The following is a 54,319-nucleotide window of genomic DNA, read 5'->3' as shown; positions in this document are numbered from 1 at the left end:
CTGTTTGCATCGGCGCCCTTGCCCTATGTATGCTGATTGCCAAATCAGGCAAATGGCCAAGTAAGGGAGGAGCGACGGATGGCTATCTTCGACGACGAACCCGGCAAGAAGCGGCGCCCGCACGAGATCGGCCAGGACCTGTCGCTGCTTTCCGTAGACGAATTGTCCGAGCGCATTGCGATGCTGCGCGACGAGATCGCCCGGCTGGAAGAGGAACGGGCCGCCAAGGGCGCCACCAAATCCGCGGCCGAGGCACTGTTTCGTAGAGGATAGGTTCGCCGGCGCGTTCGCCCGCCCCGGAAAGCCTGATTGCGACTGCCAGACCTCCGCCTGAAACGGACCTCCGCCCCGAAATTCCAGCCGGATCTACCATGTTTGCAACCTACAGACCGATCCTCTCGCTGCTTCGCGGCACGGCGTTTCTGCTCGCCGCTTCCGGCCTGCACGGGCTGCTCTTGCCGCTGCGCGGCCAGGTGGAAGGCTTTTCGACCGCATCGCTCGGCCTGATGGGCACGGCCTGGGCGGGCGGCTTCGTCGCCGGCTGTTTCTTCGCGCCGCGCCTCGTGCGCCGCGCCGGCCATGTCAGGGCCTTCGGCGCCTTCGCCGCGTCGGGCGCGATCGTCGCGCTGCTCACCGGCCTTATCATCGATGAATATTTCTGGATCCTTTTGCGCGCCTTCACCGGCTTCACCATGGCCGGCGCCTTCATGGTCATCGAGAGCTGGCTGAACGAGAAGGCCACCAACGAGAACCGCGGCACCGTCTTCGGCCTCTATATGATGGTCACCTATGCCTCGATCATGGGCGGCCAGATGATCGTCGCCGGCGGCGACGTGCGGTCGGCCTCGCTGTTCATGATCACCGGCATCCTGTTTTGCCTGTCGCTCATTCCGACGGCGGTGTCGACGCAGTCGCATCCCAAGCCCCTGCAGGACGTCAAGCTCGACGTGAAAGGCCTCTACGCCAATTCGCCGGTATCGGCGGTGGCCTGCCTTCTGATCGGCATCGCCAACGGCGCCTGGGGCACGCTGGGCGCGGTCTACGGCGCCCGCATCGGCATCTCGACCGCCCAGATCGCGCTGATGATGAGCCTTGTCGTCGTTTCCGGCGCCGCCATGCAGCTTCCGGCCGGGCGCCTGTCGGATACAACCGACCGTCGCTTCGTGCTGGCCGGCGCGGCCTTCGGCGCCGCGCTGGTCGCGCTGCTGATCTTCCTGATCGCGCCGCGTTCGGGCGTCTTCGTCATCATGATGACCGCCGCCTATGGCGCTTTCGCCTATACGCTCTATTCGATCGCCGTCGCGCATGCCAATGACCACGCCCGCTCCGAGGACTTCGTCAAGGTTTCCGGCGGCCTGCTGCTGCTCTACGGCTTTGGCACGATGATCGGCCCGCTTTTGGCCGCGGCCTTGATGGGTTCGGTGCGTCCGGAGGGGCTCTTCCTTGCAACCGCCCTCGCGCATCTCAGCCTCGGCGGCTACACGCTGCTGCGCATCCGCGCCCGCGCGCCGGTGCCGATCGAAAACCGCGACGCCTTTAAAACCCAGCCCGCGGATCGCGCGGTCACGCCTGAGGCAACGCGGCTCGATCCGCGCAGAAAGGTTGAAACCAATAGTTGAGATTCGGAAAACTTTGCCCCACAAATAAAGGCATGATGTTTTCTGACGCCTTTTTGGCGATAGCCGATCCCAACCGGCGCTATCTCCTGGAAGAACTCCGGCGCGGCCCGAAGACGGTGAACGAATTGGCGGCCGGATTGCCGGTCTCACGGCCGGCCGTTTCCCAGCACCTGAAAGTCCTGCTCGATGCCGGCCTGGTCAAAGCCAAGGCCGAAGGTACAAGGCGCGTCTACACCGTCAGCAACGCCGGCTTCCTCAGGCTCAATATCTGGCTCGACCAGTTCTGGGAAACATCGCCGGGGGAATGAACTAGGGCCTGGAACATAAGGCCGAGCTGGGCGAGATCGCGCAGCATCGCGGGCTAGCCGTCGTTGTAGGGGAAGAGCTTGAAATAGGGCTGCGCTTCCTCGATGACGCGGGCGAAGGACGGGCGCGCGAGCAGCCGGTCGTGGTAGCGTTTCACGGCCGCGAGCTTGTCGCCGAACGGCTCGACCTTGTTGGCGTAGAACAGCGCCGGCGAGGCGGCGCAGTCGGCCATGGTGAAGGTCTCGCCCATCGCCCAGCTCTTGCCCTGCATCTCCTCTTCGATAATGGCGTAGGAATTGCGCAGCTGCGCGCGCGCCTCCTCGACCCCGAACGGATCGGTCTGCTCCTTTGGCCGCAGCCTGTCGCCGACGATCTTCTGCATCGGATGCTGCACATAGAAATCGTAGAAGCGATCCGCCTGGCGGACCTGGAGGGCGAGATCGACATCGGCGGGAACGAGCGCGACCGGCCCTGGACAATGCGCGGCGAGGTATTCGACGACGATGGTCGATTCCAGCACCGTGCGGCCGCGCGCATCGTCGCGCAAGGCGGGCATCTTGCCGGTCGGGGATACCTTCAGGAAGGCCGCGCGCGATGCTTCATCGCCAAGGTCGACAATGACCGGTTCGAACGGCGTTTCGTTCTCGTAGAACGCGATCAGCGGCTTCCAGCAGAACGAGGCCAGCGGATGGAAATACAGCGTCAGGGACATTTTTTCTCCTGTCGTCAGACGTCGAGTCGATACTGAAGTGATCACTTAACTATTTCATGGACTGCCGGGGTCGAGGCTGAACCCTCGCCGATCAGCCGTGGTTCGCGATGGCCTGGACGATTTGCGGCCAGTCGTTGCGGTGCAGCTCGTGGCCGCCGCCTTCGATCCGCACCAGCTTTGCGCCGGGCACAGCGTTCGCGAGCGCTTCGCCATGCTCGATCGGAAAAAGAGGATCGGCGGTGCCGTGGATGACGAGCAGCGGCGCGCCGAGATCCCGCACCGTGCGCTGCGGACCGCCACCCTTGAGCAGGAAATGGTTGGTCGCGCTGGCGAGACCGCCGGAGCGATCGTAATCCTCCTCGATCATCTTGCGTGTCCGTTTCTCGTCGAATGGATGGAGCGTGCTGGCAATCGCGCGGGCGTCCTTGACCATGAAGCCGAGCACCTGCTCTCGGTTCGACCAGTCGACGTCGGCGCCTTCCGCCGAATGATCCTTGTAGGCCTCGGTCGTTCCGGGCAGGTCCGACGTGTCGACACCGAGCGGCGAACAGGAGATCACGGTGAGCGCGCGGACGCGTTGGGGATATTTCAGCGCCACATTCTGCGCGATCATGCCACCCATCGACATGCCGGCGACATGCGCCTTTGCGGCGCCATGGTCATCGAGCACGCGCATGGCATCGTCCACCATGTCCTCGAACGTATAGGGCGGCGCGCCTGGCGGATATTTGGTCGACAGGCCGGTGTCGCGGTTGTCATAGCGGATGACGAAGCGGCCGCGCCCGGCGAGCTGCCGGCAGAACGCTTCGGGCCACCACAGCATCGAAGCCATGGCGCCCATGACCAGAAGGATCGCCGGATCGGCTGGGTCGCCGAACGTCTCGGAAGCGATATCGGGGTGCGCTGCAGTGGTCATCTGCTCCTCCAATCTGATTGCATTTTGCAATCAGTTGCACGATAATGAAACTGATATCATAATGCAACTGGTTTTTCTGGAGACCGCCATGAGCATCGACCGTCGATCCGGCTGCCCGATCAATCTGTCGCTGGAGGTTTTCGGCGACCGCTGGAGCCTGATCATCCTGCGCGACATGATCTTCGGCGGCAAACGCCACTTCCGCGAACTGCTCAACTTCTCGCTCGAGGGCATCGCCTCCAACATCCTGGCCGACCGGCTTAAGCGGCTGATGCAACTGGGCCTGTTGACCAAGGCCGACGATCCAAGCCACAAGCAGAAGGCGATCTACAGCCTGACCGAGATGGCGATCACGCTCGTGCCGATCATGGCGCATCTCGGCGCCTGGGGACGTGTCTGGCTGCCGGTCAGCGAGGAGCTTTCGATCCGCGCCGAGCTGCTCGAAAAAGGCGGCCCCCAGCTCTGGGAGCAATTCATGGACGAACTGCGCCACGAGCATCTGGGCATGCCCGTGAAGACACCGCCCGGCACGCCGACCGTGCGCCAGCAGCTGCAGGCAGCGTACGAGGCGGTCGTCGCGCGGAAGGTTGAAACGGCGGCAGGTTGAGGTGAGGGGAAGAGCTTCGTCATTCCAGGGCGAAGCAGGAGCGAAGCGACGCGCGCAGACCATAGAATGACGATCAACATGTTCCGCCAATCGTGAAGTCGTGCTTCTGCGCTATATCCCTCAGTTCAAATTGATATCCCGGCTCGCCGAGCGCATCGACACCGAGAAGCCGGCCAGCACGTCGAACAGCGCGATGATCATCAGCGTGAAGAACACCGAATGCGCCGCGCCCTTCACCAGCAGGAACTCGACCAGGAAGGCGACGAAGACCAGTGTCGACAGAAGATGGTCCAGGATCGAGGCATTGGTGGTGCGCACCGATTTTGAGATCTCGACGAACAGGAAGATCAGCCCGATCAGCACCATCAGGTCGCCGAGCGTCATCGAGAAGACGCCGCCCGACATCATGCGGAAGGAGAACATCTCGATCATCCAGGGATCGTCGCCGCCGCCGAACAATCCCAGCAGGCCGAGATTGTAGAGGACGAAGGGCACGATCAGCAGCGGGACGGCACCGAACATCTGGGCGACTCCAAAAGGGCAGCCCTTTTGTAAAATCCGCGGCAAGCGCGCCGTCAAGGTTTTTCGCTGGCGGCGACGAACACGCTGTAAGACCTAATGAAATAACGATGTCAGCCGGTTGCCCTGGCTTTTCTGCAGCCTGCGCGACCCAGGCCTCGATCGACCAGAGGCCAAAACAAAAAGACCGGCCAGAGGCCGGTCTTTTGAAAACGTCACAAACCGTGGAAGCTTCTCAGCTTTCCTTCGGCTCCAGAACCTGGCGGCCGCGATACATGCCGGTCTTCAGGTCGATGTGATGCGGACGGCGCATTTCGCCGGAATTCTTGTCCTCGACATAGGTCGGGGCCTTGAGGGCGTCGGCCGAGCGGCGCATGCCGCGCTTCGACGGAGAGGTTTTTCTTTTTGGAACGGCCATGGATATGCTCCACTACATGGTCAAAATGCCTCGGTAACCCTCGCGAAAGGGCCGCATCGAGGCCATAATCTGAGAAAGTCGGGTGCCTATACACGCCCTGCGCCGTTTTGGCCAGCGTGCCCGCGAATTTTTTTGAGCCAGCGCCGCTCCGTCCTAGTCAAGACAGCCGACATACGCGCCGGACCTGCTCGCACGCCTTTCTATCAGCGAGGCCAGTCGCCGCAAGCCCGGTCCGGGCTTTGCCGGATTGCGTGCGATCGGATTGGGCAGGCTGACGGCGAGCAGCGCCGCCTGCCGGCGCGACAATTGCTTGGCCGAGACGCCGAAATGGTGTCGGGCGGCGGCCTCGATGCCGTAAATGCCCGGTCCCCATTCGGCGACGTTGAGATAGATCTCCATGATCCGCCGCTTCGACATCACCGCATCGAAATAGACGGCTAAGGGCAGCTCGACCACCTTGCGCACGCTGCTGAGCGGCCGCGCCCAGAGAAAAAGGTTCTTGACCGTCTGCATGGTGATGGTGGATGCGCCGCGCGTCGCCTCGCCGGCCAGCGCGTCGTCGACCACGCCGCGCAATTCGCCCAGATCGACGCCGCGATGGAAACAGAACTGCCCGTCTTCCGACATGATCACCGAATGCGCCAGCACCGGCGCCACGTCGTCGATCGACACCCAACGCCGGTCGTAGCCCGAAAAGGTCACGAGGTCCTTCAACATCAGCGTCGAAACCGGATGCACGAAGGGCGGCAGATAAAGGAAGGTGAGCACGACCGGGATAGCCGCCAGCACCAACGCCACGACCAGGCAGCGCCGGACGATGCGCTTCAGACCGGCGCGGTTCAGGCGCCGCGGCCGCGCCATGTCCAGCCCTTCGCTTTCATGTTCGACGATCGGTTCCGTCAAGCCGCCCCACCCATGCCTCGCCCCCTCCGGCATAAAGGCGCGCGCCTGCTTGCGCAATGTCTGAGTGTCGGCTACCGCTCCCGGCCATGAGCAAAGACGACCAGATCGCCTTCGAAACCGCGCTTTTTATGCGCGCCGCCGCGGTCGAGACTGAGCTGCGCCGGATCCTCGACGCGCGTCTGTTCTCCGGCGAGATCGCGCGGCCCGAGCGCCTGATGGCGGCGATGCGCCACGGCGTGCTCAACGGCGGCAAGCGGCTGCGCCCGTTTCTGGTCATGGAAAGTGCGGCGCTGTTTTCTGCCGATAGTGACGCGGCGCTCCGCGTCGCGGCGGCGCTCGAATGCGTGCACTGCTATTCGCTGATCCATGACGACCTGCCGGCCATGGACGACGACGATTTGCGCCGCGGCCAGCCGACGGTGCACAGGGCCTTCGACGAGGCGACCGCGATCCTTGCCGGCGACGCGCTGCTGACCATGGCGTTCGACATCATCGCCGACGAAGCGACCGCGCTGTCGGCCGAACGCCGGGCCGCCCTTGTTCTCTCCCTTGCTCGCGCGGCCGGCGCCGGCGGCATGGTCGGCGGCCAGACGCTCGATCTCGAGGCCGAGCGCAAACGGCCCGATGAGGCGGGCATCATCACGTTGCAGGCGATGAAGACCGGCGCGCTGATCCGCTTCGCCTGCGAGGCCGGCGCGATCGTCGCCGGCGCGCCGCCCGCCGACCGCGAGAGGCTGGCGGAGTTCGGTTCGGCGATCGGCCTTGCCTTCCAACTCGCCGACGACCTTCTTGATCTCACCGCCGACGCCAAGCAGATGGGCAAGGCGACGAACAAGGACGCCGCCGCCGGCAAGGCGACGCTTGCCGCGCTGCACGGGGCCGACTGGGCGCGCGGCCAGCTCCACGGCCTCATCGATCAGGCGCATGCGCTGCTCGAGCCTTATGGCGAAGAGGCGGAGTTGCTGAAAGCGGCGGCGACGTTCGTGGCGACGCGCAGCAGCTGAGAGCGGTAACCCTGGGCCGACTGTCGGCCTGCCTGCCAGCGAATTTCGTGCGGTTCAGACTTTCGGCATTCCCTTGGGCGGCATCATGCGCTTTTGCGCGGCGATGCGGAACGGCGCATTCGGCCCGCCATAACCTGCATAGGCGCCGCGCCGCTCGACGATCTCGAAGATGAAACCTTCGCCGAAGGTCGGCGCATAGAGCTGGAAGAACTCGCCCTTCTCATCACGATCATAGAGGATGTTCGACACGCGCAGCCGGTCGGCGAGCTCGGGGTCGAGACCGAAACGCGCCTCCACATCGTCATAGTAGTTCATGGAAATCTGCAATGGCTCGAAGCCGTTGGCCTTGAGCCTTTCGGCGGTCAGGAAAATGTCGTCTGTCGCCATGGCGAGATGTTGGATACCCGAGCCGAAAGTCTCGGCGATGAAGTGGCCGGCAAGCGTGCGACGGCTCTCGGCGCCGTTGAGGGTGAGGCGAAGGCGCTTGTCGAGACCCTCGATCACCTGGCTGCGAACGAGGCCTGCCGGATCGACGATGTCGACCATCGGCGTCTTCGTCGTCCTGAAGAGAGAGACGTAGAAGAGCAGCCAGCTCGGCATCTCCTCGTGAAACATGGTCTGGCCGACATGATCTATGCGGGTGAGGCCAGCGCCGCTGCCGGCGCCGGCGGCAGCGACAGGCTTGAATTCGATGTCCCAGACCCTGGCCAGGTCTGTCTTGCCATCGAGGAAATAGATCAGCCCGCCGCCGACGCCGCGGATCGCCGGGATCGACAGCTCGCCCGGACCGACCTGCTGATAGAAAATCTCCGCCCCCAACACCTCGGCTCGGGCGACGGCCGCTGCCGCTTCCTCGACCTTCAACCCGATCGCATAAGCCGACGTGCCGTGAACGACGAAGGAGGAATGCGCAAAGCCCTGCCGTTCGGTGTTGATGACGATGTTGATCTCTCCCTGCCGGTAGAGGGTGACATCCTTGGAGACGTGACGCCCGGCCTCGGAGAATTCCAGCGTGGTGAGGAGGCTGCCAAGCGACACGGCTCCCTCCGGATTCGCGGCGAATTCCACGAACTCGACCCCCTCGACGCCGATGCGGTCTGGCATCGCCGGCACCGAAACATCGTGTGCCGGCTCCGCACGCCACACCTGGTCCATCAGCCAGATGAGCGAACGCTTGCCGTCGACGGAGATCGCCTTGGCCGAGCCGCCCCGGAACTGGTCGTTGAAAATTTCGAGCGATATGTAGCTGTTGTAGCCTGTTGCTGCGACGGCCTGCATGAACTCGCGCACCGGCAAGTCGCCTTCGCCCGGCATGTTGCGGAAGTGCCGGCTCCAGTAGAGCAGGTCCATATCGATCAGCGGCGCGTCGGCGAGTTGGACGATGAATATCTTGTCTGAAGGGATCGCGCGGATCGAGGGCAGCTCGATCCTACGAGCCAGCGTATGGAAGGAATCGAGGATCAAGCCGATGTTGGGGTGTCCCGCGCGGCGCACGACTTCCCATGCGTCGCGATGATCGTTGACGTGCCGGCCCCAGGCGAGCGCCTCGTAACCGACACGCAAGCCTCGCTTCGCTGCGCGCTCGCCGAGTTCATGGAAATCCGCGGCGGCGCGGTCGATGCCGCCGAGCGACACCGGCGAGACCGATGAGCAGACGAGCATCAAGTCGGTGCCGAGTTCCTGCATCACGTCGAACTTGCGCTCCGCGCGGTCGAAGGCGCGGCTTCGCTGCGGCTCGGGCAGACCCTCGAAATCGCGGAACGGCTGGAACAGTGTGATCTCCAGCCCGTTGTCGCGTACCATGTGGCCAACCTCGGCAGGCGTGCCGTCGAAGGCCAGGAAATCATTCTCGAATATCTCCACGCCATCGAATCCGGCGGCGGCGATCGCTGCGAGTTTTTCCCGCAGGTCGCCGCTGATGGAAACGGTGGCGATGGAGGTTTTCATTATTTCGCCTGCGAAGTTACAGGAGCGCGATCGCGCGAGTGGGACCGCCGGTTGCGCCTTTCACCTTGGGGATGCCAAGGAACAGACGCGCCCCGGACTCGGGAATTGCATCGAGATTGGCCAGGCACTCTATGCCCCAGCGGCCGCTGCCCAGCCATTCGTAGTGGACCGGAAACGCCCCGCTCGAGTTGAGCCCGGTGTCGAGCGAAAGCGTGTCGACGCCGATGCCCTTCACGTTGCGCTCGCCGATCAGGAACTGCGCGGCCTCTATGTGAAAGCCCGGCGTGTGGTTTTTCTTCTCCTTGTCGTTGCCGGTGAACCTCGGGTCGCCGACCAGTTTGTGCCATCCGGAATTCATCACCACGCAGCAGCCGTCCGGCAGCCTGCCGTTCTTCGCCTCCCATGCCTTTATGTCGTCCGGCGTCAGGCTCGTGTCCGCATTCTCGGCGGCGCGCGCGGCGATGTTGATGACCGCGACGGGAACGATAAGGTCCGAGATCGGGATCAGATCGGCCGTCAGGCCATCGGCGGAGAAGTGGATCGGTGCATCCATATGCGTGCCGCTGTGCTCGACGATAGTCCAGCGGTTCAAGTTCACCTTGTCCTTGGCGAAAGTGACGAGATGCTCCACCGTGAACCATTTCTCGCCGCTGAAGGTCGGGAAACCCTCATAGAGGGCATGGGAAAGGTCGATCGTTTCGGTGAAATTGATCGCCCCCGCCTGGGCTGACGGCGTGGTGGGGAGCGCGGCCGCAGCAGCAGCGCCGAGACCGAGCGTGAAACCGGCTTTCAGCAGACCCCTGCGGGTCGCCTTCTCACAGATCGAATGCAGGCATCCTGGTGGGCACATGTCGGCTTTCCTCCCTTTCGGTTTAACGGTTCACGAGCACTAACCAGTCCGTTCATTCCTCCGATGCATCGGTCCGCCCGACGGGTCCGCCGGCCCGGCTTGTCCGATCAGTTCAATCAGCGATTTCACCGCGGTCGGGTATCCGCGAGGCCCGAGACCGGCGATGACGGCCGTGGCGGCAGTGGACACCAGCGAACGGTGGTAGATCGCCTCGCGGCGATGGATGTTCGAGATGTGCAGCTCGACGATCGGCCCGGGAAACATCTTCAGCGCATCCAGGATCGGGATCGACCTGAAGCTGAGACCAGCCGGGTTGATGAGGATGCCCGCTCCGTCGTCCAAGGCTTCGTGGATCCAGTCGACGATTTCGTGCTCGGCATTGGACTGATGGAAACGGACCGGCCACGTGCCCGCGGCCTCCCGGCACATCGCCTCGATCTCGGCCAGCGTCGTCGTGCCATAGATTTCCGGCTCGCGCTTTCCGAGGCGGTTGAGGTTCGGACCGTTGATCACGAAGATGGGCTTCATCGTCGTCTTCTCCCCTCTATCAGCCCGGATAGCCAAGCAGGCGCGGCAGCCAGAGCACGAGGCCTGGAAAGAAGGTGATCAGCACCAGCGAACCGATCATCGCCCACAGGAAGGGCAGTATGTCGCGCACCAAGTCCCTGAACGGCACCTCGGCGATCCTGGTCATGATGAAGAGCAGCAGGCCATAAGGCGGCGTCACGAGACCGAGCATGATGTTGACCACGACAGTCACGCCGAAATGCACAAGATCGATACCCAGGGCCCTCGCGGTCGGGATGAGCACCGGAACGATCACCAGCAGGATGGTGGTTCCCTCCAGCACGCAGCCGAGCAGGAGGAGCAATATATTTACCAGAATGAGGAAGCCGGTAGGCGACAACTGCCAGGTCTGCAGAAGCGCGCTCACCGATTGGGGAATGTTTTCGACGGTGACCACATAGTTGAACACCAGCGCGCCGCCGATCAGCATGCCGATCGAGGCGCTGGTGCGAGCGCTGACCAGCACCGAGCGGTAGAAGTCGGCAAAGCTGACGCTGCGGTAGAGGAAAATCGAAACCAGCAGCGCGTAGACGCCGGCGACGGCGGCTGCCTCGGTTGGCGTCGTCACCCCGCTATAGATGCCGCCGAGCAGCACCACGGGCATCATCAGCGAGGGCAGCGCCTGCCAGGTGATACGCGGCAGCTGGCGCAGCGGCGTCGGCGGCTCGACTGGGAAGCCGCTGACGCGGGCATGATAGGCGACGATGATCATCTGGCCGCCCGCCATCAGAAGGCCCGGCACGACGCCGCCGAGGAAGAGGTAGCCGATCGAAGCGTCGGAGACGAGCGCGTAGATGACCATCGGGATTGAAGGCGGGATAATCGGGCCGATCACAGCGGTCGCGGCGGAGAGCGCGGCGGCGTAACTCGGCGGATATTTTCCGTCCTTGGTCATCATCTTCTGCATGAGCTTGCCGGGGCCGGCGGCATCGGCGATAGCCGAGCCCGACATGCCGGCGAAGATGATCGCCTGGACGATGTTGACGAAGGCAAGACCGCCGCGGAACCGGCCGACGCAGGCGTTGCAGAAGTGCAGCAGGCGCTCGGTCATAGAGCCGACGTTCATCAGCTCGGCGGCCAACACGAACAGCGGGACGGCGAGGATGATGTAGTTGGCGTACATGCCGTTCAGGAGCTGCTCGGCGACGGTGCCCATGTCGAGTCCGGCGAGCAGCAGGTAGAGGATGGAGCCGGCAATCATGGCGTGACCGATCGGCAGGCCAAGAAAGGCGAGAGCGGTGATCGCGACGACCGACAGGGAGAAAGGGCGGGCGAGGTTCACGTGCCGGTCCCCATCTCTGTCGGATCGGGCCTCTTCGGAGCCGGGCCGAAGGTGGCCTGCCAGGAAAGCCAAAGGTAGCGGACCAGCGTGGCGACGACGAAGACCAGGTAGATGGAGAACAGCCAATCGAAGCGGAACTTCAAATAGGCGGTGTGCTCCACCTTCATGAAGGTCACGTAGTCGAAGACTGCCGGAAAGGAGATCGCGTAAAGCGCGATGAGCGCCGCGGCCGCGATCAGGAACATGATGCGGCGGGCCGTCTGGCCGGCCGACGCGTAGATGAGGTCGAAGCGTATCTCCTCCTCCTCGCGGATCACGAAGGCGGCGCCCCACAGGACCAGCCAGATCCAGAGGATCACGCTGAGCTCGTTGGTCCAGCCGATCGGAAGATTGAGCAGGTAGCGGAAGACGATCTGCAGGGCGAAGGCGGCGAACATCAGCGCCAGCATCGCCGCCAGCACAAATTCCGCGAAGCGATACAGCCGGCCGGCAATGAGGCTCAAATTGGTGTTCAAAACGGTTCCTCACGGCTGTGAACGGTGCACCAGGTGGCTGCGGCGAGCTCCTCTTTGCTCGCCCGGCCGAACCATCAGAGCGCGTTTATCTTCTCGACCATGCCCGCCGGCCACTCCTTCGCCAGGTCGGAGGCCAGGTACTGCTCCTGCACGTGCTTGCGGAAGGCAGCCACGTCGGGTTCATAGACTTTCAGCCCTTTGCCCTTGAAGAACCCGACGAGCTCCTTCTCGTGGGTCAGGTGCTTTTCGGTCGAGAATTCGATGGCCGCATCGGCAGCCGCCTGGAACCTTGCCTGCTTGTCGGCGCCCATCTCGTCCCACACCTTCTTCGAAACGGCGAGGAGATCGAAGCCGACGAGGTGTGAGGTGAGCACGATCTGGGACATCACCTCGTAGAACTTCATGTTCTCGACATTCGGCAGTGGATTGTCCTGGCCGTCGATCGCACCCGTCTGAAGACCGGTATAGACCTCCGCATAGGCCATTGGTGTCGGATTGGCGCCGAGCGCGGAGCCGAGGAACTGCCATGCGTCGCCGCCGGGCATCCGCAGCTTGATGCCAGCCAGGTCGGCGGGCGTCCTGATCTGCTTGTCGGGCTTGAGGCCCACCTGGCGCACGCCGAAATAAGTCGGGCCGAGCACCTTTATGCCAAGCTGGTCCTCGGTCATCTTCTTCAGCTCTGCGCCCGATTCGCTAGCGAAGAATTTCCGCATGTGGGCAGCGTCGCGGAAGAGATAGCCGGCGGTGACGATCGACCATGCCGGGATCTGCTTGGAGACGTCCTGCGGTGCGATGTTGCCCATTTCCAGGTTGCCGCGCTGGATGGCGACCAGCTCCGTTCCCTGCTTGAAGAGATTGCCGCCGTAGTAGCCTTCGAAAGCGAAGTCGTCCTTGATGGCGTCGGCGAATTTCTTCATCATCTCGGCGCGGATATCCTGCTCCGAGAACACGGCCGAGAATCGCAGCTTGGGCTTCTCCTGGGCAAAGGCCGGAAACGTCGTGGCAGTCGCCACGAGACCGGCGCCGACGAGAAATTCGCGGCGAGTTGTTTTCAACATCATGTCTTCCTCCCTGTTTTCATTCGGTTGGGCCTGTCGGGCTTCGCCCACCCTCCCGTTCGGGAACGGGCGTGTCGCCGAAAGCGGCGAAGGCCGCCCTCATACGATCGACATCCGGCTGAATGCCGGTAAAGAGCTCGAAGGCTCGCGCCGCCTGGTGGACGGCCATGCCCTCGCCGTCGAGCGTGCGGCAGCCGCGCTGGCGCGCCGCGGCGAGCAGTTCGGTCTCCAGCGGGAAATAGACGATGTCGGCGACCCAGCATTCGAGCCTCAGCAGCGCCGGATCGAGCGGGATGCCCGGCAGCTTGGCCATTCCGACCGGCGTCGCGTTGACTATTCCGTCGGCTCGCGCCGTAGCCGCGGCGACGTCGGAAACGGCGGTCACCCGGTCCGGACCGAAGAGCGATCCGAGCCGCGCGGCGAGGGCCGCTGCCCTTGTATGCGCGATGTCGCCGACGAGCAGCCGCTTGACGCCGAGCTTGAGCAGAGCATGGGCCACCGCCGCGCCCGCCCCGCCGGCTCCGAGCAGCAGGACGCTGTCGCGTGGCGCTCCCGCCATGCCGCGCCCGAAACTTTCCATGAACCCCCACAAATCGGTGTTGTGCCCGACCCGGCGGCCGCCGCGCAGCACGACGGTATTGACCGAGCCGAGCGCATCCGCCGCTTCGGACAATTCGTCGAGCAGCGGAATGATCTCCTGCTTGTAGGGAAAAGTGACGTTCAGCCCGTCGAAGCCGAGATGCCCGGCGAAAGCAAGGATGTCCTCCAGCCGCAGCGTGCCCTCGCCCATGCGGTCGGCGTCGAGCAGGCGGTATATGTAGGCGATGTCCTGCGCCCTGCCCTCCGTCTGATGCATGGCCGGCGTGCGCGACTGCTGGATGCCGCGCCCGACCAGGCCCACCAGCACGCACCGCTGATCGGGAGCAACTACTCCTTCATCCGCCGTCGCGCGAGCAGCAAACGATTTCAATGCGACCTCCCGGACCTGCCACGTAATCGGCAAGCTCCTCCCGGCATCCAGGCGCACTTTGTACTGTCTGGTTAATTTCGTCAACCACTTTGTACAAGCCGGTTAATTTGCTAAAGACCCATTCGGATGTAACCGTTCGGACCGGAGGCGGCTGCCGATCATGGACGACAAACCGGCGAATGGACGCAGCGGCGGTTGGAAACAGGACCCCGCTGGCGTGCGCAAGAATATCCTTGCCGTGGCGATGGCGGAATTTGCCGCGAACGGCCTCTCGGGGGCGCGCATCGACGAGATCGCAGCCAAGACGAGCACCTCGAAGCGCATGATCTACTATTATTTCGGCGACAAGGAGGGGCTGTATAGGCGGGTCCTTGAAGAAGCCTATCGCGAGGTCCGTGCCGGCGAACAGGAACTGGAACTCGACCACGTGCCGCCAGTCGAGGCTTTGAAGCTGCTCGCGGAGTTCACCTTCGACCACCACAGACGCCACCCGGACTTCATCCGGCTCATCATGATCGAGAACATCCACCACGGGGCTTATCTGGAGCGATCCGAACTGATCCGCCCCCTGAATGCCGGCGCCGTGCAGAAGCTGGAGACGATCTGCCGGCGCGGCCGCGAGGCTGGTGTGTTTCGCGAGGACGTGACGCCGCTTCAATTGCACTGGCACATCAGCGCAATGAGCTTCTTTAATGTCTCAAACCGAACCAGCTTTTCGCACATCTTCGGCACGGACCTTTTCAGCACCGGCGGGCAGGAGGCACTCAAGAAACAAATGGTGGAAATGGTGGTTGGCCTCGCGCTGAAACCACAGCGGCGCTTACGCGGCTCTGCTGAAAGCCGCCGCCACTTTCGTGACGACACGAAATAGCTGACGCCGGGCGTTCCCCCGGGTATCGCTTTCAAAATTTGTCCGCTCTGCTGTAACAAGCAGACATTGAACAGGCTCAAGTTCTCTGCCTGTCAGCGACTTCGCATCCGGCGCAGCAGATAGAGCAATTCCAGGAAAAGTGTGAGCGGTTTTCCGTCCGGAATTGCGTAAGAACAAGGAGCTAGAGCGGTTCGCCGTTTCCGTGAAACGGTGAAACGCTCTAGCGCTCGTGGCCAACAGTCGCTTGGCGCAGATCGGGAACAGCGACCGTCGACACGGTTGGATGGCGGGGGCAAGCATCCGCTCGCCCCCGCCTGCAAGGACAGCGATCGAAATCGATGGCTTAGTCGGCACTGCTGAGCTGGAGTTCGTCAGCAAGCATCCGTTCGTTGGGATCGATCGGACCCAGGTTCTCAACGACCTTGAATCTGCCGCCCTGCGCCTGCGCGATATACATGGTCATGCGGACATGGTGCTGGCCGGGGACCATCTCGGCCGGCCCGCCCGGTCCCTCGCTGATCCGGGCGTGATCGAGCGCCCGGATGACCGCGTCGCGCTCGATCGTGCCGGCTTCGTTCACCGCCGCTTCCCACATCTTGATCGCCCGGTAGTGACCGGTGCAGCCGCTGCCCGCGGTCAACATCGCGCTGCCGGGGAATCGGTCCTGGTAACGGCGTAAGAGCGCGCGGTCGAACGGACCGTCGAGTTCCTGATAGTAGTCGAGGCAGCTATAGAGGCCCTCGATCTGCTCGGACGGCACGAGATTGAAGAAGTTCTCGTCGAAGTAGGTGCAGATGATCTTGCCGCCCCGCTTGCCGAAACCGGCCTTGTGGAGCTCGTCGAGGAACGGCGTCAAGCCCGGCGGAACCAGGGTGTTGAACACAACCTCGGCGCCGCTCGCCATGATCTGCTGCACCGTGCGCCGGAAATCGACGGTATCGAGCGGAAAATACTCCTCTCCGACGATCTCGCCACCGTTGGCGCGCACCACCCGGCTCGCCGCCTTGTTCAGCAAGTGAGGCCAGATGTAGTCGGCTGATGGCAGGTAGAACTTCTTCGCCCCGGTGCGCTTCATGAACCATGGGATCAGCGGCTCGACCTGCTGCGCGGGCACTGGACCCGTGCAGAAGATCAGCGGGTCGTTTTCCTGTCCCTCGTACTGCTCGGTGTAGATATAGAGCGTCCTGCCGCGCGCGACTGCCTCGCTTTTGATGGCCTGGCGGGTCGAGCTGTAGATGCCGCCGACGACCAGGTCGACTTTGTCGACGTCTATCAGCTTCGCAGTCCTTGCCTTGGCGACGCTGTCGGTGGTCTCGCCATCCTCGATGACGACCTGCACCGGCCGGCCAAGCAGGCCGCCGCTGGCGTTGATATCGTCGACGAGCATGGTCGTGAGGTTCGCATTGGCGATGCCCATGAAGGACAACGGGCCGGTAAGTTCGGCGATAAGGCCGATCTTGATGGGTTTCGGATCCATCTGATTTCTCCGATTCTGGGGTTCGTCGGGCGCGCCACCGCCGACGGCAGGCGGCGCGCGGCGTGGACGTCAGGCCTCGTAGTGCCCGAGCAGCAGTGCAGCTTGCGGCTTGCCGACATGGCCGGCTTCCTGCAGGATCGCGGGCACCTCCGGATCCGATACGAAATTCTTCCAGCCCTCGGCGTCCCAGTCGAAGATCGCCCAGACGCGGTCGGGCTCGCTCGGGTCACGGAACACGGTTGCGCCGTTCGAACCGTGCAGCCGGCGCTTGTCGGCGCCCTTGGTCGAAAAGATACGGATGAAGTGGTCGACGTCCGCCACCTTGGTCGTTGCGAGAAGCATTTGATTATCCTCCTGTCGGTCGCGGCCACAATTGGCTCGTCGACAGGATCACGATGCGCGCCCAGCAGCGGCCGCACATGGGGTGTATTCCCTATCCCTGCGTCTCGCCCGGGCGGACAAGGCCGTGCTCGACCGCATAGAGCGCTGCGGCGGCGCGAGTGGTCACACCGACCTTGGCATAGACGCTCTGGATATGGTGGTCCGCGGTCTTGGGCGAGATATCCAGCTTGCGCGCCGCTTCCTTCGCCGTAAGGCCGGCGGCGATCAGGCGCAGCACCTCGATCTCGCGCGGCGTCATTCCTGCCAGCGACCGGGGCGGCGCCCGGCGCGACGGCTGCCCGGCAAAGGACAGCACCGCCTCGGCGGCGTCAGGACAGATACAGCCCTCGCGAACGGCGGCGCGCAACTGCGTTGCCGCCGTCTCGCTGGACAGCGCCCGGCGGTGAGGGCGTTCCTCTCGCGACGTCTGGAAGGCTTCGGCAGCGGCCAGGATCCTCGCCGCCGGGGACAGGTCGGAGCCGTGGACCTTGCGGTGATAGCCCGAGCCGTCCAGACGTTCGTGATGGCGCAGGACGAGCGCGGCCATCGCCTCGCCCTCGCGACCGAACGAGGTCAGTGCCCGCTCGCCGTAATAGGCGTGCAGCTGCGCCGCGTCGCGCTCGCGCACCGACAGCGGGCCGTTGCGCATCCAGGTCGCCACCGGGACCACGAGCTCGCCGATGTCGTGGATGCAGCCCGACCAGCGCAGCGCACGGAGGTCGGCGACGGGCAACCCCATCCGGCCGCCCGCTCCCTCGGCCAGTTCCGCCACCATGCGCGAATGGCCGTAGGTAAACGGCATACGCATGTCGATCATGTCGGCGATGGCAAGGAACGCTTCGTCGCAGGCTGCCTCGTCAAGCGTCACCGGTGGATCGGGCTCGAGCGCCAGGATCGTCTCGCGGTCGACCGTCGCACCGATGCCATGCATAAGCTCCGACGCGTTCGCCGAGACGAGCTGGGCCAGGTCCGCTTCGTATGGGCCATCGCCGCGGCTGGCGACGGTTTCGGCCATCGCGTCGATGCCGACGGCATCGCTGAGCGCAATCACATCCTGCGCCAATGTAATCAGGCGCACGGCGGGCAGAACATCCTCACCACTCAGTCCACGCGGCAGACCCTTGCCGTCCCACCGTTCATAGATCTGTCCAAGATTACGCCGGATCTCGTCGGACAGGCCGAGCCGCTCGCCGATCCGCTGCGCTACCTCGCAATGTGCTGTGAGCACTGGGCGGGCCACCGCGATCGCCTGCGACATCGCGGCCTCGATCGCCCTGGCCTGCGCGTCGGGCCCAAGATCGTAATAGAACCGCTTGAAGGCCTGGACGAAGACCCTGCCCAGTTCCGCGCGGTTGCCCATGTCGAGACCGACGAGGTCCTGGCGGAGCGCGATTTCGTCACCGAAGGTTGCCGACAGAAGATCCGTGTCGGCATTGCAGCCGACATAGCGGAGCATCGACTGGTGATAAGCGTTGCGCCGATCCTGCTCGGAAACTCCGGCGAGATCGGCGATCCGCATCGCAAGCACGCAGGACTTCAGCGCGAAGTCGCGAGAATGGCCCGTGGCAAGGTCCGACGCATAGGCGAGGACCATCATGAAGTCCGCCCGGCGGATCGAAACATTTGTCATCGCCCACCTCCCGGCCAGCATGTTAGTCCCGCACGCCGTCAATACCTAGAGCAATTCCAGGAACGGTGAGCAGCGCCAGGGAAACGATGGCACGTCAGGCCAGCTTCCTGCCGCCGCTTCAAACAGAATCCAGCGGCGAGAACGCAAGCTGCCTCCTCCGACATCGCCCCTACTCAGCGGCCATTGCTGGCTGCAGCTCCGGTTCCTCCGTTGAAACCTCGTGTATCTCGCCCGCGGCCGGGACCTCATCGGCGGTCGGCTTGATGCGGAACCATGCCGCATAGAGCGCGGGAAGGAAGAGCAGGATCAACACCGTGCCGGCGGCCGTGCCGCCGATCAGCGTGTAGGCCATCGAGCCCCAGAAGACGGAATGCGTGAGCGGGATGAAGGCCAGCACGGCGGCAAGCGCCGTCAGGATCACCGGCCGCGTGCGTTGCACGGTGGCCTCGATGACGGCGTGATAGCCGTCGAGGCCGGCGGCACGGTTCTCCTTGATCTGCTCGGTCAGGATCAGCGTGTTGCGCATCAGGATGCCGGCCAGTCCTATCAGGCCCAGTATGGCGTTGAATCCGAAGGGCTGGTTGAAGGCGAGCAGCATCGGCACGACGCCGACAAGGCCAAGCGGTGCCGTCAGCATGACCATGGACATCGTCGAGAAGGATCGCACCTGCAGCATGATGACAATCAGCATGGCGGCTATCATTGCCGGGAAGATCTTACCCAACGCGGTGTTGGCCTTTTCAGCCTCCTCGATCGATCCGCCCATTTCGATGCGATAGCCGGCCGGAAGGGATGCGATCAGCGGCTGAAGGGCCTTCATGATCTCCTTGGAAACCTCTGGAGGCTGGGACGCCTCATTGATATCCGAGCGGATCGTGACGACGGGCGTGCGATCGCGGCGCTTCAGGATCGGCTCTTCCAGACGCATCTCCGAATGGCCGATCTGGTCGAGCGGAATCTGCCGGCCGTCCCGGCTCGTCAGCGAGAAATCCGCCAGGCGCGCCGGATCCAGCCGCTCGACGCCGGCGCTGCGCGCCACGATCGGGACATTGCGGATGTCCTCCCGGACCTGCGTGACGGGGATGCCGGTGAGCAGGAATTGCAGTTGCTGGCCCACCTCCGCCGGCGAGAGGCCGATGAGGTTCAGCCGATCCTGATCCGGCACGAAGCGAAGCACGGGCGCGCGATCGCCCCAGTCGCGATTGGCCTGCCGCACGTCGGGGACGCCCCGCATGATGTCGAGGGCCTTTTCGGAAATGCCGTAGAGTTGCGCCGGATCGGGTCCCATGACCCGGAACTCGACCGGGAACGGCGTGTAGGGGCCGAATACGAGCTGCGTGACGCGGACTCGGGCCTCGGGTGCAAGTCCCTGCGCCACCGCCCCGCGCAGCCGGTGCTTCAGCGCCTCGCGCGCCTCGGCGTTCGGGGTCAGCACGACAATCTTGGCGAAGGCAGGATCGGGCAGTTCCGGCGCCATCGCGAAGAAGAAACGCGGCGCGCCCTGACCGACATAGCTGGTGACGATCTTGGCCTCGGGCTGGCTGTCCAGCCAATGTTCGAGCTTCTCGACCGTCGCGGTCGTCGTTTCGATGCCGGTGCCTTCCGGCAGGCGAACCTCCACCAGCACTTCCGGGCGGTCCGACGTCGGGAAGAACTGCTGCTTGAGGGAGCCCATGCCGACGACGGAAAGCGCGAAGGCGATGGCGACGATACCTGAGGTTGCGAACTTGTGGCGCACGGCAAAGGTGATGAGCCGCCGCAGGCGCCGATAGTTCGGCGTGTCGTAGATGGCGTGGTGACCGCCTTCGACCGGTTTGATCGCGGGCAGCATCTTGACGCCGAGATAGGGCGTGAAGACCACCGCGACGATCCAGGAGACGATGAGGGCGAACCCCACCACCCAGAAGATGTTGCCGGCGTATTCGCCGGCCGTCGAGCGCGCGAAGCCCACCGGCAGGAAGCCGGCGATCGTCACCAGCGTTCCGGACAGCATCGGCGCCGCGGTGTGGCTCCAGGCATAGGCTGCCGCCTTGATGCGGTCCATGCCCTCTTCCATCTTCACCACCATCACCTCGATGGCGATGATGGCGTCGTCCACCAGAAGACCAAGCGCCAGGATGAGGGCGCCGAGCGTGATGCGATCGAAGAACCGGCCGGTCTCCAGCATGATGACGAACACGGCGGCGAGCGTCAGGGGAACGGCCGCCGCCACGACGATGCCGACGCGCCAGCCCATGCTGAGCAGGCTGATCAGCAGCACGACGCCGAGCGCCATCGCGAACTTCAGCATGAACTCGTCGACCGCCGAGGTGATGTTGACGGCCTGGTCGGAGACCTTGTCGAGCGTCATCCCGAGCGGCAGCGTCTTTGCGATGGCCGCCGTCCTGTCCTCCAGCGCCTTGCCGAGCGCGCGACCATCCCAGCCCTCCTGCATGACCGCCGCGAGCATGATGGTGGGCTCGCCCTGGCGCCGGATAAGGTATGTGGGAGGGTCTTCATAGCCGCGGCGGACCTCGGCGATGTCGGAGAGTTTCAGCGTCCGCCCGGCAGCGACAATCGGCGTGTCGGCGATCGCCTGTACGCTGTCATAAGCGCCGTCGACCCGGATGAAGAGCCGCGGCCCCTTTGTGTCGATCGAGCCTGCCGGCGTGACGGTGTTCTGCCGCTGCAAGGCGGCGACGATGTCCTGTGCCGACACGCCCAGCGTTGCCAGCTTGGCGTAGGAAAACTCGACGAATATCTGTTCGGGGCGTTCACCAAGGATGTTGATCTTCTTGACGCCGGGAACATGCAGGAGGTCCTGGCGGATCGTCTCGGCCTGCCTCGCCAGCTCACGCATCGGCATGCCCTTGGCCTTCAGCGCGTAAAGGGCGAAGCTCACATCCGAATATTCGTCGTTGACGAACGGGCCGAAGACGCCTGACGGCAGGTTGCGGGCTTCATCTCCGAGCTTCTTGCGGGCCTGGTAGAACTCCTCCTGCACGGCGGACGGCGGCGTGCTGTCCTTCAACGTGAGCGTCATATACGCGTAGCCCGGCCGCGTGGTCGTCTCCACCCGGTCGTACCAGGTCAGCTCCTGAAGCCGCTTCTCCAGCGGTTCGGCGACAAGGTCCTGCATCTCGCGCGCCGTCGCGCCCGGCCATGCCGTCGTGACCGTCAGGGTCTTGATGGTGAAGTTGGGGTCCTCGGCTCGCCCGAGCATGACGAAAGCATAGGCGCCGGCGGCAACCAGCAGCAGGATGAAGAACAGGGTGACGGCGCGTTCGCGGACGGCGATCGCGGAAAGATTGAGGTTCATCGGTTTCCACTAGCTCACAATTTGTTCGGCGACGGCCTCTTCGAGGCCAGCTGCCGCTTGGACAGCAAGACCGCGGGCAGCCGCCTGTGAATCGTAAAATTCCTCGAGTGAGTAGACCCTGCCCCACCGCAGGGTGAACACGTGGAGGCCCCGGTTGACGTACGACGCGTCGCCGTTGAGCAGCGTTGCGGTGCCGTCCCAATGGGCAAACACTTTGGTATGCCACGGCCAGCCCTTCACCCAGATGTGGTTGACCGTGAGACGGAGAGTAGGCAGGACACGGCCGAGGCGCTCGAACCAGCGGCGCAGAGCTTCTTTGTCGTGGCGCTCGCCACCAAGCGCGTGGGCTCCGGAAACCCGGTGATGGACATGCGGCGCGACTGCTTTCACCGCCGCATCCCAGCGATGGTTGTTGACGTGCTCGAAGGTCTTTCGGATCTCTTTCTTGACAATGTAGCTGTAGATCATTGGACTTCTCCAACGGCGAACGCGGAAGCATTGAGGTTCATCGTCAGTTGCTCCCGCTTGCGGATGCAGTCCTGACGCGCGCGCCCTCCTGCAGGAGATGGGCGCCGAGCGACACGATCGGCGCATCGGAGTTCAATCCGGAGACCACGGCGGTTTCGCTGGTTAAACGGACAAGCTGGACGGGCCGGAAATGTACGGTGGAGGAGGCGCTGTCCAGGACCCAAACACCTGTCTTGTTGCCATCGTCGAGCAGTGCTCCCAGCGGCACCTGGACTTCCGGCTGGCTCGCCTGGCTTGCAAGCCGAATCGTTACCGTCGCGCCAAGCGGCGCCGCCGCGGCCTCGCCGTCGAGCACATAGCGGGCCTCGTAGGTGCGGGTCTGGGCATCGGCGGAGTCCGACAGCTGCCGCAGATGTGCCGTGTAGCGCCGCCCATCGCCACCGTACACGCTGGCCTCGGCCGCCGAGCCGATCGCCGGCCGGATCGTTTCGGGAAGCGCCACCACCGCTTCGCGGGGGCCTGCCTGGGCGACCCGGACCACCGTCTGGCCGGCAGGGACGACCTGGCCCGGCTCGCCGAGCGTATCGACCACCGTTCCATCGGCATCCGCCGGCAGGACCGCATAGGCCGCCTCATTCTCCGTGACCTTCGCTTCCGCCTCGGCGGCGGCGAGCTGGGCCGTGGCGGTATCCAGGGCGGCCTTGGCCTGTTCGTACCGCTGCCGCGGGATCCATCCATCCTTCAGCAGATTGGCGTATCGCCGCTCATCCGGTTCTGTCTGGGCAACGATCGCCCGCGCGGCAATAACCGCGTTGCGCTTTCCCGTGAGCGCGAGGCGAAGGTCGGTGTCGTCGATCCGCATCAGCGGCTGACCGGCCTTGACCTGCTGGCCGACATCCACCAACCGCTCCACGATCTTGCCCGGTACGCGAAAGCCGAGATTGCTCTGCACCCTCGCTCCGACAATGCCGGTGAAGCCGCGTTCTGATCCGATCACAGGCGCTGCCGCCGCCAGCCTGACGATAGGCGGTTCCTGCCGCGGGTCGCCCACGGCGGAAGCCTCCTGAGCGGGATTGGCAAACGTGACGAATGCCATCGCCCCCGACACCGCGATCGCCCCTGATGCCGTGATCAGAACCGCGCCCAGCATAATAACCGGTCTCTTTTTCATGCTCATCGCCTCTCCTGCTGCGGCCTGCGCGGCCGGTCAGTTCATGGTCATCGGCTCTCGCGTGGGCACGTCGTTCCCGGACGACACCGTCACCTTCCCGCCGGATCTCGAGAACGCGTAGGGCGAGCCCTGATGGCCTGGCATGGAAAACGCCACGGAGTCCCCGTTGGCGAGGCCCATCACGACGCGGAGCGGATCGCCCCCAGCCTTCGGCGCGAAGGTGGCGGTGACCTCCAGGAGGTTGTCGTCGACCGGGACGTAGTAGGCCACCATGTCGAGGCTGCCCTCGTGCAGGCTGCCGCCTTCGATCTGGCGTTCGATGGTGGCTTCTTCGGCAAGCGCGGGCGTCGCGACAAACAGTGCGGCCAGAAGCGATGCACTCAGGGTTCTGCGGGTCATCTTCGTATCTCCTCTTGTTAGATTGTGATCGAACTCTATACCAGTTAGATTTCATACGCAATCTAAAAAGAGGGAACATATTCAGCCTGCGGCAGACCGCCACACCCACTCGCGTGGCGAGCCGCCGCATCTCCTCTTGATAGATTGCGTTCGGACTCTAATTGGGATATAGATTTTGTACGCAATCTAAATATGGAGATCGACGATGCGCGTAAGTCGCGTTCAAGCTGAGCAGAACCGGCAAACCGTGATCGATGTGGCCAGCCGGCTTTTTCGAGAGCACGGCTTCGACGGCATCGGCCTCAAGGATCTGATGAAGGGCGCCGGGCTGACCCAGGGCGCTTTCTATAAACAGTTCGCATCGAAAGAGGACTTGGCGGCGCAGGCGTCCAGGCGGGCGATGGAGAGCGCTGCCCTTCGATGGGCGGAGGCAACTGCGTCGAACCCTGAGGATCCGTTTGGCGCAGTGGTCGAGTTCTACCTCAGTACGGACCATCGCGAAGAAAGGATGGACGGGTGCCCGGTTGTGGCGCTCGGCTCGGAGGCCGCCAGACAGGGCAGCGATGTGAAAGCGTCGTTCGAAGCAGGGATCAGGCAGTATCTCGAAGTCATGCGCCGTTTGATTGGCGAGACTGACGGCGAGGAGCCCAATAGCAAGACCATGGCCGTTCTCTCGACGATGGTCGGTGCGCTGATGTTGTCGCGCATCGTCAACGACCCCGACCTCGCTCAGGCATTTCTGGACGCGGCGACCGATCAGGTTCGCGACGCCGTCGCCGCTTGAACGGCGCGGGCCGGCAACTCGGTTTGATAGGAGCGTGGATGCGACGGATTGTTGTCACGGGCATGGGCGCGGTCACACCCCTTGCCGCAGATGTCGAGACCTCGTGGTCGCGTCTCCTGGCCGGCCGCTCAGGTATCCGAAGGCTTCCTGACGACGTTGTGGGAGATTTGCCGGCGAAGGTCGGCGGCGTGATTCCCTCCTTGGAAGAAGACCCGGAAGCCGGCTTCGATCCGAATGCTTTCCTCGCTCCGAAGGACCAGCGCAAAGTGGATCGCTTCATTCTGGTCGCGCTGGCGGCGGCGGAAGAGGCGCTTGCCCAGGCGAAGTGGAAACCAGTCTCGAACGATGAAAGGGTTCGCACCGCGACGATCATCGCTTCAGGTATCGGAGGGTTCCCCGCCATAACCGAGGCGGTGCGGACAGTCGACCAGCGCGGCGTTCGGCGTCTTTCGCCGTTCACGGTGCCATCTTTCCTGGTGAACCTCGCGGCAGGCCACATCTCGATCCGCTACGGCTTCAAGGGCCACATCGGCGCACCGGTAACGGCATGCGCCGCCGGCATCCAGGCGATCGGCGACGCGGCTCGCATCATCCGCGCCGATGAAGCCGACATCGCCGTGTGCGGCGGCACCGAAGCCTGCATGAATGTCGTCAGTCTGGGCGGCTTTGCCGCGGCACGCTCGCTTTCGACCTCCTTCAATCACCGTCCCGACCAGGCCTCCCGACCGTTCGACATATCGCGCGACGGTTTCGTCATGGGTGAAGGCGCCGGCATCCTGGTCATCGAGGAATTGAACCATGCGCTTGCACGCGGCGCCAAGCCGCTCGCCGAGATCGTCGGCTACGGCACCACGGCGGATGCTCACCACGTAACTTCCGGTCCCGAGGACGGCGATGGCGCGCGCCGCGCCATGGAGATCGCGATTGCCCAAGCAGGCATTTCACCGCGCGACATCCGCCATCTCAATGCGCACGCGACCTCCACGCCGGTGGGTGACCTTGGAGAAATCGAAGCGATCAAGAGGCTCTTCGGCACGGATTTCTCGATAGCCGTCAGCGGAACGAAATCGGCGACCGGACACCTGCTCGGGGCCGCCGGCGGGCTTGGCGCCATCTTCACGATCCTGGCGCTCAGGGACCAGGTGGCACCGCCGACCCTCAATCTGGGCGCGCCCGATCCAGCCGGCGACGGGATCGACTTCGTCGCAAACGAGTCCCGGCCGGTGGAAATGGACTACGCGATCTGCAACGGCTTCGGCTTCGGAGGAGTCAATGCCAGCGCGCTGTTCCGGCGCTGGGATGTCCACGGCGCCAACGCTGATGCCGCTCGCGACTGATGCTTTTGCTCCGGACTTTCTGCTTCTCTAAACCAACCCAAGGAAAGTGATTTCCATGAACAAGACCAGTCCTGGCGTCGCCCTCGTCACCGGGGCATCTTCCGGCATCGGGCGCGCGACGGCCAAAGCCTTGCAGGGCGCGGGCTTTCGCGTATTCGGCACCAGCCGCCGCGGAGCCGCCGAAAGCTCAGATGGCATTACCATGCTGACCTGCGACGTCACCGACGACACATCCGTTGCGAAAATGGTCGATGACGTCCTGGCCAAGGCCGGACGCATCGACCTGCTTGTCAACAATGCCGGCATGGGCCTGTTTGGCGGCGCGGAGGAGTCCTCGATCGCCCAGGCTCAGGCGCTGTTCGACGTGAACGTCTTCGGCGTCTTTCGCGTGACCAACGCGGTGCTGCCGGCAATGCGGCGCCAAGGGAAGGGCAGGATCGTCAATTTGAGCTCGGTGCAGGGGTTCATCCCCGCTCCCTATTTCGCGCTTTATTCGTCCACCAAACATGCCGTCGAGGGCTATTCCGAATCGCTCGATCACGAATTGCGCCCGTTCGGCATTCGCGTAGCGTTGGTCGAGCCGGCCTATACCCGCACATCGTTCGAAGACAATCTCGCCAAGCCGGACCAGTTGCTGGATATCTATGACGCCGCGCGCGCCGGCATGACCGTAGCCGTGCGGAAGGCGATGGAAAAAGGCGATGCTCCCGAAATTATAGCCAAGACCGTTTTGGCCGCTGCGATCGATCCCGCTCCGAAGAGGCGCTATGCGGCGGGAAAAATGGCGCGCCAGGTCAGTCTCCTGCGCCGTTTCGTCCCAGCATCCGCATTCGACAAGAGCCTGCGAAAGCAGCTCGGGCTGCCGGTCTAAGGCGGGCGCTCTTCGACATTCGCGAAGGGAAATCCAATGAAGATCGGAATTGACGATGAACGTGCTGAAATCGGCGCTGGGGTCTGCCGACCGCTCTCGCGCGCCCGGCAATCGCGACGCTTTCCTCAGGGAATTCATGGCGGGCGGCGGCAAGCTGACACACGATGAAATCGTCGCTCGCAACCGGGCGGTGACTGCGTGATCACCGAAGCCTGAAAATTGCCAAAAGCAAGTGATCGACGCTGTCGCTGTGCTACGGACCTGCCCGTCTGGCATCCATTTCGTGACGCCGGCGCAGTTCCTCGCGAAAAACACATCTTGCCTCTTTCAGGCTCCGGTTGCCGAGAAGCCTTGCGAATCTGGCGACAGTTGTTTTCGAGACGCCGGTGCTGGCGGCGATCTTGTCCGCACTGTCGAAAGCCAGAAGTTCGGGATGCGCAAAGGCGGCGGCGGCTAGTTTTTCGACTTGCGGCGGGAAAACGAGCTCGCGACAAGCAATCCATCTTCTCAAGTCCGCAAAGGTCGCCGACCGATTGGCGCCGTGATTTGAAGCCGACATGTCCCGACCTTCGCGCAATCCATCAGATTTCGTTCATGGGCACGGTGCGCCGCTCTTCCACCGATTTGATGCATGCGAGAGCGATCGCAAGGGCCGTGCGCGCGTCCTGACCGGTTGGCCCATTGACCACGCCACTGCGAACCGAGTCCAAGAAGGAGGCAAGCTGCGCGGTGTAGCCATGCACGAAATGATCGGTGTCCCGCCGCCACGTGTCGCTCGAGACGCCGTTCCTGTCGAAGAGGGTCATGCTTGAGCGGCGCACGTCACCCATGGTGATCATACCACCCGACCCAAACACTTCGCCTCGGATGTCATAGCCGTACATGGCGGAAAAGTTGGCTTCGGCCACGGCGATCGAGCCATTGTCGAAGCGGATTGTGACGACGGCCGTGTCGTGGAAGCCCTTGTCCTTGGCATCGGGGCGCACGAGCGCATCGGCGATGGCGGTGACCTCGACCGGTCGGGCTGCGGGGTTGAGCCAGACAAGCGTGTCGAAGTCGTGGATCAACGTCTCGTAGAAGATCGTCCACCGCGGCGTCTTTTGAGGACTGCCACCATAGGGGCCGGGATCGCGCGTCAGCGACCGGATCAACTGAGGCGTTCCCACCTTGCCCGCGTCGATCGCGGCTCGTCCTTCAGCGAAAGCCTGGTCCCAGCGGCGATTGAAGCCAACCTGCAGTGGCACCTGCGCCCTGGACGCAGCGGCGATCACGCTATCTGCCTCCTCGAGCGTCAGCGCCATAGGTTTTTCGCAGAAGACGCCCTTGCCGGCCTCAGCCGCCTGAACGGCAAGGCTGGCATGGAAGCGCGCCGGCGAAGCAATGATGACGGCTTCGACCGCCGGCTCGCCGAGCACCGCCGAGACGTCGGTCGCGGCGGTTGGCACGCCTAGCTTCCTGGCAAGTGCCTGTGCAGCGCCTTCGTCCGGATCGGCAATCGCGACCAGATTTGCGTCGACAAGCCGGCGCGCAACGGATTCCGCGTGAAAGGAACCGATGCGGCCCGCGCCTATCAGGGCGACATTCACAGGGCGTTGGGTAGGCATTTGATACTCCGAATTCAATCGATGAGAAAATGGTGGCCTAGAGGGTGAAAGCCTGGCGGAAGCGGCTGAGTGCGAGCGCGTCGTCGCCCGACGGCCAGGCTTCCATGCCGATGACGCCACGATAGCCCATCTGTTCGAGGGCGCGGGCGATGGCTGGATAATTGATTTCTCCGGTACCCGGCTCGGTGCGGCCGGGAACATCGGCCACCTGGATCTCGCCGATGTGGGGAAGCGCAAGGCGGCAGAGCTCGATCAGATTCCCTTCGCCGATCTGCGCATGGTAGAGATCGAGGTTGAGTTTGAGCGACGGCCGATTGACCGACGAGACGAGTGCGATCGTGTCGGCCGCCTTGGCGAACGGTGTTTTCGGGTGGTCGACAGTCTCGTTGAGGTTTTCGAGCACGAAGGTCACGCCTTCCCGCTCACCGAGGTCAGCTATGCGGTCAAGCGTCTCGCGGGCCTTGAGCCACATCGTACCGGTCACGACTTCCGACTTGACGACCGGCAGGCCCTGCCCGTCGAGCCCGGTACCGTGAAGGTTGAGCCTCGGGCAGTTCAGCTCTTTCGCGACCGGTATGGAGAGTTTCGCCGTCCTGATCAGCTCGTCCGCGCCCGCCTCATCGGCGAGCGTCCCCGTGACATATCCGGTCATCGAGGAAAACGAAGCGCCGGACTTGGCCAGCGCCGCAATGTCGTGCTTCGTCCAGTCCCAGATTTCGGCGACAAAGCCGAGTTCGGTGATCCGCCTGAGGCGGTCGAGCACGGGAAGCGAGCGGAACACCATTTCCACGCAAACCGCCAAGGTAAAGGGTCCCGCGGTTTCAGGGGCCGTTGTCATCATCAGTATCCTGGTTCGAGTTAGATCGTTCCACCGAGTTCGTCGGACAGGGTCTGCAGTTCCTTGCCGCCGGCCATCATGTTTTGCAGTTCATCGATGCTGATCTCTCCCTTGGCGCAGGTGCCAAGCGTCTTGCCGCGGTTGAGCACGGTGAAACGGCTGCCGACGGCATAGGCATGGCGGACATTGTGGGTGATGAAGATCACGCCGAGGCCCTTCTGCTGAACCTGATGGATGTATTTCAGCACCATCGATGTCTGAGCGACGCCCAGCGCCGAAGTCGGTTCATCAAGGATCAGGACCTTCGCCCCGAAGTACACAGCGCGCGCAATGGCCACGCATTGCCGCTCGCCGCCCGAGAGCGTGCCGACCGCCTGATTGGGATCGCGGATGTCGATGCCGATTTTGCGCATCTCCTCATGCGTCACAGTATGGCAGTGTTTGAAGTCGATGTGACGGAATGGCGGGATGCCCTTGAGGGGCTCGCGGCCCATGAAAAAATTGCGCGTGATCGACATCAGCGGGATCATCGCCAGATCCTGATAGACCGTGGCAATGCCGGCATCGAGCGCGTCACGCGGGCTGTTGAAGGCGACAGGTTTGCCCTCGACCAGGAAGTCGCCGCTGGTCGGACGGACCACCCCCGAAAGCGTCTTGATGAGCGTCGACTTGCCTGCACCATTGTCGCCGAGCAGACACAGCACCTCGCCTTGCGACACCTTCATCGAAACGCCCGACAACGCGATGACGGAACCATAATGCTTGACGACGTTGTTGACCTCGATGACGGGGGTCGACATCGCTGTTTTGCTGTCAGCCATGATCAGCGCTCCCCTGTCACCTTGCGGCGGATGAAGTTGTTGAAGAGGACGGCCAGAAGCAGCATCGATCCCAGAAACACCTGGAACCAGTCGGAGTCGAACTGAGTATATGTCAGGCCGATGGAGACAAGGCCGAAGATGATGGCACCGAAGAACGCGCCGATCGCGGAGCCATAGCCGCCAGTCAGCAGGCTGCCACCGATGACGGCGGCGATAATCGCCTCGAACTCCTTCTGGAAACCGCGGCGCGCGTCCGTCGAGCCCGCATCCAGCACGGTGATGATGGCAACCAGCGCGGCTGCGCATGCCGTCAGGGCGAAAAGTCCCGTCTTCACACGGTCCACAGGCACGCCGGAATTTCTCGCCGCGACCGGATCGCCGCCGGCTGCGAAGATCCAGTTGCCGACGCGCGTGCGCAGCAGCATCCAGGTGGCGGCCCCGGTAATTCCGACGAACCAGAGAACGGAGACCGGCACACCCGCCACCTTGGGCACGCCATTGTCGAATTTCTCGATGAGATCGTGCTCGGCCAGCCAGTTGAACAGGGGTTGGAAAGCGACGCCCGAAAACACCTGCCTCAGCAATCCGTCGCCGACGACATCCTCTATCCCGCGCAGCTGCGTCGAGCCGCCGGTCGCCCATTTGAGGCCGACCAGGGTCAGGCCACGCAGGATGAACAGGAAGGCAAGCGTCACGATGAACGAAGGCAGCCGCGTCCTGATGACGATCTGTCCGTTGACCGCGCCCATGACGGCTGCAAGCATCAGCGTGAAGACGATGGAGATCCAAAGCGGCTGACCGAAATTGGTCAGCAGCGCGCCGAAGATCAGGCCGGTGAAGGCCACCATCGAGCCGATTGAAAGATCAAACTCGCCGCCGATCATCAAAAGCGAGGCGGCGATGGCGAGGATCCCCAGCTGCGACGCCGGCGCCAGGATGGTCATCAGACCGGAAAGCGAAAACATCGAGGGGTCGGCGGCGAAGAAGAAGAACACCACCACCAGGACAAGCCCGGCAACAGCGCCGAGTTCGGGCCGGCGCATCATATGCGTGAGAAAACCGACTTGCCTGATCCGTTCGTCAGGTTTTGCGGCAACGGTCGTCTGTTGTTCGATTTGAGCCATGATTCCTCCCTCCCATAGCGTGCGAGGTTGTCGAAGGCGCTGGTGTCCGGATGGTGTTGCGGATCTTGGCGGACCGAGTGTCCTCCCCGAAGCCGGGGAGGGACCTTCGACAATCACTGGGTTCGGCAACGCTTGATCAGCGGATGCCCTTGGCCGACAGTTCGACGACTTGCGCCGCCTTGTCCTTGGTGATCAGGTTCGGGCCGGAAGGCACGTTGCCGCCCGGGATCAAGCCAAATTTCGCATAATTCGCCAGGAAGACGACCGGCAGATATCCTTGCAGGAATTGCTGCTGATCAATGGCAAAGGCGGCGTCGCCGGCCGCGACCGCCTTCAGGAAGTCCGCCGAAAGGTCGAAGGTGGCGACATTGATCTTGCCGAGCTTGCCGACATCCTTGACGGCGGCCAGCGACGGTTCGCCGGCGGTGCTGGCGCCGAGCGCCATGATGGTGTCGATATCGCCGTTCGCGCTCAGCGCCGCCTTCACCTTGGCGCGGACGTCGGCGGGATCATTGGAGACCGGCAGAACCTTCACATTGCCTGCAAAGCCATCGCCGAAGCCTTTGCAGCGTTGGTCGAGCGCGACGTTCCCGACTTCCTGGTTGACGCAGATGGCTGCCTTGCCGCCCATCTCCTTCAGCTTCATTCCCGCCGCCTTGCCGGCACTGTACTCGTCCTGGCCGACATGCAGGAGAGCACCGAGCGACTGCGAAACATCGGAGCCGGAGTTTATCGAGATAACCGGGATTCCGGCGGCAACCGCCTTCTTGATCGAGGGCCCAAGCGCGGAAGCATCCGGAATCGAGACGATCAGGCCATTCGGCTTCTGGTTGACCGCTGCATCGATCAACTGACTCATTGCCACCATATCGAATGTCTCGGGTGCGCGATAATCGACCTTTGCGCCGACATCCTTGGCGCCCGCCGTCACGCCATTCTTGACCATGGACCAGAACGGGTCGTTGGCCTGGCCGTGGCTGACGACGATGATCTTGACGTCCTTTGCCGAAGCCATCTGGGCACCGGTAGCAAGGCAGCCGAGCACGGCCGCGCCAAAGGCAAGCTTCCTCAATATCGATTTCATTTCGGTTCCTCCAAATGGGCGCGGCTTTGCGACGCCCTCCTCCACACATTTCGCGCGTTTGCCGTCAGAAGTTTTTTGCTACCGGTAGCAAACGCGCATAGTCATAGCGGGAAGCCGAGGAATGTCAATGTTCATTTCATTTTCCGATAAAATGAAATAGGCATTCCATGTAACGACAAGTGCGGGAAGTGCGATGGCAAAGAGGGCGACTGCGAGAGACGTTGCGGAACAGGCGGGCGTCTCCAAATGGACGGTCATTCGTGCCTTCACGCCGGGGGCGTCAATCACCGAGGGCAGCCGTGCCAAGGTCATGGCCGTCGCGGAAAAGCTGAACTACCGCCCCAATCTGCTCGCCCGAAGCCTGGCGACCAATCTTACGCATCAGGTAGCCGTGCTCGTCGACGATTTCGAAAATCCCTACAAGCTGTCATTCCTTGAGCGGCTCACCCTCGAACTTCAGTCGGAGGGTCTCGTTGCCGTCCTGATCAACATCAATGAACACTTCGACCACGTGCATGCGCTTCTCAACGCCGATCAGCGCCAGCTCGATGCCGTGATCATGTGCGGCACCGCTTTCAGAACCGAAATGCTGCAGGATGTCAGGCTGGACGGAGCGGCCCCGATGTTCGTTCTGGCACGCGACAGCCAGATACCTGGCGTGCCTGCGATCAACTGCGACACCACGTCGGCCATGAAGGACCTGTGCAGGCATCTGCATGAAAAAGGGTACAGGCGGCCTGGTTTCATGGCCGGACCAAAGACCTTGTCGACCGCGCTGGGCCGGCGTCGGGCCTTCAAGGCATTCTGGAAGGCACACGGCATCACCGACATGCCGGAACTGGCGGCGCACCACTATAGCGCGGCCTCCGGCGCCGAGGCCGTCCGGCGCTATCTGAACGAGGTATCGCCCGCTGGCCGCGTCGATGTCCTGTTGTGCGAAAACGATGTCCTGGCCTTCGGGGCGATGGACGTCATCCGCAGCGAGTTCGGCTTGAAGGTGCCGACAGACATCGCCGTGGCGGGCTTCGACAACACGCTGTTCGCTGCCGCGCCAGCCTATGATCTCACGACGTATGAACAACCTGTCGAGGCGATGGTGAAGGCAACCGTTGCCATGATCCTGGACCGCGAGCCCAAGAAGACGGTAACCATGCCGGGACGATTGGTCGTGCGCGGATCCGCGTGACGACGGGCAGGCTTTGCGCGCCAGTGGGCATCCGCCGTTGGAGAACGTTCCCAACGCCGCGAAGGGCGGCAGGCGGTAGTACCGCCACTCAGAGTTTCAGATCATGCTCGACATACCGAGCGCGCCGAGGAGGTCGTTTTGAATAGGGTACGGCCTCGTTATGCCCGAAGCCGCCCTCACAAAAGCGCAGAAGGAAGACCTCGTCCACAAGACCACGCAGATGTTCGTCGACTATTTCGGCGAGGGTGTGCGTCCGCACACCATGGTGCTGATCGAAGAAGTTCCCGATGGAGGCTACGGCCGCGCCGACGAAGTCTTCATTCTTCCCCACGCCCACCGGGCTAAGAATACTGCTTGATTTGAGCCGGGCGAGCAGCCTGCCGAGTGGCTCGCCCACCTTGATCCATCGACACCCCGTCATCATGCGGCACCAACGAAATCTTAATGTAAATCAAGCGTAATCCCGGCCATTAAAATTGTGCGTATGTGTTGGGGTTGCGCATGCCGGAATATTCCTCATTCATCCGGTCGATCCGGATCCGCTACATTTCAGGATTGCTGATCTTCGCGCTGGCTTCGGCCGCCGTGATGTTCGCGCTCAACCGCGTGAATTCCTACCGTCATGAAGTCGATGCGCTCAGCGCCAATTTCGTCATCCTCGCCCGTGACCTGCGCAACGCCACCAATTTCGCCGAGACGACCGGCACCGCCTGGCGCAGCGAGACGCGCGATGCGCTGACGGCCGCCGCGCGCGGCCACTCCGAACGGCTGACGGGCGAGATCGGGGGCCTGAACGCACAGCTTGCCGCGATCAGGTCGAAGCTGTCGCGCAACACGATCAACGCGCTCGAGTCCTCCTCGGTCAACGGCGACCTGTTCTGGTCGGCGCGCGACATGGTGCGCAACTTCAACCTGATGTCGGCGGCCCAGAAGGTCGACGAATGGAGCTACCGCGAGATCCGCAACCAGAACGACCTTTTCGCCCAGCCGATGCTGGTGCGCGTGCGCACCGCGCTCGACGACGAGCGTCGCCTCGCCGATGCGTCCAGCGACCGGCTGCTCCTGTGGGCGAGCGGCCTGCTGTTCGCCGTGCTCGCCATCGCCGCGGTCTGGATCTTCCGGCCGATGGAGAATGCGATCCGCCGCGCCTTCGCCGAGAGCGCCGCGTCGCTGTTCAAGGCCGAGGCCGCCGACCGCGCCAAGTCCGAATTCCTCGCCAATATGAGCCATGAGATCCGCACGCCGATGAACGGCGTGCTCGGCATGGCCGAGCTGCTCGCCAAGACCGAGCTGACGCCGCGCCAGAAGACCTTCACCGACGTCATCGTCAAATCCGGCAACGCCCTGCTCACCATCATCAACGACATCCTCGATTTCTCGAAGATCAACGCCGGCCAGCTGACGCTCGACCCCGCCCCTTTCCGCCTAGCGGAAGCAGTCGAGGATGTGGCGACGCTGGTGTCGGCGCGCGTCGCCGAAAAGAACCTCGAGCTCATTGTGCGCGTCGACCCGCGCCTGCCGGCCTTCGTCGTCGGTGATGCCGGGCGTTTCCGCCAGATCGTCACCAATCTGCTGGGCAACGCCGTGAAGTTCACCGAGAAGGGCCATGTGCTGGTCGATGTCGGCGGCGACGTCGTCGACGGCGTGGTCCAGCTCAAGGTCCGCGTCGAGGATACCGGCATCGGCATCCCGGCCGAGAAACTGCAGAACGTGTTCGAGAAATTCGCCCAGGTCGATGGCTCCTCGACCCGCCGCCACGAAGGCACCGGGCTTGGCCTAGCGATCGGCGCCCGGCTCGTCGACCTGATGGGCGGCAAGATCGGCGTCGAGAGCGAGATCGGCCGCGGCTCCGTGTTCTGGTTTGCCGTGCCGCTGCCGGCGCACAACCAGGAGGCGCGCGACAAGCTCGTGCCGGTTGACGTCACCGGCGCTCGGGTGCTGGTCATCGACGACAATCCGGTCAACCGCGAGATCCTGCTGGAGCAGCTCAGAAGCTGGAGCTTCGACTGCGCCGCCGCCGAGAGCGGCGCCGTCGGCCTGGCCTTCCTCGACCGCGCCTGCCAGCTCGGCGCATCGGTCGATTGCATCATCCTCGATTACCAGATGCCCGGCATGAACGGCGCCGATGTCGCGAGAGCCATCGCCGCCGATAGCCGCCTCTCCTCCATTCCGGTCGTGCTGCTCACCTCGGTCGACCAGGTAGATTTCGGCAGGATGGTGATCGATTTCGGCATCGTCGCGCATCTCACCAAGCCGGCGCGTTCGGCGGTGCTGCTGGGCACGGTGATCTCCGCCATCCAGAAGGCGCGCACGCAGGGCGCCAAGGCGCATTTCGTGCGCGAGCCGGTCGTTGCCCAGGCGGCCCCGCCGGCCTTCACCGTCATCCGCGGCCCGGCCATGCCCGTGCCGGCAGCACCGGAATCGACCGCCGCGCCGAGCGGCCCGATCGACATCCTGATCGCCGAGGACAATGACGTGAACCAGTTGGTCTTCGGCCAGATCCTCAACGGTTTCGGGCTCAGCTACCGCATCGCCGGCAATGGCCGCACCGCGGTCGAGATGTACCGCTCGCTGCGTCCCCGCCTGGTGCTGATGGACGTCTCCATGCCGGAAATGAACGGCTATGAAGCGACCCGCGCCATCCGCGCCCTGGAAGAGCAGAACGGCGATCACACGCCGATCATCGGCGTTACCGCGCACGCGCTCAAGGGCGACCGTGAAAAATGCATCGAGTCCGGCATGGACGACTATCTGCCGAAGCCGGTCTCGCCCGACCGCCTCGGCGCCAAGATCGGCACCTGGCTCAGCGAAACGGTGGCGGTGAAGACGGCTTGAGCGTCAGGTAGCGTCTGGCGGCCGTCGCCGAGTTCCTTCGCGCCCCCCCTGCCCTGCCGGGCATCTCCCCCACTTGGGGGGAGATCAGCAGTTTCGGCGCCTCGCCCGGTCCGTTGGAGATCGGCGAAAGCAAACGTGACGGCCAATCTCCCCCCTTGTGGGGGAGATGTCCGGCAGGACAGAGGGGGGCGCTGTCCCGCCGACGTCTCTGAACATCTCTTTTCGAAATTCAACCGCGCCTGAACGGGTAGAGGAATTGCCGCCAATATCCTTTCGGCACTGGATGGCCGTGAATGCCGTAGCCCTTCGGCCAGCGCCCCTCAGGCAGATGATAGGTGCCGAACAGCCGGTCGAGCAGCGGGAAATGGATGGCGAAGTTGACGTCGATGGCCTCCTTCTCGAGACCGTGATGCCAATGATGGAAGCGCGGCGACACCAGCACTTTTTCAACCGGGCCGAAGCTGGTTCCGATGTTGGAATGGATGAAGGACGAATAGACGTAGACGATCAGAATATAGGTCTGGATCGCCGATTCATCGAAGCCGAGCACGAACATCGGCGTGGCGGTCAGGCTGCGCAGCACGATGATTTCCAGGAAATGCATCCGCGCGCCGGCAATCCAGTCCATCGACTTGGCCGAATGGTGCACGGCATGGAAATTCCACAGGAAGGGAATGCGATGGAATGCCCGGTGTACCCAATATTGGGCGAGATCGGTCAGGAACATCACAGCCAGCAACTGTACGAGCCAGGGCAGCTCGTGAACCCAGGCGCGAACCGAACCGAGACCGTCTTGCGCATTGACGAAATTGGATGGCGCCAGCGTCAGGTAGGTCAAGATCTGCACCAGCAGCGACGAGACCAGATAGTAGAACAGGTCTTCGCGCCATTCGTCGCGGAACACCGTCTGGGCCTTGTTGCGGGCGAAAATGCGTTCGAGCGGAACGAACAGCACACCCATGAACAGGGCGTTCAGGATGAAGAAATCGAGACCGAAGAACACCCCCTCGATCCGCAGCTCATGACGCGCCGGCAGCATGCCGATGAGCGAGGCCAGCAGCACGGTGACCATTGCCGCCGCGCCGAGCGTCTTTTCCCTGCGCAGCATCATGCTCAGGATGGCCAGGACGTAACCGGAGATGAGCACGAAATAGAGGACCGGCTTGAAGAACAGCATCTGGTGGATCGGAGCCAGGTCCGGCATCGACGTCAGCATCGGATAGCGCAACACGACGACCATCAACAGGCTGGTGATGCCGGCAAGCAGCGCGATCGAGCCGGACAGCCAGCCGGAGCCGAATGGCCGCTTGGTGCGCGGCGTTTCTAGCTCGCCGATAACTTTTTTAAGGAAATTCCCCTCCGGCATGATGCTACCCCCTTATAAGATCGCGGATAAAAATACGCCCCGGAAATACTGAGCCCGCTCTTACTTATGGCAAAGCGCATTAAGATTTAACCGGCACCGTCCTGACAAGTGGTTTCTCGCCACAGCATTAGCAATTGGCTATCGGCGTTGCTGGCGACCCGGAAAGCTCGAGCCGTCGTGAAAAATGCCGGTCGCTACAATTTGAATCTCTGCTGGATGCGACGGGCGCATTCGGTCGGCGGCTGGTGTCGACTTCGAAATCGTAACGAATACCCCTGTGCACGCGCTCGAACTGCCAGCGTGCAAGTCCCGGCAATCGGTCTGCACGCTCCTTTTCGCGGACTTCGAGCACATCGAGCGGCGCGAACAGGCCGACGCAATGGAGCTCGAAATCGCAGAGCAAAGCCCTGTACTCCGCCATTTCCCCCTCAACCATCACATCGTCGACGATGAGGTTGTTGCCTTGGCGCGCCATCGCCGCGATGGCGTGCCGCATGCCTTGCATGGCTCGCCTGCCGACCGGCCCTGCCTCGATGGCTACGGATGGTTTGCCGTCCTGCCAACTGGTCTTGTAGGCGAAGCCCGGCAAATCTTCCTGCAACGCCTCCGGCAGCATCTCCAAAAAGGCGTCCATCTCGACATGCAGATACGGCTCGGCGGTCATTGCCTGCAAAGCCCTGGCGACCGAGCTTTTGCCGGCACTTCCGACGCCGTTGAGCAGGACGATTTTCGCTGTCATGTCTTGGCGACCCTGTCTTGATGCCTCTGGTCTTGACGCCCTTGAACCTCACCGGTTGCGCAGCACCACGCAGGCGCCGCCGACGCTTTGCAGCTTGTCGCAGATTCCGTTGGCCTCCGTGCGCGAGTTGGCGCCGATCCTGACCGCATAGATGCCGCGCCGCCCGATCGGCGTGCGCACCCGGCTGACCACCGGGTCATGGCTGGCGAGCAGGGCCGGGAACCGGCCCCTGACCCTCAACCATTGGCCGATTGCCGCCGAACGGCGGAAATTGCCCGCGACCTGGACGCCCCACGGCTTGACGTTGATCGAGGCCATGGCGACGGTCCGCGACATGATCACCGGCAGCTTGCGGCAGGCGACGGCGAAGGTCATCTTGGGATCGAGCGGCTGCACCGTGCCGGCATAGGCAGTGTCCGAGAACTTGTCGACGGGCTCGCCCATGACGTCGAAGACATAGCTTTCCGTCTCCATCGGCAGGAAGCCGCCGGAGGCTAGCCAGCGCGACACCCGGTTCTCGCCGGCATTATAGGCCGCTGCCGCGAGGCCGAGATTGCCGTAGCTTGTCTTCATCTCGGCAAGATACCTCGCCGACGCGGGAATGGCCTGCTCGATGTCGAAGGAGTTGGCCAGGCCGCGCATCTTGGCGGTGCCCGGCATGAATTGCGCGATGCCTTCAGCGCCGACCGGGCTCACCGCGTTCGGATCGAAGCGGCTCTCCTTCCAGATCAGCCGGGCGAAGAAATCCCTGGGTAGGCCGTTCTGCTGGGCCTGGGTCTCGATCAGGTCGCAGACGCGGTTGATCAGCCGTTTTGCGGCCGACCGCGACTGCGGCGGATCGGCGAATGCCTGACCGGTCGGAAGCAGCACGCAAGTCAGGATCAGTACGGCCCCGAGCAAGCGGTGCATCGGCCTACTCGGCCGCGGCTTTGCCGTGCCCGTATCGCTGCTCGATATAGTCGCCGACCATCTTCTCGAAATCCTGCGCGATCGACGGGCCGCGCAGCGTCGCCGCCTTCTTGCCGTCGATGAAGACAGGCGCCGTCGGCGTCTCGCCGGTGCCTGGCAGCGATATGCCGATATCGGCGTGCTTGGATTCTCCGGGGCCGTTGACGATGCAGCCCATCACCGCAACCTTGAGGTTCTCGACGCCGGGATATTTTTCGCGCCACACCGGCATGTTCTTGCGGATGTCGGCCTGGATGCTCTGGGCGAGTTCCTGGAACACGGTGGATGTCGTGCGCCCGCAGCCGGGGCAGGCAGCGACGATCGGCACGAACTGCCGGAAGCCCATGGTCTGCAACAGTTCCTGCGACACCTGCACCTCGCGGGTGCGGTCGCCATTCGGCTCCGGCGTCAGCGAGATGCGGATCGTGTCGCCGATGCCTTGCTGCAGGAGGATGCCCATGGCGGCGGACGAAGCGACGATGCCCTTGGTGCCCATGCCGGCTTCGGTCAGGCCGAGATGCAGCGCGTGGTTGGAGCGCGTCGCAAGCTCGGTATAGACGGCGACAAGGTCCTGCACGCCGCTGACCTTGGCCGACAGGATGATCTTGTCGCGGCCAAGCCCGATCTCTTCCGCCATCTCGGCCGACAGGATCGCCGACTGCACGATCGCCTCGCGCATGACTTCCTGCGCGGTGAGCGGGAAACCCTGGGCCTGGTTCTCGTCCATCAGCCGGGTCAGCAGCTCCTGGTCGAGCGAGCCCCAGTTGACGCCGATGCGCACCGGCTTGTCATATCTGATCGCCATCTCGACGATCGCGGCGAACTGGCGGTCCTTCTTGTCCTTGAAGCCGACATTGCCGGGATTGATGCGGTATTTCGCCAGCGCTTCGGCGCAGGCCGGGTGATCGGCGAGCAGCTTGTGGCCGATATAGTGGAAGTCGCCGACCAGCGGCACGTCGACGCCGAGCCGCGCCAGCCTCTCATGGATGCGCGGCACCGCCGCGGCGCTCTCGTCACGGTCGACGGTGATGCGCACGATCTCGGAACCGGCACGATGCAGCGCCGCGACCTGGGCGACGGTCTGGTCGACATCGGCTGTATCGGTATTGGTCATCGATTGCACGACGACCGGCGCCCCGCCGCCGACCATGACGCCGCCAACCGAAACGCCGACAGATGGCCGGCGCGGGAAGGGAGAAGAGAAATATCCGGTCATGCCGGCCGCCTTTTATCTGCAAGGTCCGGGCATGAGGTGGCGGAGCAAAGATGGCTTGTCAATGGCAGCGGCAATGGGAATTCGCAATCGCCTGCCCGTGACCACTGGCCGGAGAGTTCAAAAACAGACGCCCGGCCACGAGATCACGCGACCAAACAGCCAGCAAATTCGGTATGGACACCGAGCCGGCGGCATTTCCTGCCACCGGGAGGTTTCACCGCGGCGGGTTGCGGTGACGGGTGCCTGAGAGGAGCTTCAGTGTGTCGTCGGACTTCCCTTCAGCTTTTCAATCTCGTCCTTGATTGCCAGCTTGCGTCGCTTGAGATTCACGATTTCGAGATCGTCCACCGAAGGATGGTTCATCGCATCGGTGAGCTCGCGCTCGATGTCACCGTGTTTCCGCTGCAACTCATCAAGATGGGATGCAAGAGACATGATTGGTTCTCCCTTTCATGGTTTCCTCGATTGCAGCCGTCGCAGGCGCGTCCACCGCAGGTTGAGACTGTGACGGCACAATGACAGTTTGCCACCAACCGATCTCGATGTCGAATGCCACGTGGTAGCATTCCACGACAAAGTGAAATGTGGTAAGGGCTGCCCGCCGGTCACCAACAGACAACCTGACCGGTCCCGCCCAAACAGCCCGATTGGGCGATGCATACGCAGACGGTAGATAATGTCCGAACAGGAACAGGCTGAAATACGCCTCGAATATTCCCGGCTCAAACAAGAACACGCCGATTTCGACGCCGCCATCAACGCGATGATCGCCATGGGCTGCGACCCGCTTCAGATCCAGCGTATGAAGAAGAAGAAACTGCTGCTGAAAGACCGGCTGATGGCGCTGGAAGACCGTATCATCCCCGACATCATTGCCTGAACGGGCCGCGGCCAGGAGGCTGCGGACCGTCCTGACAGCGAAGGGACGCAGCCGCGACAATCCTTGCGGCTAGGAGCGAATTCCGCTAAGGCGCGCCTTTGCCGCCGGGGAGCGAACCCTTGACCGATCAGCGTGCCGACGTCGCCATCATCATGGGCAGCCAGTCCGACTGGGCGACGATGCGCCAGGCGGCGGAAACGCTGGAGGCGCTGGGCATCCCGCACAAAAGGCTGATCGTCTCCGCGCACCGCACGCCCGACCGGCTCTATGAATTCGCCAAGGGCGCCAAGGCCGCCGGTTTCAAGGTGATTATCGCCGGCGCCGGTGGGGCGGCGCATTTGCCCGGCATGACGGCGGCGATGACGCCGCTGCCCGTTTTCGGTGTTCCGGTCGAATCCAAGGCGCTATCGGGCCAGGACTCGTTGCTTTCCATCGTGCAGATGCCGGCCGGCATCCCGGTCGGCACTTTAGCCATCGGCAAGGCGGGTGCGGCCAACGCAGCACTTCTCGCCGCCGCGGTGCTGGCGCTCAACGACGACAAGCTCGCCGCGCGGCTCGACGCCTGGCGCTCGGCGCAGACCGCCAAGGTCGCCACCGAGCCGACGGACACGCCGTGAGCCTGGCGCCGGGTTCAACCATCGGCATCATCGGCGGCGGCCAGCTCGGCCGCATGCTGGCGATTGCCGCGGCGCGCCTCGGCTACCGCATCGTCGTACTAGAGCCCCAGGCCGACTGCCCGGCGGCCCAGGTCGCCAACCGGCAGATCGTCGCCGCCTATGACGATCCGGCGGCCCTCGCCGAACTCGCCGCCGCCAGCGCCGTCGTCACCTACGAATTCGAGAATGTCCCGGTCGCCGCGGCGCAAACGCTGGCGGCAACGGTTCCGGTCTATCCGCCGGCACGCGCGCTCGAAGTCGCGCAGGATCGCGTCGCCGAGAAAAGCTTCCTCAACGGCATCGGCATCCCGACGGCGGAATTCTGTCCGGTCGACAATGACGATCAGTTGACCGAAGCGCTGAAGAAGTTCAACGGCAGCGGCGTCCTGAAAACCCGCCGCATGGGCTATGACGGCAAGGGCCAGCGCGTCTTCCGCAACATGGAGACGGCTGGCTTCGCCGGCATATGCGAGGCGATGGGCAATGTGCCGCTGATCCTGGAATCGCTCGTAGCTTTCGAGCGCGAGATTTCGGTGATCGCCGCGCGTGGGCCGGACGGCGCAATTGCCGCCTACGATCCGGCCGAGAATATCCATCGCGAGGGCATCCTGAGCAGTTCCACCTTGCCGGCCGGGATCAGGCTGGAAACAGCCGCGGCGGCGCAGACGGCAGCCGCGAAGATATTGACCGCGCTCGACTATGTCGGCGTCATCGGCGTCGAGTTCTTCGTTCTTGCCGACGGCTCGCTTGTGGCCAACGAGCTGGCGCCGCGCGTGCACAATTCCGGCCACTGGACGGAAGCTGCCTGCGTCGTCTCGCAGTTCGAGCAGCATATCCGCGCCGTCGCCGGCCTGCCGCTGGGCTCGCCTGCCCGTCATTCCGATTGCGTGATGGAAAACCTTATCGGCGACGACATGCTGAAAGTGCCGGCGCTGCTCGCCGAACCCGACCTGATGCTGCATCTCTACGGCAAGGCCGAAACGCGCCCCGGCCGCAAGATGGGCCATTTCACGCGGATTCGCCGGCGAAGCTGATGCATGTCGCCCAAAAATGCGCATCGGTTTGGGATAACGACATACATCAACCGCTTTAAACCCGCAGGCTATTGAAAATCCTGGTCTTCGTCCCCGTCCGGGCTGGCGCAGGCCGGATCGCTTGACTTGCAGTTCGCATCGGAGGTCAGCTGCTTGATGCGCGCGTTGGTGAGTTCCGTCAGGCACTGCGACACCTCCATCGGATGGATGGAGCCGCCCTGGCTGTCGGCGGTCGAATAAGCGCATTCGGCGTCGCGGAAAGCGATCCAGGCGCGCTGTGCCGTCTGTAAGAGCTTGTTCGAGGCCTGGTCTTTGCGGCTGACAAAGTCCTTGTAGGCGGCATTGAGCTTGGCATCGGCCGCCTGGCGGTCGGCATCGGCGCAGATGTTCATCATCGACTGGCTGTCGTCACCACGGTCGCAGCCCTCGGCCCGGGCGGCCGGGGCGGTTGCCAGAAAGACAAGGCAGGCGGACAGAAAGAGACGGCGCATGGAGACCCCCGGTCGCTTGGCGTTGCCTCACCATCCCAGCCGCCTATGAGTCGCGCAATGCCGCGCCGCCGGGATGGCGGATATTTGATGAGCGGCTCAACTTGTGGCATTCGGGCATGCGCACGTGGTTGACAGGGGCAAGCCTCCTCGTTTATGAGCCACGCAAGTTCAAAGGCGCGCTTTTTCGGGCGCGCCTTTAAAAATTCGGCCCGGGATGGGCCCTGACCGAACAGGCAAGACGATGAAGATCAAGAATTCGCTCAAGGCGCTCAAGGCGCGTCACCGCGACAACCAGCTGGTTCGCCGCAAGGGACGCATCTACATCATCAACAAGACCGCTCCGCGCTACAAGGCGCGCCAGGGCTGAGCCTTGCGCGCGGCTTGATGCATGTCGCCCGAAAGGAAGCGACATGCGAGAGACCGCGCCGCGCTGATGTCGATTGCCGGTTCGCCGGCGCTCTCACGCTAAAATCACTTTGACGATCCGCCGTCCGGGACTAGATTCCGGCGATGCGGATTCTTTTTGCATTTTTCACCGCCCTTTTGCTGTCCGGCACAGCTTTGCCTGCAGGGGCCGAAGAGGTGCCAGGCGCTCTGCCGCCAGATGCCGCGCCGCCACCCGCCGCCACGCCGCCGGCAGCCCCGACTAGGCAGGGCCGCCTCGATCAGCTCTTCACCGAGTTGAAGCGCGAGCGCAATGAAAAGGCGGCCGAGCGCATCGCCGGCCGCATCTGGAACGAATGGAACCAGTCCGGCAGCGCTTCTATCGACCTGATGATGCAATGGGCGCAAAAGGCGACGGAAGACCAGAAATTCGACGTCGCGCTCGATTTCCTTGACCAGGTCGTGACCTTGCAGCCCGATTATGCCGAGGGCTGGAACCGCCGCGCCACCGTGCATTTCCTGATGAAGAATTACGGGAAGTCGATGGCCGATATCGACCGCACCTTGCAGCTCGAGCCCCGCCATTTCGGCGCGCTCTCGGGCCTCGCCCAGATCATGACCGAGACCGGCCACAAGCAGTCAGCGCTGGAAGCCTGGCAAAAGGTGCTCGCCATCTACCCGATGATGCGCAGCGCCCAGGGCCAGGTTTCGACGCTTTCGGAAGAGCTGGCCGGCGAGGGGATTTGAACGTAGGCAGTAGGGCAGTAAGGCAGTAAGGGAAGAGCCCACCTACTGCCCTACTGCCCTACTGCCCTACTGCCCTACTGCCCTACTGCCCTACTGCCCTACTGCCCTACTGCCCTCAAAACCAATTCCGCCTTTCACCCGTATCTCCCCCCATGAACCTCATCTGCGCCGCCTTGCTCTTCCTCATCGCGCTCCTCTTTGCCCTCGCCGGCGTCACCCGCGCCGGCGTCTGGCTGATCGAGCGCCGCAACCCGCCGGCCGGCGAGTTCGCCGAGATCGACGGCGTGCGCATCCACTTCATCCATATCCCGGCGCCTATCGGCGCGGACCTGCCGCCGCTCGTCTTCGTCCATGGCGCCAGCGCCAACCTGATGGATCAGATGCTGCCGCTGAGGCCCCTGCTCGAAGGCCGCGCCGAACTGCTGTTCCTCGACCGCCCGGGCTTCGGCTGGTCGGAGCGCGGCAACAACGACACCTTGCCAGCGCAGACCGACACCATCGCCGCGCTGATGGACCGCCTCCACATCGAGAAAGCGATTATTGTCGCACATTCTTTCGGTGGGGCGGTCACGACGACCTTTGCCCGAAAACATCCCGAAAAGACGCTCGGCCTCGTCTTCCTGGCGCCCGTCAGCCATCCCTGGCCAGGCGGCGCGACCGCCTGGTACTACAAGCTCACCGCCACGCCGGTGATCGGCTGGCTGTTTTCCGAGACCCTGGCTTACCCGGCCGGCATGCTGCAGATCGGCAATGCCACATCCTGCGTCTTTTCGCCCAACCACCTGCCGGACGATTATATCGGCAGAGCCTCGATCCCGCTGGTGTTGCGGCCATCTGCCTTCCGCGCCAACGCCCGCGATGTCGCCCAGCTCTACGATTATGTCCGCGCCGCCTCGCCTGTTTACCACGAGATCAAGGCGCCCACCGTCGTCATCTCGGGCGATCGCGACAAGGTGGTCTACGCGACGATCCATTCCGTCGGGCTCGAGCGCGACATTGCCGGCGCCGAGCTGGTCTGGGTTCGCAATCTCGGCCACAAGCCCGACTGGATCGCGCCCGACCTCGTCGTCGGCGCCATCGAGAAGGTGACCGGCAAGTCCGTCGACCTGCAGGCGATTGCTGCGAGAGTGGAGACACGGATTGCTGGCGACACGCAAGGCGCCGGCAAATGCCCTGAGCTTCAGGTGCCTGACGCCGAACTGGCGCCGGGCTGACTTGCGAGACGAAAGCGCTTCAGGGCACGCCCTAATGCGTCTCCGACCCGAGATAGGCAATCCGCAGCATGTTGGTCGAGCCCGGCGTCCTCAGCGGCACGCCGGCGGTGATGATGACGCGGTCGCCGGGCTTGCCGAAGCCCTCGTCGAGCGCGATGCGGCAGGCGCGGTCGACCATATCGTCGAGGTCTTTGGCGTCCTCCGAGACGACGCAATGCGTGCCCCACAGCAGCGATAGCCGGCGCGCCGTGTTGAGGATCGGCGACAGCGCCACGATCGGCACCTGCGGCCGTTCGCGAGCGGCGCGCAACCCGGTCGTGCCCGACGCGGTGTAGGTGATGATCGCCGACAGTTTCAGCGTCTCGGCGATCTCGCGCGCGGCGAGCGAAATGGCGTCGGCGCCGGTTGCTTCCGGCTCGGAGCGCTGCGCGTTGATGATGCCGGCATAGGTCGGATCGGTTTCGACCTTGGTGGCGATGCGGTTCATCATGCCGACCGCCTCGACCGGATAGGCGCCGGCCGCGGACTCGGCCGAAAGCATGATCGCGTCCGCACCCTCGAAGACGGCGATCGACACGTCGGAGACCTCGGCGCGGGTCGGCACGGGGGCGGTGATCATCGATTCCAGCATCTGGGTCGCGATCACCACCGGCTTGCCGGCGCGGCGCGCCGCGCGCGTGATCTGCTTCTGGATGCCTGGCACGGCTTCGAGCGGCATCTCGACGCCGAGATCGCCGCGCGCGACCATCAGCGCATCGGACAATTCGATGATTTCCGCCAGTCGGGCCACCGCTTGCGGCTTCTCGATCTTGGCCATGATCAGCGCCCGGCCGCGCGCGATCTTGCGCGCTTCGGCCAGATCCTCCGGCCGCTGCACGAAGGACAGCGCCACCCAGTCGACGCCGGTGGCGAGCACCGCGTCGAGATCGGCGCGGTCCTTCTCGGTCAGCGCGCCGACCGGCAGGTCGGTGTCTGGCAGGCTGACGCCCTTCTTGTCGGAAATGCCCGAGCCGGCCACGACCGTGCAGGTGATCGACTTGCCGTCGCTCTTCAGCGCCTTCAGCTCCAGCTTGCCGTCGTCGATCAAAAGACGGTGACCGGCTTCGACCGAGCTCAGGATTTCGGGATGCGGCAGATACACCCGCTTCGAATTGCCGGGTTCCGGATTGTCGTCGAGCGTGAAGGTCTGGCCGGCGGTCAGCGCTTCCTTGACGTTGGCGAATTTGCCGACCCTGAGCTTCGGCCCCTGCAGGTCGGCGAGGATGCCGATCGGCCGGCCGACATCGGCCTCGACGGCGCGGATGCGTCCGACCAGCGTGCGCATCAGCTCGTGGTCGGTATGGCTCATATTGATGCGGAAGACATCGGCGCCGGCTTCGAAAAGCTTCTTCAGCATCTCCTCGGAGGAGGAAGCCGGACCGATGGTGGCGAGGATCTTGACCTTGCGGTTACGTCTCATTGAGTGTTTGTTCCCGGAGCGGGGGCCGCTGGCGCGCCTCCCGTTGCGGGCTCGTCGGTCAGCTGGACCATCCAGCTTGCCTGCTCGCCCGTGTCATATTCCTGAAATCCGGCGCGCTGGAAGCCCCGGGCGACGCAATCATTCACGCCGGCGATCTTGAACTCTTTTTCGGCGACGCACATGTTGATCGGGCCGTCCCAGCGCCCGCCGCGCTCGGCGTCTTCTGCATAAAGATAGTAAAACCTTGATGACAACGGACCCTCGATCAGCGTCTTGCAGGTCGATCCTTCGATGTGCCACCAGCCCTCGGTGATCCAGCCGGCCTTGGCGCGATAGCCGATGCCGACGCCCACCAGATTTTGCGTTGCGTTGCAAACGCGGAAGTCGGCCCGGGCCGGCGAGGTCGCGCCGATCGCGCATAATCCCGCGCCGATGATCAGCAACGGCACGGCCAGGCGCTTGCGCAACCGGCCGGCAAAACCCATCGCAGATCCCCTTGCGAACCACATTTGCATCTCTCGAAGCCCTTTTCAGCAAACTCCGGTCGCATGTCAACGCGCCGTTTTGTTCAATTCCAATCGATTTAGAAGGGCACGTCGCGCAAATTCTGTTCCCGTCGGGGATTTTTTGCAGAAACCTTGGCCAAACAACGGCATTGCGCCAGCGTCCTCTTCATGGAATGACGATACCACATCGAAGCCGCCATCCCCTTTTCAGCTGATGACCCGATCCACAGTTTTCACGCCGTTCGACATTGTCGAGGGCGACCGCAAAAAAGGCGTCGTGCTTCTCGCCGATCACGCCCGCCGCGACCTGCCCGAGGAATATGGCAGTCTCGGTTTGCCGGCGTCCGAGTTCGAGCGTCACATCGCCTATGACATCGGCGTCGAGACGGTGACGCGCGAGCTCGCCGCGGCGCTCGACGCGCCGGCCGTGCTTGCCGGCTTCTCGCGGCTGTTGATCGACCCCAACCGGGGCGAGGACGACCCTACCATGATCCGTCAGCTCTATGACGGCACCGTGGTTCCGGGAAACTATCCGATTGCCCCGGACGAACGCGAGAGGCGGCTCGACCGCTTCTACCGGCCCTACCATGACGCTGTCGGCGCGATGATCGCCTCCGTTGCCCATGCCTCGGGCAAGGCGCCGTTCATCTTCTCCGTGCATTCCTTCACGCCGGTTATGCAGGGCTTTGTCCGCCCCTGGCATGTCGGCGTCCTGTGGGACCTCGATGATCGCGTGGCGCGGCCACTGATCGATATGCTGGCAAAGGACAAGACCCTCGTCGTCGGCGACAACGAACCCTATGACGGCGCGCTGCGCGGCGACACCATGTTCCGCCATGCCATCGTCAACGGCTACGCCCACGCGCTGATCGAGATCCGCCAGGACCTGATCGCCGACCGTGCCGGCGCGTTCGCCTGGGCCGAACGGCTGGCGCCGATCGTTGACGCCATCGACCGCCGTCCCGATATACATCAGGTGAAGATGTTCGGCTCGCGCACCGAGCCGGCATGAGGCCGTCAGGCCAGTAAGCGACGTGAAAAGGCCGCCAAGGCCGGGAGTTTCCTGAGATGACCGAACTCAGCGACGAGCAGAAACGCGATTTCGAGGCAGCCGCTTTCCGCCGGCTGGTGGAGCATCTGCGCGAGCGCGGCGATGTCCAGAACATCGACCTGATGAACCTCGCCGGCTTCTGCCGCAACTGCCTGTCCAACTGGTATCGCGAGGCCGCCGACGCCGAAGGCGTGGCGCTGTCGAAGGATGAGACGCGCGAGATCATCTACGGCATGCCCTATGCCGAATGGCAGGCGCTCAACCAGACCGAGGCGTCGCAGGCCAAGAAGGCCGAGTTCGAGGCACGGCGACCGAAGGATCACTAATGCTGCCGATCGCCTTCGCGGCTTCGTCATTCTAGGGCGGAGCAAGGAGCGAAGCGACGTCGCGGAGACCCTAGAATCCATGCCGTGACGTCCGCCGAAGAGCACGGCCGTCCAGAATTATGATCGTAACCGCGCGACCCGGGGATGTTCTGCACCGCTGCGACGCTCCTAAGTCACGGAATGGATCCTCGGGTCTGCGCGCGTCGCTTCGCTCCTTGCTCCGCCCGTGGATGACGACAAGCGGGGCACCTTTTTGGTCCAAGAACTTCTTCCCAGCGGCGCTTGACTGTCGATTGAATCGATCTAATTTGCCGCGCAAAGCCATTGGCGCAGCGGATTTCAGACCATGAGCGTGCAAACCACGATGCAGGCCGCGACGCGCGGCCGCTGGGCCGTCGCCGGTATTTTCCTGGCCAATGGCTTTCTCACCGGCAGCTGGGCGCCGCAGATTCCGGTGTTCCTGACCCGGCTCGACATCACCAGATTCACGCTCGGCCTGCTGATCCTCCTGTTCGGCGTCGGCGCGGTCATTGCCATGACCTGGTGCGGCCATCTCATCTCCAGGCACGGCTCGCGCACCGTGACACGTTGGTTCGGCGTCTGCGGCAGCTTCGGCCTGCTGATCGTGGCGCTCGCGCCCAACGTGCCGCTGGCGGCGATTGCCATGCTCGTCTTCGGCGGCTCGATCGGCGGCATGGATGTCGCGATGAACTCGAATGCCGTCGTGGTGGAAAGGAAGCTTTCCCGGGCGATCATGTCGTCCTCGCATGGCTTCTGGAGCCTTGGTGGCTTCGCCGGCGGCGCGCTTGGTGGCTATTCGATCCAGAACTACGGCTATCTTCCTCATGCCATCGCGGCGACAGTTATCGCCTTTGCCGTCATCGCCTTTGCCATTCGCTACCTCGTCGCCGAGGACAAGCCGCAGGCTGTCGAGCATCGGAAATTCACGCTGCCGCGGCACGCGGCGGTCTATCTGGTCGGGCTGATGGCGCTGCTCACCATGATCTCCGAGGGCGCGGTGCTCGACTGGGCGGCGCTGTTCCTGCACCAGGAACTGGGCGCCGACCTCGCGATCGCCGGTCTCGCCTACGCGGCCTTCTCCGGCGTCATGGCGCTGATGCGTTTCCTGGGCGATGGCGTGCGCAACCGCTTCGGCGCGGTGGCGACGTTGCGCGGCTCGGCGCTGGTCGCCGCCGCCGGCATGCTGGTCGCCGGCCTCTCGCCCTCGCCGTACCTTGCCATCGCCGCTTTCGCCTTTTGCGGCTTCGGCATCGCCAACATGGTGCCGATCCTCTTTTCGGCCGGCGGCAACCAGGAAGGCATGTCGTCCGGCACCGGCATGAGCGTCGTCACCACCATGGGCTATTCCGGCATCCTGGTAGCCCCGTCGGCAATCGGCTTCGTCGCCGAGCATTCGAGCTTCGGCCCGATCTTCATCGCGCTTTCCGGGTTGCTGGTCATCGTGCTGTTGATGGCAGGCCTCGCTCACCGGGCCGAATTCGCTGCCGACCCGGTGCCCGCCGAATAGCGCTTCAGCTCCTCATGCAGGAAATCCGCCACGCCGCGGATGCGCATGCTGGTGCGCACATCGCGATGCATGGCGAGCCAGACCGGCAGGATCGGCAAAGGCACCTCTGGCAACAGCTTTTCCAGGTCCGAATCGCGCGCGGCCAACGGCTCCTGGCCGATGCCGATGCCGTTTCCGGTCCGCACCGCCTCCCACAGCACGATCTGGTTGTCGGTCCTGAAACGGAAATGGCTGCGGCCGACTGGGATACCAAACGCGGAGAACCCGCGAATGATCTCGTCGCTGCGGTCGAAGCCGACCAAGGCGTGATCGAGAAGATCGGCAGGCTTCTCCGGGCGTCCGCGCCGATCGAGATAGGAGCCAGCGGCACAGAGACACAGTGAAATGTCGGTGACCTTGCGCGCCAACAGCTCGTTCTGCGCCGGCCGGACCATGCGGATGGCGATGTCGGCGTCGCGGCGCAGCAGGTTCTCGACCTGGTTCGAGGCAACGATCTCGACCTCGATGCCCGGTTCCTGCTCGCCAAGACGGGCCATCATGTCGGGCAGAACGAAGGCGGCGACCACCTCTGAAGCGGCGATGCGCACCGTGCCCTCGATCGCCTCGACCGAACCCAGCGCCAGCAGCGAGAATGCATTGGCTTCCTCGCTGACGGCCCGGCCGCGCTCGTAGAGCGTGCTGCCGGCTTCCGTCAGCTCATAGCCGCGCCGCCCGCGCCGGAACAGCGTGACGCCGAGCGCCTGCTCAAGCTCGGCGATATGGCGGCCCAGCGTCGGCTGGCTGGCCGCAAGTTTGCGCGCGGCCGCCGAAAGGCTGCCGGTCTCGGCGACCGCTACAAAGCTCTTGATCAGGTTCCAGTCGAATTGCTCCATTCATTTTTGAATAACAGATCGCCGATCTCAGTCAATTTCAATTCGTCCATGAACGCCTCAGATTAGCGGGGCAAACGCAAGCAACGGAGAGAACAAATGACCACGATCGCAATTCTGGGTGCCAATGGCCGGCTTGGCCGCGTGGTTGGCAAGGCTTTCATCGACGCCGGCTTCGACGTCCGCGCCGTCACCAGAACCGGCAAGGTGCCGGCGGAACTCAAGGGCGCTATCGCCGTTGCCGGCGACGCGCTGGACCGCCTGTCGTTGATCCGTGCAACGCAAGGCGTCGACATCGTCTTCAACGGCCTGAACCCGATCTACACCGACTGGGGCAAGTGCCTGCCGATGGCCGAAAACGTCATGGCCGCCTGCCATGCCAACAACACGCTGCATCTGTTCCCCGGCACGGTCTACAATTACGGCTCGCCGATGCCGCAGGTGATCACGGAAGCGACGCCTTTCCATCCGACCACCGAAAAGGGCCGCATCCGCTGCGCCATGGAAGACCTGTTCCGCCGCGAGGCCGAGGCCGGCCGGGTGCGCACCATTGTGCTCAGAGCGGGCGATTTCTTCGGCGGCACCGGCAGCGGCTCCTGGTTCGACCTCATCGTCGCCGCCAAGATGGAAAAGGGCGTCTACACCGCGCCCGGCCCGGCCGACCTTACTCATGAATGGGCCTATCTGCCGGATTTCGCGGTTGCCTTCGTCGGGCTTGCGCGCAACCTCGACAAGCTCGGCTTCCACGAGGCCATCAACTTCCCCGGCCACGCCATCACCGACCTCGACATGAAGGCCGCGGCCGAGAAGGCGCTGGGACGCAAGCTGAAGCTCTCCTTCATGCCCTGGTGGGTGCTGCGCGCCGGCAGCCCGTTCGTCGCCATGTGGCGCGAGATCGTCTCGATGTCCTATCTGCGCTTCGAAGCGCACCGGCTGGTCTCGACGCGGCTGGAAGAGGTGATCGGCGAAATCCCGCATACGCCTCTGGATCAGGCGGTGAAGGAAGCCATGCAGGACATCGGCATTACCGTCGCGGCCTCGCGTCAAGCGGCCTGATCAGATCCTGCCCATCAAGAGCAGGATCAGCAGCACGATCAGGATGACGCCGACGATGCCGGACGGCCCGTAGCCCCAGGATCGCGAATGCGGCCAGGCCGGCACGGCGCCGATCAGGATCAGGACCAGGATGATTACCAGAATTGTGGTGATCGGCATGGAGACCCTCGCCGTCTGGCTACGTTCGAGGGGACAATGAAAAAGCCGCCCGGTTGTTCCCGGGCGGTTTTTGTCCATGGGCTTACTAAATCGCTCTATTCCGCCGCTTTCGGGAAGGCCTCCACCGGCCCGGCGCCGGTCTCGTTGACCGGTTCGTCGGTCGCTACCTTGCCCTTGCCGCGCCCGAACAGGCGGCTGAGCCAGTGGCGCCGCGCGCCGGGCTTCACCTTGGCGCGGGTGAACACCATCAGCATCGACGGCGTCACCACCAGCGTCAGCAAGGTGGCAAAGGACAGGCCGAACACGATCGCCGAGGACAGCGAGATCCACCATTGCGTCGACGGCGCGTTGATCGTCGTCTCGTGATGGAAGATTTCGAGGCCGAGGCCGAAGGCGATCGGCAGCACGCCAAGGATCGCCGACACCGCCGTCAGCACCACCGGGCGGGCGCGCTCGCGGCAGGTCTGCAGCACCGCATCCATCTTGTCCCAGCCTTCTTCGCGCAGCCGGTCATAGGTATCGATGAGCACGATGTTGTTGTTCACCACCACGCCGGCGAGCGCGATGACGCCGATGCCGGACATGACGATGCCGAAGGCTTCGCCTGTCAAAAGCAATCCGAGGAACACACCGATTGTCGCCATGACCACGCAGGACAAGACGAGCCACACGCTGGTGAACTTGTTGAACTGCGCAAGCAGCACCAGGAAGATCAGGAAGATCGCCGCGCCGAAGGCCTTGCCGAGGAAGGCGCTGGCTTCCGCGCTGTCCTCGTTGGAACCAGCAAGCTTCCAGCGGATGCCGCTGCCGAGATCCATGTCGGTGACCGCCTTGGTGACCTGCTCCTGCACCGCCGCCACCTGCGCGCCGGCGCTGACATTGGCCTGCACAACCACGGTGCGCGCGCCGTCGATGCGGTTCAGTATGCCGACGGTCGGCTCCGGCTTCCTGACGACGAAGTTCGAGATCGGCACCGACCCTTGCGAGGTCTGCACCCTGAGCTCGTCGAGAGTCGACAGCGTGCGCCGGTCTTCGGGCAGGCGCAGACGGATGTCGACCGCGTCGTCGGCGCCGGCCGGCCGGTATTCCGAAAGCTTGAGGCCGTTGGTCACCAGTTGCACCACGGTGCCGACCGAGGTCGGGCTGATGCCGTATTGCGCCGCCTTGGCGCGATCGACCTCGATCGCCCAATCGACGCCGGGCGGCGGCAGGCCGTCCGAAATGTCGATGACGTTGGGGATCTTGGCGATGCGTGCCGCCACCGCGCGCGCCTTGTCGTCGAGCCCGGCCGGATCGGCGGCCGACAGCCTGATCTGGA

At 63.6% G+C, this 54,319-nt stretch carries 59 protein-coding genes; 23 read left to right on the top strand and 36 right to left on the bottom strand.

The features are described 5' to 3' along the window. Positions 1–78 precede the first annotated feature (78 nt). The 3 genes from AC0L2L_RS30995 to AC0L2L_RS30985 all read left to right on the top strand — a co-directional run bounded on the left by AC0L2L_RS30995 (position 79) and on the right by AC0L2L_RS30985 (position 1,927). Positions 79–273, top strand: coding sequence for a DUF1192 domain-containing protein (locus AC0L2L_RS30995; RefSeq protein WP_473583648.1), 195 nt, complete (start codon positions 79–81; stop codon positions 271–273). 98 nt (positions 274–371) lie between these two features. Continuing rightward, positions 372–1,619 (top strand): MFS transporter, encoded by a 1,248-nt coding sequence (locus AC0L2L_RS30990; protein WP_473583647.1) that lies wholly within the window; start codon positions 372–374, stop codon positions 1,617–1,619. A 32-nt stretch (positions 1,620–1,651) separates the two neighbouring features. Further along, complete coding sequence (locus tag AC0L2L_RS30985) at positions 1,652–1,927, top strand: ArsR/SmtB family transcription factor (protein ID WP_027166626.1); 276 nt, start codon at positions 1,652–1,654, stop codon at positions 1,925–1,927. A gap of 53 nt (positions 1,928–1,980) precedes the next feature. Here AC0L2L_RS30985 and AC0L2L_RS30980 read toward each other — a convergent pair whose 3' ends face one another. Both AC0L2L_RS30980 and AC0L2L_RS30975 read right to left on the bottom strand, forming a co-directional pair. Further along, positions 1,981–2,637, bottom strand: a complete 657-nt coding sequence (locus AC0L2L_RS30980) for a glutathione S-transferase family protein (protein WP_473583646.1) — start codon at positions 2,635–2,637, stop codon at positions 1,981–1,983. Positions 2,638–2,728: 91 nt separating this feature from the next. Further along, entirely contained in the window at positions 2,729–3,553 is an 825-nt protein-coding gene (locus tag AC0L2L_RS30975) for an alpha/beta fold hydrolase (protein ID WP_473583645.1), read from the bottom strand. An 88-nt stretch (positions 3,554–3,641) separates the two neighbouring features. Here AC0L2L_RS30975 and AC0L2L_RS30970 point away from each other — a divergent pair, with 88 nt between their 5' ends. Beyond that, positions 3,642–4,160 carry a winged helix-turn-helix transcriptional regulator gene (locus AC0L2L_RS30970; RefSeq protein ID WP_473583644.1) on the top strand — a complete coding sequence of 173 codons (519 nt, stop codon included), beginning with the start codon at positions 3,642–3,644 and terminating at the stop codon, positions 4,158–4,160. A 120-nt stretch (positions 4,161–4,280) separates the two neighbouring features. Here AC0L2L_RS30970 and AC0L2L_RS30965 read toward each other — a convergent pair whose 3' ends face one another. The 3 genes from AC0L2L_RS30965 to AC0L2L_RS30955 all read right to left on the bottom strand — a co-directional run bounded on the left by AC0L2L_RS30965 (position 4,281) and on the right by AC0L2L_RS30955 (position 5,958). Continuing rightward, positions 4,281–4,682, bottom strand: a complete 402-nt coding sequence (locus tag AC0L2L_RS30965) for a hypothetical protein (protein ID WP_027166632.1) — start codon at positions 4,680–4,682, stop codon at positions 4,281–4,283. 232 nt (positions 4,683–4,914) lie between these two features. Next, positions 4,915–5,097, bottom strand: coding sequence for a 50S ribosomal protein L32 (gene rpmF / locus AC0L2L_RS30960; RefSeq protein ID WP_006203806.1), 183 nt, complete (start codon positions 5,095–5,097; stop codon positions 4,915–4,917). Between the two features lie 153 nt (positions 5,098–5,250). Further along, complete coding sequence (locus tag AC0L2L_RS30955) at positions 5,251–5,958, bottom strand: biosynthetic peptidoglycan transglycosylase (RefSeq protein ID WP_473583661.1); 708 nt, start codon at positions 5,956–5,958, stop codon at positions 5,251–5,253. A 128-nt stretch (positions 5,959–6,086) separates the two neighbouring features. Here AC0L2L_RS30955 and AC0L2L_RS30950 point away from each other — a divergent pair, with 128 nt between their 5' ends. After that, positions 6,087–7,004 carry a polyprenyl synthetase family protein gene (locus tag AC0L2L_RS30950; protein ID WP_473583643.1) on the top strand — a complete coding sequence of 306 codons (918 nt, stop codon included), beginning with the start codon at positions 6,087–6,089 and terminating at the stop codon, positions 7,002–7,004. A 54-nt stretch (positions 7,005–7,058) separates the two neighbouring features. Here AC0L2L_RS30950 and AC0L2L_RS30945 read toward each other — a convergent pair whose 3' ends face one another. The 7 genes from AC0L2L_RS30945 to AC0L2L_RS30915 all read right to left on the bottom strand — a co-directional run bounded on the left by AC0L2L_RS30945 (position 7,059) and on the right by AC0L2L_RS30915 (position 14,124). Further along, positions 7,059–8,951 (bottom strand): bifunctional sugar phosphate isomerase/epimerase/4-hydroxyphenylpyruvate dioxygenase family protein, encoded by a 1,893-nt coding sequence (locus AC0L2L_RS30945; RefSeq protein ID WP_473583642.1) that lies wholly within the window; start codon positions 8,949–8,951, stop codon positions 7,059–7,061. Between the two features lie 16 nt (positions 8,952–8,967). Further along, positions 8,968–9,801 (bottom strand): cyclase family protein, encoded by an 834-nt coding sequence (locus tag AC0L2L_RS30940; protein ID WP_473583641.1) that lies wholly within the window; start codon positions 9,799–9,801, stop codon positions 8,968–8,970. A 39-nt stretch (positions 9,802–9,840) separates the two neighbouring features. After that, positions 9,841–10,329, bottom strand: a complete 489-nt coding sequence (locus AC0L2L_RS30935; protein WP_473583640.1) for a type II 3-dehydroquinate dehydratase — start codon at positions 10,327–10,329, stop codon at positions 9,841–9,843. Between the two features lie 19 nt (positions 10,330–10,348). After that, positions 10,349–11,650 carry a TRAP transporter large permease gene (locus tag AC0L2L_RS30930; RefSeq protein WP_473583639.1) on the bottom strand — a complete coding sequence of 434 codons (1,302 nt, stop codon included), beginning with the start codon at positions 11,648–11,650 and terminating at the stop codon, positions 10,349–10,351. Next, the gene (locus AC0L2L_RS30925) at positions 11,647–12,165 is read right to left on the bottom strand and encodes a TRAP transporter small permease (protein WP_473583638.1); all 519 of its coding nucleotides are present in this window, start codon (positions 12,163–12,165) and stop codon (positions 11,647–11,649) included. The genes AC0L2L_RS30930 and AC0L2L_RS30925 overlap by 4 nt, the downstream gene beginning before the upstream one ends. A 74-nt stretch (positions 12,166–12,239) precedes the next feature. Next, positions 12,240–13,226 (bottom strand): TRAP transporter substrate-binding protein DctP, encoded by a 987-nt coding sequence (gene dctP / locus AC0L2L_RS30920; protein ID WP_473583637.1) that lies wholly within the window; start codon positions 13,224–13,226, stop codon positions 12,240–12,242. A gap of 16 nt (positions 13,227–13,242) precedes the next feature. Further along, positions 13,243–14,124 carry a shikimate dehydrogenase gene (locus AC0L2L_RS30915; protein ID WP_473583660.1) on the bottom strand — a complete coding sequence of 294 codons (882 nt, stop codon included), beginning with the start codon at positions 14,122–14,124 and terminating at the stop codon, positions 13,243–13,245. A gap of 229 nt (positions 14,125–14,353) precedes the next feature. Between AC0L2L_RS30915 and AC0L2L_RS30910 the strand changes: the two genes are divergently transcribed. Further along, positions 14,354–15,064: a TetR/AcrR family transcriptional regulator gene (locus tag AC0L2L_RS30910; protein WP_473583636.1), complete on the top strand. Its 711-nt coding sequence runs from the start codon at positions 14,354–14,356 to the stop codon at positions 15,062–15,064. Between the two features lie 343 nt (positions 15,065–15,407). Here AC0L2L_RS30910 and AC0L2L_RS30905 read toward each other — a convergent pair whose 3' ends face one another. The 7 genes from AC0L2L_RS30905 to AC0L2L_RS30875 form a co-directional block, all read right to left on the bottom strand. Further along, positions 15,408–16,541: a substrate-binding protein gene (locus tag AC0L2L_RS30905; protein ID WP_473583635.1), complete on the bottom strand. Its 1,134-nt coding sequence runs from the start codon at positions 16,539–16,541 to the stop codon at positions 15,408–15,410. A gap of 69 nt (positions 16,542–16,610) precedes the next feature. Further along, entirely contained in the window at positions 16,611–16,883 is a 273-nt protein-coding gene (locus AC0L2L_RS30900; RefSeq protein ID WP_027024197.1) for a hypothetical protein, read from the bottom strand. A 91-nt stretch (positions 16,884–16,974) separates the two neighbouring features. Next, positions 16,975–18,519, bottom strand: a complete 1,545-nt coding sequence (locus AC0L2L_RS30895) for an HD domain-containing phosphohydrolase (protein ID WP_473583634.1) — start codon at positions 18,517–18,519, stop codon at positions 16,975–16,977. A gap of 202 nt (positions 18,520–18,721) precedes the next feature. Then, complete coding sequence (locus tag AC0L2L_RS30890; RefSeq protein ID WP_473583633.1) at positions 18,722–21,850, bottom strand: efflux RND transporter permease subunit; 3,129 nt, start codon at positions 21,848–21,850, stop codon at positions 18,722–18,724. 9 nt (positions 21,851–21,859) lie between these two features. Beyond that, on the bottom strand, positions 21,860–22,318 hold the full coding sequence (locus AC0L2L_RS30885; protein WP_473583632.1) for a nuclear transport factor 2 family protein: 459 nt from the start codon (positions 22,316–22,318) through the stop codon (positions 21,860–21,862). A gap of 43 nt (positions 22,319–22,361) precedes the next feature. Next, positions 22,362–23,489, bottom strand: a complete 1,128-nt coding sequence (locus AC0L2L_RS30880; protein WP_473583659.1) for an efflux RND transporter periplasmic adaptor subunit — start codon at positions 23,487–23,489, stop codon at positions 22,362–22,364. A gap of 36 nt (positions 23,490–23,525) precedes the next feature. Further along, positions 23,526–23,888 carry a hypothetical protein gene (locus AC0L2L_RS30875; RefSeq protein WP_473583631.1) on the bottom strand — a complete coding sequence of 121 codons (363 nt, stop codon included), beginning with the start codon at positions 23,886–23,888 and terminating at the stop codon, positions 23,526–23,528. Positions 23,889–24,093: 205 nt separating this feature from the next. On the opposite strand from AC0L2L_RS30875, the gene AC0L2L_RS30870 reads away from it, so the two are divergent. Genes AC0L2L_RS30870 through AC0L2L_RS30855 form a run of 4 tightly spaced genes read left to right on the top strand, consistent with a single transcriptional unit; the run spans position 24,094 to position 27,082 of the window. Further along, a complete protein-coding gene (locus AC0L2L_RS30870; protein WP_473583630.1) occupies positions 24,094–24,672 on the top strand; it encodes a TetR/AcrR family transcriptional regulator in 579 nt (192 codons plus the stop codon). A 38-nt stretch (positions 24,673–24,710) separates the two neighbouring features. Continuing rightward, positions 24,711–26,009 carry a beta-ketoacyl-ACP synthase II gene (fabF, locus tag AC0L2L_RS30865; protein WP_473583629.1) on the top strand — a complete coding sequence of 433 codons (1,299 nt, stop codon included), beginning with the start codon at positions 24,711–24,713 and terminating at the stop codon, positions 26,007–26,009. Positions 26,010–26,064: 55 nt separating this feature from the next. Continuing rightward, the gene (locus AC0L2L_RS30860; RefSeq protein ID WP_473583628.1) at positions 26,065–26,880 is read left to right on the top strand and encodes an oxidoreductase; all 816 of its coding nucleotides are present in this window, start codon (positions 26,065–26,067) and stop codon (positions 26,878–26,880) included. A 55-nt stretch (positions 26,881–26,935) separates the two neighbouring features. After that, complete coding sequence (locus AC0L2L_RS30855; protein ID WP_473583627.1) at positions 26,936–27,082, top strand: hypothetical protein; 147 nt, start codon at positions 26,936–26,938, stop codon at positions 27,080–27,082. Positions 27,083–27,133: 51 nt separating this feature from the next. On the opposite strand, the gene AC0L2L_RS30850 is transcribed toward AC0L2L_RS30855, so the two are convergent. The 6 genes from AC0L2L_RS30850 to AC0L2L_RS30825 form a co-directional block, all read right to left on the bottom strand. Next, positions 27,134–27,439, bottom strand: coding sequence for an RpiR family transcriptional regulator (locus tag AC0L2L_RS30850; RefSeq protein WP_473583626.1), 306 nt, complete (start codon positions 27,437–27,439; stop codon positions 27,134–27,136). Positions 27,440–27,461: 22 nt separating this feature from the next. Next, on the bottom strand, positions 27,462–28,484 hold the full coding sequence (locus AC0L2L_RS30845) for a Gfo/Idh/MocA family oxidoreductase (RefSeq protein WP_473583625.1): 1,023 nt from the start codon (positions 28,482–28,484) through the stop codon (positions 27,462–27,464). 37 nt (positions 28,485–28,521) lie between these two features. Further along, positions 28,522–29,322 carry a TIM barrel protein gene (locus AC0L2L_RS30840; RefSeq protein ID WP_473583624.1) on the bottom strand — a complete coding sequence of 267 codons (801 nt, stop codon included), beginning with the start codon at positions 29,320–29,322 and terminating at the stop codon, positions 28,522–28,524. Positions 29,323–29,342: 20 nt separating this feature from the next. Further along, entirely contained in the window at positions 29,343–30,143 is an 801-nt protein-coding gene (locus AC0L2L_RS30835) for an ATP-binding cassette domain-containing protein (RefSeq protein WP_473583623.1), read from the bottom strand. A gap of 2 nt (positions 30,144–30,145) precedes the next feature. Beyond that, a complete protein-coding gene (locus AC0L2L_RS30830; protein ID WP_036258383.1) occupies positions 30,146–31,267 on the bottom strand; it encodes an ABC transporter permease in 1,122 nt (373 codons plus the stop codon). 136 nt (positions 31,268–31,403) lie between these two features. After that, entirely contained in the window at positions 31,404–32,351 is a 948-nt protein-coding gene (locus AC0L2L_RS30825; RefSeq protein ID WP_473583622.1) for a sugar ABC transporter substrate-binding protein, read from the bottom strand. A gap of 193 nt (positions 32,352–32,544) precedes the next feature. Here AC0L2L_RS30825 and AC0L2L_RS30820 point away from each other — a divergent pair, with 193 nt between their 5' ends. The 3 genes from AC0L2L_RS30820 (at position 32,545) to AC0L2L_RS30810 (ending at position 36,372) form a co-directional block, all read left to right on the top strand. Beyond that, on the top strand, positions 32,545–33,537 hold the full coding sequence (locus AC0L2L_RS30820) for a LacI family DNA-binding transcriptional regulator (protein WP_473583621.1): 993 nt from the start codon (positions 32,545–32,547) through the stop codon (positions 33,535–33,537). Positions 33,538–33,697: 160 nt separating this feature from the next. Beyond that, a complete protein-coding gene (locus tag AC0L2L_RS30815) occupies positions 33,698–33,895 on the top strand; it encodes a tautomerase family protein (protein WP_473583620.1) in 198 nt (65 codons plus the stop codon). A gap of 143 nt (positions 33,896–34,038) precedes the next feature. Next, positions 34,039–36,372, top strand: a complete 2,334-nt coding sequence (locus tag AC0L2L_RS30810; protein ID WP_473583619.1) for a response regulator — start codon at positions 34,039–34,041, stop codon at positions 36,370–36,372. Between the two features lie 229 nt (positions 36,373–36,601). Here the strand turns inward: AC0L2L_RS30810 and AC0L2L_RS30805 are convergent, their stop codons facing one another. The 5 genes from AC0L2L_RS30805 to AC0L2L_RS30785 all read right to left on the bottom strand — a co-directional run bounded on the left by AC0L2L_RS30805 (position 36,602) and on the right by AC0L2L_RS30785 (position 41,076). Then, complete coding sequence (locus AC0L2L_RS30805) at positions 36,602–37,738, bottom strand: sterol desaturase family protein (protein WP_473583618.1); 1,137 nt, start codon at positions 37,736–37,738, stop codon at positions 36,602–36,604. A gap of 127 nt (positions 37,739–37,865) precedes the next feature. After that, positions 37,866–38,477, bottom strand: a complete 612-nt coding sequence (locus tag AC0L2L_RS30800) for a chloramphenicol phosphotransferase CPT family protein (RefSeq protein ID WP_473583617.1) — start codon at positions 38,475–38,477, stop codon at positions 37,866–37,868. A 48-nt stretch (positions 38,478–38,525) separates the two neighbouring features. Continuing rightward, positions 38,526–39,386, bottom strand: coding sequence for a transglycosylase SLT domain-containing protein (locus tag AC0L2L_RS30795; protein WP_473583616.1), 861 nt, complete (start codon positions 39,384–39,386; stop codon positions 38,526–38,528). A gap of 4 nt (positions 39,387–39,390) precedes the next feature. Beyond that, positions 39,391–40,641 carry a flavodoxin-dependent (E)-4-hydroxy-3-methylbut-2-enyl-diphosphate synthase gene (ispG, locus tag AC0L2L_RS30790; protein ID WP_473583615.1) on the bottom strand — a complete coding sequence of 417 codons (1,251 nt, stop codon included), beginning with the start codon at positions 40,639–40,641 and terminating at the stop codon, positions 39,391–39,393. Between the two features lie 255 nt (positions 40,642–40,896). Continuing rightward, positions 40,897–41,076 carry a YdcH family protein gene (locus tag AC0L2L_RS30785; RefSeq protein WP_027166662.1) on the bottom strand — a complete coding sequence of 60 codons (180 nt, stop codon included), beginning with the start codon at positions 41,074–41,076 and terminating at the stop codon, positions 40,897–40,899. A 241-nt stretch (positions 41,077–41,317) separates the two neighbouring features. Between AC0L2L_RS30785 and AC0L2L_RS30780 the strand changes: the two genes are divergently transcribed. From AC0L2L_RS30780 to AC0L2L_RS30770, 3 genes are all read left to right on the top strand, one after another. Then, a complete protein-coding gene (locus AC0L2L_RS30780; protein WP_027166663.1) occupies positions 41,318–41,521 on the top strand; it encodes a YdcH family protein in 204 nt (67 codons plus the stop codon). Between the two features lie 119 nt (positions 41,522–41,640). Then, a complete protein-coding gene (purE, locus tag AC0L2L_RS30775; protein WP_473583614.1) occupies positions 41,641–42,138 on the top strand; it encodes a 5-(carboxyamino)imidazole ribonucleotide mutase in 498 nt (165 codons plus the stop codon). Next, a complete protein-coding gene (locus AC0L2L_RS30770) occupies positions 42,135–43,211 on the top strand; it encodes a 5-(carboxyamino)imidazole ribonucleotide synthase (protein WP_473583613.1) in 1,077 nt (358 codons plus the stop codon). Before purE ends, AC0L2L_RS30770 begins: the two co-directional genes overlap by 4 nt. Before the next feature lie 68 nt (positions 43,212–43,279). On the opposite strand, the gene AC0L2L_RS30765 is transcribed toward AC0L2L_RS30770, so the two are convergent. Then, the gene (locus AC0L2L_RS30765) at positions 43,280–43,702 is read right to left on the bottom strand and encodes a lysozyme inhibitor LprI family protein (protein WP_473583612.1); all 423 of its coding nucleotides are present in this window, start codon (positions 43,700–43,702) and stop codon (positions 43,280–43,282) included. Between the two features lie 241 nt (positions 43,703–43,943). Between AC0L2L_RS30765 and ykgO the strand changes: the two genes are divergently transcribed. From ykgO to AC0L2L_RS30750, 3 genes are all read left to right on the top strand, one after another. Continuing rightward, positions 43,944–44,069, top strand: a complete 126-nt coding sequence (gene ykgO, locus AC0L2L_RS30760) for a type B 50S ribosomal protein L36 (RefSeq protein WP_006203764.1) — start codon at positions 43,944–43,946, stop codon at positions 44,067–44,069. Positions 44,070–44,212: 143 nt separating this feature from the next. Beyond that, positions 44,213–44,833: a tetratricopeptide repeat protein gene (locus AC0L2L_RS30755; protein WP_473583611.1), complete on the top strand. Its 621-nt coding sequence runs from the start codon at positions 44,213–44,215 to the stop codon at positions 44,831–44,833. A gap of 152 nt (positions 44,834–44,985) precedes the next feature. Further along, positions 44,986–46,047 (top strand): alpha/beta fold hydrolase, encoded by a 1,062-nt coding sequence (locus AC0L2L_RS30750; RefSeq protein ID WP_473583610.1) that lies wholly within the window; start codon positions 44,986–44,988, stop codon positions 46,045–46,047. A gap of 31 nt (positions 46,048–46,078) precedes the next feature. On the opposite strand, the gene pyk is transcribed toward AC0L2L_RS30750, so the two are convergent. Together pyk and AC0L2L_RS30740 are read right to left on the bottom strand one after the other, a co-directional pair. Then, on the bottom strand, positions 46,079–47,506 hold the full coding sequence (gene pyk, locus AC0L2L_RS30745; protein ID WP_473583609.1) for a pyruvate kinase: 1,428 nt from the start codon (positions 47,504–47,506) through the stop codon (positions 46,079–46,081). Beyond that, a complete protein-coding gene (locus tag AC0L2L_RS30740; RefSeq protein ID WP_027166670.1) occupies positions 47,503–47,991 on the bottom strand; it encodes a DUF1036 domain-containing protein in 489 nt (162 codons plus the stop codon). Before AC0L2L_RS30740 ends, pyk begins: the two co-directional genes overlap by 4 nt. 235 nt (positions 47,992–48,226) lie before the next feature. On the opposite strand from AC0L2L_RS30740, the gene AC0L2L_RS30735 reads away from it, so the two are divergent. From AC0L2L_RS30735 to AC0L2L_RS30725, 3 genes are all read left to right on the top strand, one after another. Then, positions 48,227–49,024: an N-formylglutamate amidohydrolase gene (locus AC0L2L_RS30735; protein ID WP_473583608.1), complete on the top strand. Its 798-nt coding sequence runs from the start codon at positions 48,227–48,229 to the stop codon at positions 49,022–49,024. Between the two features lie 56 nt (positions 49,025–49,080). Beyond that, complete coding sequence (locus AC0L2L_RS30730; RefSeq protein WP_473583607.1) at positions 49,081–49,389, top strand: DUF1244 domain-containing protein; 309 nt, start codon at positions 49,081–49,083, stop codon at positions 49,387–49,389. Between the two features lie 346 nt (positions 49,390–49,735). After that, positions 49,736–50,917, top strand: coding sequence for an MFS transporter (locus AC0L2L_RS30725; RefSeq protein ID WP_473583606.1), 1,182 nt, complete (start codon positions 49,736–49,738; stop codon positions 50,915–50,917). On the opposite strand, the gene AC0L2L_RS30720 is transcribed toward AC0L2L_RS30725, so the two are convergent. Next, complete coding sequence (locus tag AC0L2L_RS30720; RefSeq protein ID WP_473583605.1) at positions 50,875–51,789, bottom strand: LysR family transcriptional regulator; 915 nt, start codon at positions 51,787–51,789, stop codon at positions 50,875–50,877. The two genes, AC0L2L_RS30725 and AC0L2L_RS30720, sit on opposite strands and share 43 nt — an antisense overlap. Positions 51,790–51,885: 96 nt before the next feature. On the opposite strand from AC0L2L_RS30720, the gene AC0L2L_RS30715 reads away from it, so the two are divergent. Then, positions 51,886–52,842 carry an SDR family oxidoreductase gene (locus AC0L2L_RS30715; protein ID WP_473583604.1) on the top strand — a complete coding sequence of 319 codons (957 nt, stop codon included), beginning with the start codon at positions 51,886–51,888 and terminating at the stop codon, positions 52,840–52,842. Here the strand turns inward: AC0L2L_RS30715 and AC0L2L_RS30710 are convergent, their stop codons facing one another. Both AC0L2L_RS30710 and AC0L2L_RS30705 read right to left on the bottom strand, forming a co-directional pair. After that, on the bottom strand, positions 52,843–53,001 hold the full coding sequence (locus tag AC0L2L_RS30710) for a DUF3309 family protein (protein WP_473583603.1): 159 nt from the start codon (positions 52,999–53,001) through the stop codon (positions 52,843–52,845). A 95-nt stretch (positions 53,002–53,096) separates the two neighbouring features. Continuing rightward, positions 53,097–54,319: efflux RND transporter permease subunit (locus tag AC0L2L_RS30705; protein WP_473583602.1), on the bottom strand; the 1,223-nt coding region annotated here is incomplete at its 5' end.

The organism is Mesorhizobium sp. WSM4832, from assembly GCF_055811115.1.
The sequence above is the reverse complement of the archived record's forward strand: the minus strand, read 5'-3'. Positions and strand labels throughout refer to the sequence as shown.

Coding starts and splice junctions, on each gene's coding strand:
- AC0L2L_RS30850 (WP_473583626.1), bottom strand. CDS start 27,439: ATGTCGGCTTCAAATCACGGCGCCAATCGGTCGGCGACCTTTGCGGAC.
- AC0L2L_RS30815 (WP_473583620.1), top strand. CDS start 33,698: ATGCCCGAAGCCGCCCTCACAAAAGCGCAGAAGGAAGACCTCGTCCAC.
- AC0L2L_RS30965 (WP_027166632.1), bottom strand. CDS start 4,682: ATGTTCGGTGCCGTCCCGCTGCTGATCGTGCCCTTCGTCCTCTACAAT.
- AC0L2L_RS30870 (WP_473583630.1), top strand. CDS start 24,094: ATGCGCGTAAGTCGCGTTCAAGCTGAGCAGAACCGGCAAACCGTGATC.
- AC0L2L_RS30840 (WP_473583624.1), bottom strand. CDS start 29,322: ATGACAACGGCCCCTGAAACCGCGGGACCCTTTACCTTGGCGGTTTGC.
- AC0L2L_RS30715 (WP_473583604.1), top strand. CDS start 51,886: ATGACCACGATCGCAATTCTGGGTGCCAATGGCCGGCTTGGCCGCGTG.
- AC0L2L_RS30860 (WP_473583628.1), top strand. CDS start 26,065: ATGAACAAGACCAGTCCTGGCGTCGCCCTCGTCACCGGGGCATCTTCC.
- AC0L2L_RS30890 (WP_473583633.1), bottom strand. CDS start 21,850: ATGAACCTCAATCTTTCCGCGATCGCCGTCCGCGAACGCGCCGTCACC.
- AC0L2L_RS30990 (WP_473583647.1), top strand. CDS start 372: ATGTTTGCAACCTACAGACCGATCCTCTCGCTGCTTCGCGGCACGGCG.
- AC0L2L_RS30810 (WP_473583619.1), top strand. CDS start 34,039: ATGCCGGAATATTCCTCATTCATCCGGTCGATCCGGATCCGCTACATT.
- dctP (WP_473583637.1), bottom strand. CDS start 13,226: ATGATGTTGAAAACAACTCGCCGCGAATTTCTCGTCGGCGCCGGTCTC.
- AC0L2L_RS30980 (WP_473583646.1), bottom strand. CDS start 2,637: ATGTCCCTGACGCTGTATTTCCATCCGCTGGCCTCGTTCTGCTGGAAG.
- AC0L2L_RS30780 (WP_027166663.1), top strand. CDS start 41,318: ATGTCCGAACAGGAACAGGCTGAAATACGCCTCGAATATTCCCGGCTC.
- AC0L2L_RS30880 (WP_473583659.1), bottom strand. CDS start 23,489: ATGAAAAAGAGACCGGTTATTATGCTGGGCGCGGTTCTGATCACGGCA.
- rpmF (WP_006203806.1), bottom strand. CDS start 5,097: ATGGCCGTTCCAAAAAGAAAAACCTCTCCGTCGAAGCGCGGCATGCGC.
- AC0L2L_RS30710 (WP_473583603.1), bottom strand. CDS start 53,001: ATGCCGATCACCACAATTCTGGTAATCATCCTGGTCCTGATCCTGATC.
- AC0L2L_RS30750 (WP_473583610.1), top strand. CDS start 44,986: ATGAACCTCATCTGCGCCGCCTTGCTCTTCCTCATCGCGCTCCTCTTT.
- AC0L2L_RS30885 (WP_473583632.1), bottom strand. CDS start 22,318: ATGATCTACAGCTACATTGTCAAGAAAGAGATCCGAAAGACCTTCGAG.
- ispG (WP_473583615.1), bottom strand. CDS start 40,641: ATGACCGGATATTTCTCTTCTCCCTTCCCGCGCCGGCCATCTGTCGGC.
- AC0L2L_RS30910 (WP_473583636.1), top strand. CDS start 14,354: ATGGACGACAAACCGGCGAATGGACGCAGCGGCGGTTGGAAACAGGAC.
- AC0L2L_RS30900 (WP_027024197.1), bottom strand. CDS start 16,883: ATGCTTCTCGCAACGACCAAGGTGGCGGACGTCGACCACTTCATCCGT.
- AC0L2L_RS30820 (WP_473583621.1), top strand. CDS start 32,545: ATGGCAAAGAGGGCGACTGCGAGAGACGTTGCGGAACAGGCGGGCGTC.
- AC0L2L_RS30735 (WP_473583608.1), top strand. CDS start 48,227: ATGACCCGATCCACAGTTTTCACGCCGTTCGACATTGTCGAGGGCGAC.
- AC0L2L_RS30855 (WP_473583627.1), top strand. CDS start 26,936: ATGAACGTGCTGAAATCGGCGCTGGGGTCTGCCGACCGCTCTCGCGCG.
- AC0L2L_RS30935 (WP_473583640.1), bottom strand. CDS start 10,329: ATGAAGCCCATCTTCGTGATCAACGGTCCGAACCTCAACCGCCTCGGA.
- AC0L2L_RS30800 (WP_473583617.1), bottom strand. CDS start 38,477: ATGACAGCGAAAATCGTCCTGCTCAACGGCGTCGGAAGTGCCGGCAAA.
- AC0L2L_RS30785 (WP_027166662.1), bottom strand. CDS start 41,076: ATGTCTCTTGCATCCCATCTTGATGAGTTGCAGCGGAAACACGGTGAC.
- AC0L2L_RS30955 (WP_473583661.1), bottom strand. CDS start 5,958: ATGGCGCGGCCGCGGCGCCTGAACCGCGCCGGTCTGAAGCGCATCGTC.
- AC0L2L_RS30795 (WP_473583616.1), bottom strand. CDS start 39,386: ATGCACCGCTTGCTCGGGGCCGTACTGATCCTGACTTGCGTGCTGCTT.
- AC0L2L_RS30835 (WP_473583623.1), bottom strand. CDS start 30,143: ATGGCTGACAGCAAAACAGCGATGTCGACCCCCGTCATCGAGGTCAAC.
- AC0L2L_RS30950 (WP_473583643.1), top strand. CDS start 6,087: ATGAGCAAAGACGACCAGATCGCCTTCGAAACCGCGCTTTTTATGCGC.
- AC0L2L_RS30940 (WP_473583641.1), bottom strand. CDS start 9,801: ATGTGCCCACCAGGATGCCTGCATTCGATCTGTGAGAAGGCGACCCGC.
- AC0L2L_RS30830 (WP_036258383.1), bottom strand. CDS start 31,267: ATGGCTCAAATCGAACAACAGACGACCGTTGCCGCAAAACCTGACGAA.
- AC0L2L_RS30970 (WP_473583644.1), top strand. CDS start 3,642: ATGAGCATCGACCGTCGATCCGGCTGCCCGATCAATCTGTCGCTGGAG.
- AC0L2L_RS30755 (WP_473583611.1), top strand. CDS start 44,213: ATGCGGATTCTTTTTGCATTTTTCACCGCCCTTTTGCTGTCCGGCACA.
- AC0L2L_RS30720 (WP_473583605.1), bottom strand. CDS start 51,789: ATGGAGCAATTCGACTGGAACCTGATCAAGAGCTTTGTAGCGGTCGCC.
- AC0L2L_RS30740 (WP_027166670.1), bottom strand. CDS start 47,991: ATGGGTTTTGCCGGCCGGTTGCGCAAGCGCCTGGCCGTGCCGTTGCTG.
- AC0L2L_RS30765 (WP_473583612.1), bottom strand. CDS start 43,702: ATGCGCCGTCTCTTTCTGTCCGCCTGCCTTGTCTTTCTGGCAACCGCC.
- AC0L2L_RS30730 (WP_473583607.1), top strand. CDS start 49,081: ATGACCGAACTCAGCGACGAGCAGAAACGCGATTTCGAGGCAGCCGCT.
- AC0L2L_RS30995 (WP_473583648.1), top strand. CDS start 79: ATGGCTATCTTCGACGACGAACCCGGCAAGAAGCGGCGCCCGCACGAG.
- AC0L2L_RS30905 (WP_473583635.1), bottom strand. CDS start 16,541: ATGGATCCGAAACCCATCAAGATCGGCCTTATCGCCGAACTTACCGGC.
- AC0L2L_RS30985 (WP_027166626.1), top strand. CDS start 1,652: ATGATGTTTTCTGACGCCTTTTTGGCGATAGCCGATCCCAACCGGCGC.
- pyk (WP_473583609.1), bottom strand. CDS start 47,506: ATGAGACGTAACCGCAAGGTCAAGATCCTCGCCACCATCGGTCCGGCT.
- AC0L2L_RS30875 (WP_473583631.1), bottom strand. CDS start 23,888: ATGACCCGCAGAACCCTGAGTGCATCGCTTCTGGCCGCACTGTTTGTC.
- AC0L2L_RS30895 (WP_473583634.1), bottom strand. CDS start 18,519: ATGATGGTCCTCGCCTATGCGTCGGACCTTGCCACGGGCCATTCTCGC.
- AC0L2L_RS30805 (WP_473583618.1), bottom strand. CDS start 37,738: ATGCCGGAGGGGAATTTCCTTAAAAAAGTTATCGGCGAGCTAGAAACG.
- ykgO (WP_006203764.1), top strand. CDS start 43,944: ATGAAGATCAAGAATTCGCTCAAGGCGCTCAAGGCGCGTCACCGCGAC.
- AC0L2L_RS30975 (WP_473583645.1), bottom strand. CDS start 3,553: ATGACCACTGCAGCGCACCCCGATATCGCTTCCGAGACGTTCGGCGAC.
- AC0L2L_RS30945 (WP_473583642.1), bottom strand. CDS start 8,951: ATGAAAACCTCCATCGCCACCGTTTCCATCAGCGGCGACCTGCGGGAA.
- AC0L2L_RS30725 (WP_473583606.1), top strand. CDS start 49,736: ATGAGCGTGCAAACCACGATGCAGGCCGCGACGCGCGGCCGCTGGGCC.
- AC0L2L_RS30825 (WP_473583622.1), bottom strand. CDS start 32,351: ATGAAATCGATATTGAGGAAGCTTGCCTTTGGCGCGGCCGTGCTCGGC.
- fabF (WP_473583629.1), top strand. CDS start 24,711: ATGCGACGGATTGTTGTCACGGGCATGGGCGCGGTCACACCCCTTGCC.
- AC0L2L_RS30845 (WP_473583625.1), bottom strand. CDS start 28,484: ATGCCTACCCAACGCCCTGTGAATGTCGCCCTGATAGGCGCGGGCCGC.